This window comes from Mucilaginibacter galii (assembly GCF_014635825.1).
In the GTDB taxonomy this organism is placed as follows: Bacteria; Bacteroidota; Bacteroidia; order Sphingobacteriales; family Sphingobacteriaceae; genus Mucilaginibacter; species Mucilaginibacter galii.
Window position 1 is genome coordinate 115,343 of record NZ_BMDO01000002.1, and the last position, 57,671, is coordinate 173,013.

General features: G+C 43.4%; 55 protein-coding genes and 1 riboswitch (2 of these 56 running past the window's edge). Of the genes, 33 read left to right on the plus strand and 22 right to left on the minus strand.

Going from position 1 to position 57,671, the window contains the following annotated elements:
- The 4 genes from IEV61_RS05645 to metF all read left to right on the plus strand — a co-directional run.
- Window positions 1–126 carry the 3' portion of a Bax inhibitor-1/YccA family protein gene (locus IEV61_RS05645; protein WP_188414623.1) on the plus strand. 606 nt of this gene lie to the left of the window's left edge, so the window shows 126 of its 732 coding nt (coding positions 607–732); the start codon falls outside the window, past its left edge; it ends in the stop codon at window positions 124–126.
- A gap of 154 nt (window positions 127–280) precedes the next feature.
- Window positions 281–395: riboswitch (SAM riboswitch) on the plus strand.
- A gap of 126 nt (window positions 396–521) precedes the next feature.
- The gene (gene metH / locus IEV61_RS05650; protein ID WP_188414624.1) at window positions 522–4,196 is read left to right on the plus strand and encodes a methionine synthase; all 3,675 of its coding nucleotides are present in this window, start codon (window positions 522–524) and stop codon (window positions 4,194–4,196) included.
- Between the two features lie 40 nt (window positions 4,197–4,236).
- The gene (locus tag IEV61_RS05655) at window positions 4,237–4,590 is read left to right on the plus strand and encodes a four helix bundle protein (RefSeq protein ID WP_188414625.1); all 354 of its coding nucleotides are present in this window, start codon (window positions 4,237–4,239) and stop codon (window positions 4,588–4,590) included.
- Window positions 4,591–4,612: 22 nt separating this feature from the next.
- On the plus strand, window positions 4,613–5,569 hold the full coding sequence (metF, locus tag IEV61_RS05660; protein WP_188414626.1) for a methylenetetrahydrofolate reductase [NAD(P)H]: 957 nt from the start codon (window positions 4,613–4,615) through the stop codon (window positions 5,567–5,569).
- A 2-nt stretch (window positions 5,570–5,571) separates the two neighbouring features.
- Here metF and IEV61_RS05665 read toward each other — a convergent pair whose 3' ends face one another.
- The 5 genes from IEV61_RS05665 to IEV61_RS05685 form a co-directional block, all read right to left on the minus strand.
- Complete coding sequence (locus IEV61_RS05665) at window positions 5,572–6,585, minus strand: ferredoxin--NADP reductase (RefSeq protein ID WP_188414628.1); 1,014 nt, start codon at window positions 6,583–6,585, stop codon at window positions 5,572–5,574.
- A 3-nt stretch (window positions 6,586–6,588) separates the two neighbouring features.
- Window positions 6,589–7,584: a quinone oxidoreductase family protein gene (locus IEV61_RS05670; RefSeq protein ID WP_188414629.1), complete on the minus strand. Its 996-nt coding sequence runs from the start codon at window positions 7,582–7,584 to the stop codon at window positions 6,589–6,591.
- A gap of 350 nt (window positions 7,585–7,934) precedes the next feature.
- Window positions 7,935–8,573, minus strand: a complete 639-nt coding sequence (locus tag IEV61_RS05675) for a peptidase associated/transthyretin-like domain-containing protein (protein ID WP_188414631.1) — start codon at window positions 8,571–8,573, stop codon at window positions 7,935–7,937.
- 109 nt (window positions 8,574–8,682) lie between these two features.
- The gene (locus IEV61_RS05680; protein ID WP_188414632.1) at window positions 8,683–8,961 is read right to left on the minus strand and encodes a NifU family protein; all 279 of its coding nucleotides are present in this window, start codon (window positions 8,959–8,961) and stop codon (window positions 8,683–8,685) included.
- Between the two features lie 34 nt (window positions 8,962–8,995).
- Entirely contained in the window at window positions 8,996–10,084 is a 1,089-nt protein-coding gene (locus IEV61_RS05685; RefSeq protein WP_188414633.1) for an Mrp/NBP35 family ATP-binding protein, read from the minus strand.
- Window positions 10,085–10,202: 118 nt separating this feature from the next.
- Between IEV61_RS05685 and IEV61_RS05690 the strand changes: the two genes are divergently transcribed.
- From IEV61_RS05690 to IEV61_RS05705, 4 genes are all read left to right on the plus strand, one after another.
- A complete protein-coding gene (locus IEV61_RS05690; protein WP_188414634.1) occupies window positions 10,203–12,383 on the plus strand; it encodes a transglycosylase domain-containing protein in 2,181 nt (726 codons plus the stop codon).
- 153 nt (window positions 12,384–12,536) lie between these two features.
- On the plus strand, window positions 12,537–13,007 hold the full coding sequence (locus tag IEV61_RS05695; RefSeq protein ID WP_188414635.1) for a hypothetical protein: 471 nt from the start codon (window positions 12,537–12,539) through the stop codon (window positions 13,005–13,007).
- Window positions 13,008–13,148: 141 nt separating this feature from the next.
- The gene (locus IEV61_RS05700) at window positions 13,149–13,778 is read left to right on the plus strand and encodes an NAD(P)H-dependent oxidoreductase (protein ID WP_188414636.1); all 630 of its coding nucleotides are present in this window, start codon (window positions 13,149–13,151) and stop codon (window positions 13,776–13,778) included.
- 190 nt (window positions 13,779–13,968) lie between these two features.
- A complete protein-coding gene (locus IEV61_RS05705) occupies window positions 13,969–14,340 on the plus strand; it encodes a response regulator (RefSeq protein ID WP_188414637.1) in 372 nt (123 codons plus the stop codon).
- Here IEV61_RS05705 and IEV61_RS05710 read toward each other — a convergent pair.
- Complete coding sequence (locus tag IEV61_RS05710) at window positions 14,337–14,795, minus strand: phosphatidylglycerophosphatase A family protein (RefSeq protein ID WP_229747050.1); 459 nt, start codon at window positions 14,793–14,795, stop codon at window positions 14,337–14,339. The genes IEV61_RS05705 and IEV61_RS05710 overlap by 4 nt on opposite strands.
- Window positions 14,796–14,922: 127 nt before the next feature.
- Here IEV61_RS05710 and IEV61_RS05715 point away from each other — a divergent pair, with 127 nt between their 5' ends.
- Together IEV61_RS05715 and IEV61_RS05720 are read left to right on the plus strand one after the other, a co-directional pair.
- The gene (locus IEV61_RS05715) at window positions 14,923–15,606 is read left to right on the plus strand and encodes an HAD family hydrolase (protein ID WP_188414638.1); all 684 of its coding nucleotides are present in this window, start codon (window positions 14,923–14,925) and stop codon (window positions 15,604–15,606) included.
- A 61-nt stretch (window positions 15,607–15,667) separates the two neighbouring features.
- Entirely contained in the window at window positions 15,668–16,384 is a 717-nt protein-coding gene (locus tag IEV61_RS05720; RefSeq protein ID WP_188414640.1) for a 3-ketoacyl-ACP reductase, read from the plus strand.
- A 49-nt stretch (window positions 16,385–16,433) separates the two neighbouring features.
- Here the strand turns inward: IEV61_RS05720 and IEV61_RS05725 are convergent, their stop codons facing one another.
- Window positions 16,434–16,832, minus strand: coding sequence for a GlcG/HbpS family heme-binding protein (locus IEV61_RS05725; protein ID WP_188414642.1), 399 nt, complete (start codon window positions 16,830–16,832; stop codon window positions 16,434–16,436).
- A 149-nt stretch (window positions 16,833–16,981) separates the two neighbouring features.
- Between IEV61_RS05725 and IEV61_RS05730 the strand changes: the two genes are divergently transcribed.
- The gene (locus IEV61_RS05730) at window positions 16,982–17,509 is read left to right on the plus strand and encodes a MarR family winged helix-turn-helix transcriptional regulator (protein ID WP_188414644.1); all 528 of its coding nucleotides are present in this window, start codon (window positions 16,982–16,984) and stop codon (window positions 17,507–17,509) included.
- A 16-nt stretch (window positions 17,510–17,525) separates the two neighbouring features.
- Here the strand turns inward: IEV61_RS05730 and IEV61_RS05735 are convergent, their stop codons facing one another.
- Both IEV61_RS05735 and pepT read right to left on the minus strand, forming a co-directional pair.
- Window positions 17,526–19,865, minus strand: coding sequence for a tetratricopeptide repeat protein (locus IEV61_RS05735; RefSeq protein ID WP_188414646.1), 2,340 nt, complete (start codon window positions 19,863–19,865; stop codon window positions 17,526–17,528).
- Window positions 19,866–20,297: 432 nt separating this feature from the next.
- Entirely contained in the window at window positions 20,298–21,545 is a 1,248-nt protein-coding gene (gene pepT / locus IEV61_RS05740) for a peptidase T (RefSeq protein WP_188414648.1), read from the minus strand.
- Window positions 21,546–21,721: 176 nt separating this feature from the next.
- On the opposite strand from pepT, the gene IEV61_RS05745 reads away from it, so the two are divergent.
- From IEV61_RS05745 to IEV61_RS05760, 4 genes are all read left to right on the plus strand, one after another.
- Window positions 21,722–22,072, plus strand: a complete 351-nt coding sequence (locus IEV61_RS05745; protein ID WP_188414649.1) for an MmcQ/YjbR family DNA-binding protein — start codon at window positions 21,722–21,724, stop codon at window positions 22,070–22,072.
- Between the two features lie 329 nt (window positions 22,073–22,401).
- Complete coding sequence (locus IEV61_RS05750; protein WP_188414650.1) at window positions 22,402–23,643, plus strand: multidrug effflux MFS transporter; 1,242 nt, start codon at window positions 22,402–22,404, stop codon at window positions 23,641–23,643.
- A gap of 72 nt (window positions 23,644–23,715) precedes the next feature.
- Window positions 23,716–24,189 (plus strand): response regulator transcription factor, encoded by a 474-nt coding sequence (locus IEV61_RS05755; RefSeq protein WP_188414651.1) that lies wholly within the window; start codon window positions 23,716–23,718, stop codon window positions 24,187–24,189.
- Between the two features lie 310 nt (window positions 24,190–24,499).
- Window positions 24,500–25,039: a DUF4199 domain-containing protein gene (locus IEV61_RS05760; RefSeq protein ID WP_188414652.1), complete on the plus strand. Its 540-nt coding sequence runs from the start codon at window positions 24,500–24,502 to the stop codon at window positions 25,037–25,039.
- A gap of 4 nt (window positions 25,040–25,043) precedes the next feature.
- Here the strand turns inward: IEV61_RS05760 and IEV61_RS05765 are convergent, their stop codons facing one another.
- The 6 genes from IEV61_RS05765 to IEV61_RS05790 all read right to left on the minus strand — a co-directional run bounded on the left by IEV61_RS05765 (window position 25,044) and on the right by IEV61_RS05790 (window position 30,629).
- Entirely contained in the window at window positions 25,044–26,243 is a 1,200-nt protein-coding gene (locus IEV61_RS05765; RefSeq protein WP_188414653.1) for a sensor histidine kinase, read from the minus strand.
- Between the two features lie 91 nt (window positions 26,244–26,334).
- A complete protein-coding gene (locus IEV61_RS05770) occupies window positions 26,335–27,471 on the minus strand; it encodes a glycosyltransferase family 2 protein (RefSeq protein WP_188414654.1) in 1,137 nt (378 codons plus the stop codon).
- Entirely contained in the window at window positions 27,455–28,453 is a 999-nt protein-coding gene (locus tag IEV61_RS05775) for a lysylphosphatidylglycerol synthase domain-containing protein (protein ID WP_229747051.1), read from the minus strand. The genes IEV61_RS05770 and IEV61_RS05775 overlap by 17 nt, the downstream gene beginning before the upstream one ends.
- Window positions 28,454–28,513: 60 nt before the next feature.
- Window positions 28,514–29,371, minus strand: coding sequence for a dienelactone hydrolase family protein (locus IEV61_RS05780; protein WP_188414655.1), 858 nt, complete (start codon window positions 29,369–29,371; stop codon window positions 28,514–28,516).
- Between the two features lie 73 nt (window positions 29,372–29,444).
- The gene (locus IEV61_RS05785) at window positions 29,445–29,843 is read right to left on the minus strand and encodes a GNAT family N-acetyltransferase (protein ID WP_188414656.1); all 399 of its coding nucleotides are present in this window, start codon (window positions 29,841–29,843) and stop codon (window positions 29,445–29,447) included.
- Window positions 29,844–29,948: 105 nt separating this feature from the next.
- Window positions 29,949–30,629: a YiaD family glycine zipper/OmpA-like lipoprotein gene (locus IEV61_RS05790; RefSeq protein WP_188414658.1), complete on the minus strand. Its 681-nt coding sequence runs from the start codon at window positions 30,627–30,629 to the stop codon at window positions 29,949–29,951.
- A gap of 283 nt (window positions 30,630–30,912) precedes the next feature.
- Between IEV61_RS05790 and IEV61_RS05795 the strand changes: the two genes are divergently transcribed.
- The 9 genes from IEV61_RS05795 (at window position 30,913) to IEV61_RS05835 (ending at window position 38,954) form a co-directional block, all read left to right on the plus strand.
- Complete coding sequence (locus tag IEV61_RS05795; protein ID WP_229747052.1) at window positions 30,913–32,049, plus strand: ABC transporter permease; 1,137 nt, start codon at window positions 30,913–30,915, stop codon at window positions 32,047–32,049.
- A gap of 36 nt (window positions 32,050–32,085) precedes the next feature.
- Complete coding sequence (locus IEV61_RS05800) at window positions 32,086–33,324, plus strand: PP2C family protein-serine/threonine phosphatase (RefSeq protein WP_188414661.1); 1,239 nt, start codon at window positions 32,086–32,088, stop codon at window positions 33,322–33,324.
- 24 nt (window positions 33,325–33,348) lie between these two features.
- A complete protein-coding gene (locus tag IEV61_RS05805) occupies window positions 33,349–33,852 on the plus strand; it encodes a hypothetical protein (RefSeq protein WP_188414662.1) in 504 nt (167 codons plus the stop codon).
- A 73-nt stretch (window positions 33,853–33,925) separates the two neighbouring features.
- Window positions 33,926–34,582, plus strand: a complete 657-nt coding sequence (gene rnhB / locus IEV61_RS05810) for a ribonuclease HII (RefSeq protein ID WP_188414663.1) — start codon at window positions 33,926–33,928, stop codon at window positions 34,580–34,582.
- A 52-nt stretch (window positions 34,583–34,634) separates the two neighbouring features.
- Window positions 34,635–35,843, plus strand: coding sequence for a glycosyltransferase family 4 protein (locus IEV61_RS05815; protein WP_188414664.1), 1,209 nt, complete (start codon window positions 34,635–34,637; stop codon window positions 35,841–35,843).
- Window positions 35,844–35,892: 49 nt separating this feature from the next.
- Window positions 35,893–36,972, plus strand: a complete 1,080-nt coding sequence (gene gcvT / locus IEV61_RS05820; protein WP_188414665.1) for a glycine cleavage system aminomethyltransferase GcvT — start codon at window positions 35,893–35,895, stop codon at window positions 36,970–36,972.
- Between the two features lie 127 nt (window positions 36,973–37,099).
- The gene (locus IEV61_RS05825) at window positions 37,100–37,819 is read left to right on the plus strand and encodes a 2-phosphosulfolactate phosphatase (RefSeq protein ID WP_188414666.1); all 720 of its coding nucleotides are present in this window, start codon (window positions 37,100–37,102) and stop codon (window positions 37,817–37,819) included.
- A gap of 145 nt (window positions 37,820–37,964) precedes the next feature.
- Window positions 37,965–38,615 (plus strand): tRNA (guanosine(46)-N7)-methyltransferase TrmB, encoded by a 651-nt coding sequence (trmB, locus tag IEV61_RS05830; protein ID WP_188414668.1) that lies wholly within the window; start codon window positions 37,965–37,967, stop codon window positions 38,613–38,615.
- A gap of 3 nt (window positions 38,616–38,618) precedes the next feature.
- The gene (locus tag IEV61_RS05835; protein WP_188414670.1) at window positions 38,619–38,954 is read left to right on the plus strand and encodes an MGMT family protein; all 336 of its coding nucleotides are present in this window, start codon (window positions 38,619–38,621) and stop codon (window positions 38,952–38,954) included.
- Between the two features lies 1 nt (window position 38,955).
- Here IEV61_RS05835 and IEV61_RS05840 read toward each other — a convergent pair whose 3' ends face one another.
- Entirely contained in the window at window positions 38,956–39,315 is a 360-nt protein-coding gene (locus IEV61_RS05840) for a VOC family protein (protein ID WP_188414672.1), read from the minus strand.
- Between the two features lie 112 nt (window positions 39,316–39,427).
- On the opposite strand from IEV61_RS05840, the gene IEV61_RS05845 reads away from it, so the two are divergent.
- The 6 genes from IEV61_RS05845 (at window position 39,428) to polA (ending at window position 45,888) form a co-directional block, all read left to right on the plus strand.
- A complete protein-coding gene (locus IEV61_RS05845; RefSeq protein ID WP_188414673.1) occupies window positions 39,428–39,772 on the plus strand; it encodes a carboxymuconolactone decarboxylase family protein in 345 nt (114 codons plus the stop codon).
- A 43-nt stretch (window positions 39,773–39,815) separates the two neighbouring features.
- On the plus strand, window positions 39,816–40,445 hold the full coding sequence (locus IEV61_RS05850) for a biopolymer transporter ExbD (RefSeq protein WP_188414674.1): 630 nt from the start codon (window positions 39,816–39,818) through the stop codon (window positions 40,443–40,445).
- Window positions 40,446–40,459: 14 nt separating this feature from the next.
- The gene (locus tag IEV61_RS05855) at window positions 40,460–41,353 is read left to right on the plus strand and encodes a helix-turn-helix domain-containing protein (RefSeq protein WP_188414675.1); all 894 of its coding nucleotides are present in this window, start codon (window positions 40,460–40,462) and stop codon (window positions 41,351–41,353) included.
- 66 nt (window positions 41,354–41,419) lie between these two features.
- A complete protein-coding gene (locus tag IEV61_RS05860) occupies window positions 41,420–42,157 on the plus strand; it encodes an SDR family oxidoreductase (protein WP_188414676.1) in 738 nt (245 codons plus the stop codon).
- Between the two features lie 103 nt (window positions 42,158–42,260).
- On the plus strand, window positions 42,261–42,842 hold the full coding sequence (locus IEV61_RS05865) for a DNA-3-methyladenine glycosylase I (RefSeq protein WP_188414677.1): 582 nt from the start codon (window positions 42,261–42,263) through the stop codon (window positions 42,840–42,842).
- Window positions 42,843–43,074: 232 nt separating this feature from the next.
- Window positions 43,075–45,888, plus strand: a complete 2,814-nt coding sequence (polA, locus tag IEV61_RS05870; protein WP_188414678.1) for a DNA polymerase I — start codon at window positions 43,075–43,077, stop codon at window positions 45,886–45,888.
- Window positions 45,889–46,400: 512 nt separating this feature from the next.
- Here the strand turns inward: polA and IEV61_RS05875 are convergent.
- A complete protein-coding gene (locus IEV61_RS05875) occupies window positions 46,401–48,503 on the minus strand; it encodes a glycoside hydrolase family 97 protein (protein WP_188414680.1) in 2,103 nt (700 codons plus the stop codon).
- 232 nt (window positions 48,504–48,735) lie between these two features.
- Window positions 48,736–51,255, minus strand: a complete 2,520-nt coding sequence (locus IEV61_RS05880) for an MG2 domain-containing protein (protein ID WP_188414682.1) — start codon at window positions 51,253–51,255, stop codon at window positions 48,736–48,738.
- Between the two features lie 227 nt (window positions 51,256–51,482).
- Between IEV61_RS05880 and IEV61_RS05885 the strand changes: the two genes are divergently transcribed.
- Both IEV61_RS05885 and IEV61_RS05890 read left to right on the plus strand, forming a co-directional pair.
- A complete protein-coding gene (locus tag IEV61_RS05885) occupies window positions 51,483–52,907 on the plus strand; it encodes a glycogen synthase (RefSeq protein WP_188414684.1) in 1,425 nt (474 codons plus the stop codon).
- Window positions 52,904–54,166, plus strand: a complete 1,263-nt coding sequence (locus IEV61_RS05890; protein ID WP_188414686.1) for a glucose-1-phosphate adenylyltransferase — start codon at window positions 52,904–52,906, stop codon at window positions 54,164–54,166. The genes IEV61_RS05885 and IEV61_RS05890 overlap by 4 nt, the downstream gene beginning before the upstream one ends.
- Window positions 54,167–54,381: 215 nt before the next feature.
- Here IEV61_RS05890 and IEV61_RS05895 read toward each other — a convergent pair whose 3' ends face one another.
- The 4 genes from IEV61_RS05895 to IEV61_RS05910 form a co-directional block, all read right to left on the minus strand.
- On the minus strand, window positions 54,382–55,059 hold the full coding sequence (locus IEV61_RS05895; protein ID WP_188414688.1) for a metal-dependent hydrolase: 678 nt from the start codon (window positions 55,057–55,059) through the stop codon (window positions 54,382–54,384).
- A gap of 93 nt (window positions 55,060–55,152) precedes the next feature.
- Complete coding sequence (locus IEV61_RS05900) at window positions 55,153–55,458, minus strand: YbaB/EbfC family nucleoid-associated protein (RefSeq protein ID WP_188414690.1); 306 nt, start codon at window positions 55,456–55,458, stop codon at window positions 55,153–55,155.
- A 118-nt stretch (window positions 55,459–55,576) separates the two neighbouring features.
- On the minus strand, window positions 55,577–56,785 hold the full coding sequence (locus tag IEV61_RS05905; protein ID WP_188414692.1) for a serine hydrolase domain-containing protein: 1,209 nt from the start codon (window positions 56,783–56,785) through the stop codon (window positions 55,577–55,579).
- Window positions 56,786–56,885: 100 nt separating this feature from the next.
- Window positions 56,886–57,074 (minus strand): hypothetical protein, encoded by a 189-nt coding sequence (locus IEV61_RS05910; protein ID WP_188414694.1) that lies wholly within the window; start codon window positions 57,072–57,074, stop codon window positions 56,886–56,888.
- A 134-nt stretch (window positions 57,075–57,208) separates the two neighbouring features.
- On the opposite strand from IEV61_RS05910, the gene IEV61_RS05915 reads away from it, so the two are divergent.
- Window positions 57,209–57,671 carry the 5' end (the start) of a SusC/RagA family TonB-linked outer membrane protein gene (locus tag IEV61_RS05915; RefSeq protein WP_188414696.1) on the plus strand. It continues 2,765 nt past the right edge of the window, so only the first 463 of its 3,228 coding nucleotides appear in the window; its start codon is at window positions 57,209–57,211; its stop codon lies off the right edge, out of view.

The following is a 57,671-nucleotide window of genomic DNA, read 5'->3' on the forward strand; positions in this document are numbered from 1 at the left end:
GGCGCAGGTTTAGAGTATGGCGCTGCCGATACTAAAAAGATGGCAATTATGGGTGCATTAACCCTTTACCTGGATTTCATCAATCTGTTCTTATCGCTGTTAAGAATATTTGGAAGCCGTAAGTAATAGAGCCGAGAAATAAGAGCTGAGAGCCAAGATACCGACGGTGTTTATAATACCGCAGTATCTTGGCTCTTTTCGTTTTTTAACTCTTTGTCATCTTGTCTCTTGGTTCTTAGCTCTTGTTTCTTTTTGTGCTTTTTATTTCGCAAATTTGTAACGCTTATAGAGAAAGATGGAGGGATTGGACCCTGCGAAGTCTTAGCAACCTGTGCTTACAAGGTGCTACAATCTACTTAAAACCGGCAACTGTATGGTTTTAAGACGGATAAGCGAGAGTCAAAATTCCAACAAACCGACTTTTCGATATAAGCGTAATGAGTTGACAGTTTTCTGTTTGCAGTTGTCTGAACATTTTGACGGCACTGGCAACAGACAACCGGCAACCGGTAACAGAGACCATGGATATTAGAGAAGAACTAAAAAAACGCATATTGGTAATTGATGGCGCCATGGGTACCATGATACAGCGCTACCAGTTAACGGAAGAGGATTTTCGCGGGGAGCGTTTTAAGAATCATCCTTCGGATCTGAAAGGCAATAACGACCTGCTTAACCTTACACGCCCCGATGTGATCAAGGCCATTCATGCCGAATATTTGGATGCCGGTGCCGATATCATTGAAACCAATACCTTCAGCACCCAGCGTATTTCCCTGGCCGATTACCACATGGAAGAACTGGGCTACGAGCTAAGCTTTGAAGGTGCCCGTTTGGCCCGCGAAGTAGTAGATGTATATAATAAAAAAACGCCCGAAAAGCCACGTTTTGTAGCTGGTGCTGTTGGTCCAACCAACCGTACCGCTTCCTTATCTCCTGATGTGAACGATCCCGGTTATCGTGCCGTTACGTTTGACGATTTGGCCGAAGCATATTACGAACAAATTCGCGGCTTGGTGGATGGCGGCTCGGACGTATTGTTGATCGAAACCATATTCGATACCCTGAATGCCAAAGCAGCCTTATTTGCAGCGCAGCGTTACGCTACCGAAAGCGGTAAGCATCTGCCTATCATGATATCGGGCACGATTACCGATGCATCGGGGCGGACACTTTCTGGTCAAACCGTGGAGGCTTTTTGGAATTCTATAAGCCATGCCAACCTGTTATCGGTGGGCTTAAACTGCGCTTTGGGTGCCCGCGAAATGCGCCCATATCTCGAAGAATTATCAGAAAAGGCTAATGTCTATATATCAGCATATCCCAACGCCGGTTTACCTAACGAATTTGGTGCATATGACGAAACCCCGAACGAAACCGCCCACCAGGTAGATGATTTTATTAAAGCCGGCTTAGTAAATATTGTGGGTGGCTGCTGCGGTACCACCCCCGACCATATTGGCTGCATTGCTGAAAAGGCCGCCAAACATGCACCCCGCCAGTTACCCCAAGTACAGCCTTACATGCGCCTGAGCGGTTTGGAAGCGGTAACTATTACACCCGAAGCCAACTTTGTAAACGTGGGCGAGCGTACCAACATTACAGGTTCGCCTAAATTCTCAAAGCTCATCTTAGCTGAGAACTATGAAGAAGCCCTGACCGTTGCCCGTCAACAAGTAGAGGGTGGTGCGCAGGTCATCGATATCAACATGGACGAGGGGATGATTGATTCGGAAGCCGTCATGGTGAAATTTCTGAATTTGGTAGCTTCCGAACCCGACATTGCCAAACTGCCCATCATGATCGATTCGTCTAAGTGGTCGGTTATTGAGGCTGGGTTGAAATGCGTTCAAGGTAAAGGCATCGTCAACTCTATATCGCTAAAAGAAGGTGAAGACAAGTTTCGCGAACATGCCCGCAAAATATTAAGCTACGGTGCCGCTACAGTGGTGATGGCTTTTGACGAGCAGGGCCAGGCCGATAATTATGAGCGCCGAATAGAGATCTGTAAACGTTCTTATGATATCCTGGTGAACGAAATTGGTTTCCCACCGCAGGATATCATTTTCGACCCTAATATCCTGACCGTAGCTACTGGTTTAGAAGAGCACAATAATTACGCTGTAGATTTTATTAACGCCACCCGCTGGATCAAGCAAAACCTGCCGCATGCCAAAGTGAGCGGCGGGGTGAGTAATATATCATTTTCGTTCCGGGGTAATAATACCGTACGCGAGGCCATGCACTCTGCCTTTTTATACCACGCCATACAGGCCGGTATGGATATGGGCATTGTGAACGCCGGTATGCTTGAAGTGTATGAAGAAATACCAAAACCGCTTTTAGAGCGTGTAGAAGATGTGCTGCTCAACCGTCGTGATGATGCTACCGAACGTTTGGTAGAATACGCCGATACGGTAAAAAGCAAAGGCAAAGAAATAGTACGCGACGAAAGCTGGCGTGAAGAACCGGTGCAAAAGCGGCTGTCGCACGCACTGGTAAAAGGTATTGTAGAATATATTGATGTGGATGTGGAAGAAGCCCGGCACCAATATGCACGTACGCTGGAGGTTATTGAAGGTCCGTTAATGGATGGGATGAATATTGTGGGCGATTTATTTGGAGCCGGTAAAATGTTCTTGCCTCAAGTGGTAAAATCGGCCCGGGTTATGAAAAAAGCCGTGGCTTACCTGCTGCCGTTCATCGAGGCCGAAAAGCTTTTAAATGCCGATGCCAACCAGCGCAGTAATGCAGGTAAGGTGTTGATGGCTACAGTTAAAGGTGATGTGCACGATATTGGTAAAAACATTGTAGGCGTAGTACTGGCCTGTAATAACTTTGAGATCATTGATCTTGGAGTGATGGTACCGGCTCAAAAAATTATTGAAGCCGCCAAAGAGCACAACGTAGATATTATTGGCCTTAGCGGTTTAATAACCCCATCGCTTGATGAAATGGTACATTTTGCCAAAGAGATGGAACGCCAGGGCTTTACCATTCCGTTGATTTTGGGTGGTGCCACTACTTCCCGTATTCATGCTGCTGTAAAAGTTGCACCGCATTATTCGGGCCCTGCTATCCATGTGTTGGATGCATCGCGAAGTGTAACCGTGTGCAGCACTTTAATGAGCAAGGAGAACCGCGCCGAGTATATTCAAGGCGTTAAAGCCGAATATGATAAAGCTCGCGAAGCGCACATGAACAAGCGGAACGACAAGCGTTTCCTGAGTTTGGAAGAAGCCCGTGCTAACAAATATCAGCTCAATTTAGATGGTACAGTAGCTTGCAAGCCCTCTTTTACCGGTACCAAGGTGTTTGAGGCTTACCCGCTCAAAGAACTGGTTGACTATATAGACTGGACGCCGTTCTTCCATACCTGGGAGTTAAGAGGCAGTTATCCTAAGATCTTTAACGATAAGAATGTAGGCGTTGAAGCTAAAAAGCTTTTCGACGATGCGCAGGAAATGCTGCACAAAGTCATCAACGAAAATCTGTTGCAAGCCAATGGCGTGATAGGTTTTTGGCCGGCCAACAGCGTGGGCGATGATATTGAACTTTACAGCGACGAAAGCCGCACGCAACTACTCACCCGCATACATACTCTGCGCCAGCAAGGCGAAAAAGTGAAAGGCGAGCCTTATTACGCCTTGTCAGACTTTATAGCTCCTAAAGAAACCGGTGTACCCGATTACTTTGGCGGCTTTGCCGTAACCACAGGTATTGGCTGCGACGAACTGGTAGCCAAATACGAGGCCGACCACGACGATTACAACAGCATTATGGCCAAAGCCATAGCCGACCGACTGGCCGAAGCCTTCGCCGAAAAAATGCACGAACTGGTACGCCGCGAACACTGGGGCTACGCCAAAGACGAGCACCTGGATACCGAGCAACTCATTAAAGAACAGTACCAGGGCATCCGCCCGGCACCGGGTTACCCCGCTTGCCCTGAGCATACCGAAAAGGTCACCTTGTTCGACTTATTGAAAGCCGAAGACAATGCGCACATGCATTTAACCGAAAGCATGGCCATGCTGCCCACTGCCTCGGTAAGTGGTTTCTACTTTTCTCACCCTGAGTCTAAATACTTCGGATTGGGTAAAATAGGAAAAGATCAGGTAGAGGATTATGCTAAGCGGAAGAGCATGTCAGTTGAAACAGTGGAACGCTGGCTGGGGCCTAATTTGAATTATTAGTTTAGTATCAAGTAGTTAGTATTAAGTATCAAGATGGGAAATGCATAATTTTAAAGAATTAAAAGTCTGGAAAGCAGGCATTCAATTATGCAAAACTACGTTTACGCTTACTGGTACATTTCCATCTACTGAACGATATGGCTTGATATCGCAAATGACAAGGGCTGCAGTGTCTATACCTTCAAATATTGCTGAAGGCTGTGGCCGTAAGTCAAACAAAGAGTTGCACCAATTTTTAAGTATTGCATTAGGGTCTTCGTTTGAATTAGAAACACAACTAATTATTGCGAAAGAATTCGATTATATTTCCGAAGAGAAATTACAAACAATAAGTAATCAAATAACTGAGATACAGAAGATGATTTATGGTCTTCAAAAAAGTCTTGTTACTTGATACTAATTACTTGATACTATAAATGAAAATTACTGAGCACATAGATAACGCAAAGGGAAAAACCCTGTTTTCTTTTGAATTATTGCCGCCCATGAAGGGGCAGAGCATGGAAGGCATATACAAGGCCATTGATCCTTTGATGGAATTTAACCCGCCTTTTATTGATGTGACATCTTCGCGCGAAGATTTGTTTTATAGCGAAACGCCCGATGGAAATATCAAGAAAGCTACTTACCGTAAACGTCCGGGTACGGTGGCGGTATGTGCTGCTATTAAGCACAAATATAGAGTAGATACTGTGCCGCATTTAATATGCGGTGGTTTTACTAAAGAGGAAACCGAATATGCACTGATCGACTTACAATTCTTAGGCATTGATAACGTACTGGTGCTGCGTGGCGATGCCCGCAAAGCCGATCCTGGCTTCATTCCAACCCCAGGCGGACACTGCTATGCCACTGACCTGCTGGAGCAGGTGACTAATATGAATAATGGCATCTATTTGCACGAGTACCAGGACTCTTCTTATAAAACCGATTTTTGCATAGGCGTAGCTGCCTATCCTGAAAAGCATTTTGAAGCCCCCAACTTAAAAACCGACTTTAAATATTTGAAGCAAAAGGTAGATAACGGGGCTAATTTCATAGTAACTCAAATGTTTTTCGATAACAGTAAGTACAAAGCCTTCGTTAACCTTTGCCGCGAAAATGGCATCAATGTGCCTATCATTCCGGGTTTAAAACCTATTACTACGGCCAAGCAACTGGTTAACCTGCCCAAGATATTTCATATTGATATCCCCGAAGACTTGAGCGATGCCATACATGCCTGTAAGAATGATAAAGATGTAAAAGAAGTGGGTATAGAATGGATGATCAATCAATGTAAAGAGTTGGTGAAGTTTGGTGTACCGGTACTTCATTTTTATACCATGGGTAACCCAGAGCCTACCAAGCGTATTGCAAGGGCTATATTTTAGTATCAACCAAAATCTAATACCACATCATCACTAACTGCATAGCCGGTACACGTTAATACCCAGCCTTGCTTTAATTCGGCATCGGTTAGTACTTCGTTTTTAACAATGGTTACATTGCCGTTTGTGCATTTAACGGCACAGGCGGCACAAACGCCGCTACCGCAGCTGTAAGGGATATGCAGTTGATTTTGTAACGCCGCCTGTAATATGGTTTGGTTTTCGCCAACCACTATATCATGCCATTCCTGCTGATAAAATATGCGGAGTTTTTGAGGAGCAAAGTTAGTGACCGTAGTGCTTACGGGTACGGTCTCAAGTACAAAGTTCTCTTTGTGAATTTGCGAGGACTCCATCCCCATATACAGCAACGTAAGCTGCACCATACGCATGTAGGTAAACGGACCACAAATGTAAAATTGAGCCTGTTGAAGATAAGCTCTCGCATATTCCCGCACCAGTTTTTCGGCCATAATGTTATTGAGCCTGCGGGCTTCGCTGCTGAGCAGGTGCACAATGTTTAGCTGCTGCGGATATGCATTGGCTAATTCATCTAATTGTTGCTTAAAAATAATGGCTTGGGAATTCAGGTTACTATAAAACAGGGTAATCTTAAGCGACGACTGCTGCCTGAGTAAGTACTTCAAATGAGCATAAATGGGCACAATGCCGCTTCCTGCCGCAAAGTAAAACAGTGTTGTATCATTGCTTAGCTGGGGCGGTGTGAATCGCCCTGCGGGTTCAACGGCATTCCAAACATCACCAATTTTAGTGTAGGCGTGCAGGTAACGGGTTATCTCGCCATTGGGTATCCGTTTAATGGTAACTGCCAACAACGCCTCTTGCGGAGAAGAGCTCAGCGAGTACGAACGCCTGATCTCTTCTCCGTGATGGTTAATAACCAAGGTGATGAACTGCCCGGCCTGGTAAGCTATCTTATTGCCATTTACCTCCTTTAAGTAAAAGGTGCTGGTATCGGCATTTTCTTTTTCAATAGCCTCTACCCGGAGTTGCAGCATGCCTTAAATAGTAATAACCAATTTGCCAAACTGCGATGAACTGCCCATTTTATCAATAGCCTTTTTCGTATCGGCCAGCGGAAACACTTCATCAATTACTGGCACAATTTTATGCTGGTTCACCAGGTTCAGCATAGCGGCAAAATCCTCGGCGGTACCCATAGTAGTACCTATAATTTGAATTTGTTTCCAAAATAGTGGCCGGGCATCCAGCTCGGGTATGTTACCTGCTGTGCCGCCAAAAAATACGATACGTGCTCCCGGATTACACAGACCAACTACTTTGTTAAAATCTTTACCTAGGGCGCTGTCGATAATTACATCAAAACCACCAGCCATATGCTTCAATTCTTCGGCCCAGTCCTGCGCTTTGTAGTTTACGCCCGCCGATGCACCCAAATGCCTTGCACGCTCAATTTTTTCGCCGCTGCCTGAGGTTACAAATACTTGGCAACCGGCGGCTTTGGCAAATTGTATGGCAAAGGTACCGGTGCCCGATCCAGCGCCAACCACCAATACTTTATCGCCGGCTTTGGCACGGCCCTTGGTAAACAAAGCACGATACGCAGTTAAACCTGCCAGCGGGATAGCAGCAGCCTGCTCAAAAGTTAAATGCGAAGGCTTGGGGTGCAGATATTTGGTCTTTACTTTTACATATTGGGCCAAGGTGCCATTTTCAGGCAGACCTAAAATTTTAAAGTCTTTAGCTTGGTATTCCGGGTGCTCACCCCAATCATGAGATGGATTGATCAGTACTTCCTTACCTATCCAGCTTTGATCGACATCAGTGGCAGCTTCGGCTACAGTCCCGGCACCGTCTGACCCTAAGATGGAAGGATACTTGATACCTGCATACTGCCCTATAGTAATCCAGTAATCGCGGCGGTTAAGTGCCGCGGCTTTAACTTGTACCAGTACTTCATCTGCATTAAGTGCAGGTTTTTCAACGTCTTGTAATTCAAAGGGCTTATCGGCCCCGGTTAATACCATTGCTTTCATAAGTATAATTAGCGGTTACTGCCACCGCGATATTTGATGATCAGATAAATAACAAAAATTATAATGACACCTGCCCCCACTAAACCGGCGTAGAGGCCTGTCTTAAATATTCCACCTATAGCTTCACAACTGCTTAAGCAAAGCAGCATAAACATTAACGAAGGTAAAGCGAGCTTTCTCATAACTAATTAATAGCATAAGCAGCCATATTGTTTATTAAAGCCGTTAGTTATCGAAGTTTTGCGTTACGGTAGAATACAAAGCACGAGTGTACGACAGGTAAGCAGGCGGCTTATGTTCTTTAGCAATTGCTTTATAACTTGAAAGATTGGAGTTAAGCAGGGCAAACGCTAATTACTGCGGCTCTTATCACCGGCGGTAATGGATTTGATGAGGCTACCCCAAGCCAGCGGATTTAAGAGCGGGTTGGGAATGAGGGAATGGGAATTAAGCACACGTTGGTGCATATCCTGCCCTATGGCCGATTGTATTTCGCCGGCATCACGCGGAAGGGTGCTGTTTGTGGCAGCCAAAGCACTCTTGCTTAGATTTTTGCGGGCGTTTTCCAAGTCGTCGTCGGCAATTTTCATGGTGAGAAAATCTTTCTTAAACTCATCGGTAGTAGCCCATGGGAAAATATGGAAAGCAGGCAGCATAATGACCTGCGGCCGCATAAAAATTTGAATGGTGTAGCTCTTGTTAACGCTATTGGCCGGAATGATTACATCCTGCGGGAAAAAGCCCACTGCGCTAAACCGAAGTGTATCCTGCTCGTGGGTAACAAACGAGAAGTAGCCTTTGTAGTTGGCTATATAAGTTGTATTTTTATTAGAGATGTTGGTAATGGTTACATAAGGTACGATAACCTTACTGCTATCGGCATTGTAGGTAATACCTGTAAACTGAACAAGCGGCTTATCGGCCCTTTGAGCAAAGGCGGTAAATGCTGCGAAGAGGCAGCCAATTAAGATGAATACACACTTTTTCATTCGTATTAATAGCCCTACAAGTTTAGTACGCGGGTTTATCAAAAATAGTTTTATGCCACAAAAATAAACTTTTCGAATAAACAGGTAACGCTTTTAACAATACTTAACACTACCGCAGGTTTTCGGGCAGTACGGCGTTAGGGTCATCAATATCGGTTAAGTTCAGGGCCTCAACGGCAGTTATTTCAGGCACGGCTCTCATAATGGCCTGCTCAATCCCTGCTTTTAAGGTCATGATGCTCATGGGGCACGAGCCGCATGAACCTAATAATTTTAACTTCACCACATTATCAGGCGTAATCTCCTCCACTGAAACGTTCCCGCCATCAGCCTCCAGATATGGTCTTATGGTATCAAGGGCTGCTTCTACCTGATCAACTAAACTCATGTTTATAATTTTATTAATGTAAAGATATTATTTTTTAACGATTTATTACATCGGCATAATTGGTAGCCTTTGCGTTATTGATCGAAATTTGCTGGGCTACACGCTCGGCAATATTTTTAAATGCTACATCCATAATGCCATCGCCGTTAAGTACTACAGGTGTACCGGCATCGCCGCTTTCGCTAATGCTTTTTACCAAAGGTATTTCGCCTAAAAACGGAGCACCAACCAGGTTGGCCAGTTTTAAACCGCCGCCTTGGCCAAAAATGTAGTACTTATTATCCGGCAGCTCGGCAGGGGTAAAGTACGACATGTTTTCGATCACCCCTAAAATAGGTACGTTGATAGATTCCATCATGAGCATGCCCACGCCTTTCTTAGCATCGGCCAAAGCCACATCCTGCGGGGTTGTTACAATAACAGCACCGGTAATAGGGAAGCTTTGGGTAACAGTGATATGGATATCGCCGGTACCGGGGGGCAAATCAACCACCAGGTAATCCAGGTCGCCCCAATCGGCATCGTTAAATAGTTGTTTTACCGCGGTAGAAACCATTGGTCCGCGCCACGGCACGGGTTGGTTAGGGTCGGTAAAGAAACCGATAGATAACAGCTTGATGCCGTATTTCTCAATGGGCTCTATACGCGTTTTTCCATTTTCCTGGCTGGCCCGCGGGCGTGCACCTTCTAACCCAAACATAATAGGCACCGATGGGCCGTAAATATCGGCATCAATTAAACCTACTTTTGCACCCAAGGCCGAAAGCCCCAGTGCCAAATTGGCTGCCACGGTAGATTTACCTACCCCGCCTTTACCCGAGGCTACGGCAATAATATTCTTCACGCCAGGCACGCCGGTGTTCTTTTGCGTGGTAACCCGCGAGGTCATGTTAACGCTCACCTCAATCTCAGGGCTGATGAAATGGCTGATGGCGTTGCGGCAGGCATTCTCTATCAATCCTTTCAACGGGCAGGCCGGTGTGGTGAGGATTACTGAAAAGCTGAGCTTGTTGCCATCAATATGTATATCCTGGATCATGTTCAGCGTTACCAGATCTTTCTTCAAATCAGGCTCTTCAACATTACTCAGGGCTTGTAAAACTTGTTCTTGTGATAATTGCATGCTATGTAAATTGGCGCAAATTTAGTAAAACAGCCTTGCATTGCTTTTGTTAAAGAATATTTGCGGTTGGAAATCGTTTTATAGCCGATAAGATTTTAGTTTTGGATAAAATTTACTGATGCATCGCCCTACTCCTAAATATCTGCGTATAGCTGCCATTGTAATTGGCGTGCTCATACTTGTTCTGCTTATAGGCGGCTACATCGCTTATTCTAAACGCGAAACTTTACTGCAAACTGCTATCAGCAAAGCTAAGGCAAAAGCCCTCTGTGAGTATAATTTAGATGTAAAAATAGGTACGGCACAATTTACCGGCTTAAGCACGGTTGCCTTTAACGGCATCAGCGTGGTACCTTACCAGCGCGATAGCCTCATCAGGATTGATAATTTTGAGGTTAGTGTAAAACTGCTGCCGCTAATATTGGGTGAGGTTAAGCTTTCAGATGTTACCCTCAAAAACGGATGGTTAAATCTCACCAGTAAGAACGGTGTCCGTAATTTTGATTTCCTGTTCAGGAAAAAGAAAGATTCTACCAATACCAAATCCAAATCGGGGTTAAACGAACTGGCCGATAACCTTATTAACCAGGTACTTTACAAGATACCCGATAACTTAAACCTGCAAAACTTCCGCATTACCTTTGCCGATGATAGCAACCAGGTAAAACTGCTGGCTAAAACAGCCAAGATAGACGATGGCGATCTGACATCGACCATTGATGTGAACGACCATGAATCTACCTGGCATTTTTCCGGTAAGCTGCATCCATCTGATAAAGAAATTGACGTGAAGCTTTATGCCGACGGTAAAAAGGTAGAGCTGCCGCTTATTGAAAAGAAGTTTAAGCTTAAACTCAATTTCGATACCCTCACCACGCGCCTCAATAACGTGGAGCATGGCGATGATGAAACCCAAGTGTTCAGCTATTTTGCGGTGAAAAATTTGCTGGTCAACCATCCTGCTTTATCGGCTACCGATGTGGTTATACCCAGCGGTTCCATAGATGCTAACTTGTTTATTGGCGGCAGGTATGTTTCCTTAGATAGTTCATCAGTGATCCATTTGAAAAAGCTGGACATTCACCCGGCTATTAAATATCAAATGAACCCCGTAAGAACGCTTGCTGTAAAAATGCATACCAACTGGCAGGACGCGCAAGATGTTTTCGATTCGTTTCCGCAAGGTTTGTTTGAGTCTTTAGAGGGTATACAGGTAGCCGGAAAGCTGCGTTATAACCTGCATTTTTTTATTGACACCTCTAACCCCGACGATGTGCAGTTTGAATCGGGTTTGGCTAAACAGGATTTCAGGATATTGAAGTTTGGCAAGGTTGACTTGGGGCGGCTTAACCGCGAGTTTGTGTATACGCCTTACGAAAAGGGCAAACCGATGCCGTCGCGCAACATTGGTCCGTCAAACCCTAATTATACTTCACTTTACAATATAGCGCCCGATCTGCGTAATGCAGTAATGACGGCGGAGGACCCATCTTTTTATACCAACCAGGGCTTTGTGCAGGAGTCGCTGCGTAAATCTATAGCCGAAGATTTTAAAGAAAAACGCTTTAAACGCGGCGGTAGTACCATTTCTATGCAGTTGATCAAGAATGCGTTTTTAAGCCGGCAAAAAACCCTAACGCGTAAGTTTGAGGAAATCCTCATTGTATGGCTTATCCAGAACGGCCGTATCATGACCAAGGACCGTATGCTGGAGGTGTACTTTAATATTATTGAGTGGGGACGTAACGTATACGGTATAGGCGAGGCTTCGCGCTATTACTTTGACAAAGCACCGTCACAGCTTACTTTAGGTGAGAGTATTTACCTGGCCAGCATTGTGCCAAGCCCTAAGAAAGGTTTGTACGCCTTTGAACCCGACGGGTCGTTACGTTACCGTTTGCATGGATATTTCAGACTCATTGGTAACCTGATGGCTAAACGTGGCTGGACCCAGCCCGATAGTAGTGCCTATGGCTTTTACAACGTAAGATTAAGAGAATCGTTAAGGCAAAAAATTGCGCCAATTGATACTGCAGTGGCCGATAGTATACTACGCCAGGACCCTGATGATCCTGATGCGGGGATGCTTTTACCAGGTGTGGCCGAGCAACAGGAGCCCGAAAAGAAACCCGGTTTTTTCCAACGCTTGTTTGGCAAAAAAGACAGTGCCGATTTAAAGAAAGATGCCCTGGCCGATTCTGCCGATGCTGTTAAGAAACGTGAGCGCGATGCCAAGCGTGAACAAAAACGTTTGGAAAAGCAACGCAAAAAAGAACTGCGCGACCGGGGTCTATTGTAGATCCGGTTGTTTTCTTAGCGTAAACATACTTTGAGATACTGCAGGTTGCCGGTGTGTAAGTATCAAACAATTAGGGTTGTGCTTAGTTAATGGAATGTTGCGTAACGAGTACGCCGCGGTTTCTGTTACGCTGTTATACCTTAACTTATCTATATGTCATCAGAAGAAGTTTTAAAGCAAGAAGGTCTATTTGTTGAAAATACAACCATAGCCGGTATAAGCTGTGCTGTAGGCTATACCAAAGAATTTAGATGGAGCTGGTTAGCTACCCAACTAAACACCTTTGTTTTTATTGGTTCGGCAAACAGTGCGGTAGATAAGGTGTTAATTGAAAGATTTTCTCACGAATGCTACGAGTATGCCACCAAGAACAACCGGGGATGGCCGCGTGGGATACAATCGGGCGTTGGGTCTGTTGCCATTTTAAAGGCCACAACTACCGACCGTGATGCAGCTGAGTTTTGCGAGAAACCATCTAAAAAGCATTGGTCGGCGTTTGAAATACCGGTAATTTACGATACTGCAAACCTACGCACTGTTAAGTATCTTAAGAACCCTATTTGGGGTACTATATATTTCCCTTACTTTACAGAATTGATAGGTAAAATTACTAACAAGCTCTAATTTAATCTGACTTCAATATTCTATTATTTTAAGCAACAAGCTCACTTAATACACGAAACCTCATCAATTTGAAAGGATTACGCTTACATTACAAATATATGTGTTTAAACATTTAATTTCGACTTATCAAAACATAAAATCATGTCTTTAGAACAATCATTAGCATGGCGTTACGCCGTTAAAAAATTCGATCATACGAAAAAAATAAGTGCCGAACAGTTAGACACTTTGTTGAAAACCGTTAAACTTGCACCTTCATCATACGGCTTACAGCCTTTTGAAGTATTGGTGGTAGAAGACGCAGCTATTCGTGAGCAATTGAAAGAAGCCTCATATGGTCAATCGCAGTTAACCGATGCATCACAAGTACTTGTTTTTGCCGCCGAAACCGAAATCAACGAAACCTACGTTAAAAATTATATAGATGAGGCAGCTCGTGTACGTCAAACCGACCGTGAAAATTTAGCCGGTTTTGAGCAAGTAATTTTAGGCGCTATTGGTCATTTAACCGAAGATCAAAAAACTGCCTGGGCACATAAACAAGCATATATAGCCTTAGGTGTGGCTATCAGCGCTGCATCAGAGTTACATATTGATACCTGCCCTATGGAAGGTTTTAACCCTGGTAAATTTGACGAAATATTAGGGCTTAAAGAAAAAGGCTTAACTGCATCTGTTATTGTAACCATCGGTTACCGTGCCGAAGACGATGGTTACCAACACCTGGCTAAAGTACGTAAAACAGACGACGATTTTTTTATACACGTTTAGTAAACCGTCTGCCCATATAAAAAGAGTGCTTGAGTCAGGCACTCTTTTTTGGTAAAAAGCGGAATTAATTTGCTGCAAATGTAAGCTTAAGTGTAATGTAAGTGTAAATTAGCCGTTACAAAGGGCCCGAGCTGTTATATTATCTGTTTTTTTTTACTTGGGGCATGCTAATTGTAAATTGTATAACACCATGTACAAGAAGATATTAGCAGTTGATGATGATGCAGACATGCTCGAATTTTTAGACACACTGTTAGTTCAGTATGGCTATGAAGTTAAAACACTGTCGAGAGGGGAACGAATTTTTAACGCCGTTTCAACTTACAAACCCGATCTTATTTTGTTAGACGTTATGCTTGGCGGCGTAGACGGTTCTATGATATGCTCTGCATTAAAAGCCAAGGCTGAGACAAGGGATATACCGGTAATATTTGTATCGGGTTATTACCAGGCAGCATCTAAAATATATAATTTAGAGGATGGTGCAGCTGATGATTTCCTGCTCAAACCATTCAACATTCAATCGTTGATCAGCAAAATCGAATTTCAATTGGCGGCTTAAGTCCGTGCCATAATCAGTACCACTATTTGTAACACCATGTTGGCGTAGATACCCGCCAATACATCATCCATCATAACACCTGTACCGGCAGGTAAATTCTCCATTTTACGTATGCCTAATGGCTTCAGTATATCAAAAAAGCGGAATAACACTAGGCCAATAATGATATTTACCGTACTTAGTGGAATAAATAACAGGGCTATCATTTGTCCGGCTACTTCATCAATTACCACACGGTAGCTATCTTTTCCCCAATCTGCCTCTACTTCATTTCCGGTTAAAATACCAATTAGCGTAATAATAATTGCAGCTAACGGGAGTACCCATACATGCTCAAGCAGTGTATGGCCTTGCAAAAAATATATAATAATACAGGTAACCGCTGCTGCGATGGTACCTCCCCCCTTTATGTAGCCAATACCAAACCAGGAGGCTATGATCTTATGAATGTTCATCAGGTAACAAAGCTAACAAAAATGTAATTACAGCCTTTTATACCCAGTGTGAATGCAGGCAAATAACAGGAATGCCATTTGTGCAAAAAAAGTTGCGGGGTTTACAAATTTTAACCTATTTGCGGGTATGATACAACGTCCGCAAGCTTTTATATTTGATATTAATGGTACCATGATCAATGATATGGAATACCATACCAAGGCTTGGCAACGCATATTTAACGAAGAATTGGGTGGCAACTTTAGCTGGGACGAAGTAAAAGCGCATATGTATGGCAAAAATGCCGAAGTGCTGGAACGTGTTTTTGGCCCGCAAAGGTTTACCGATGCCGAAAAAGAAGAACTGTCTATAGCCAAAGAAAAGCGTTATCAGCAGGAGTATTTACCCCAATTGGCATTACTGCCCGGCCTTGCAGCATTTTTAGAGCAGGCTTATCAACAGCAAATACCTATGGCTATTGCATCGGCAGCTATTACTTTCAACATTGATTTTGTGCTCGATAATTTAAATATCCGCCACTATTTTAAAGCCATTGTGAGTGCTGATGATGTGCTGCTGAGCAAACCTCACCCCGAAACATTTTTAAAAGCAGCGCAGCTAATGAACATTGACCCGGTAAATTGCCTGGTGTTTGAAGATGTGCCCAAAGGTGCCGAAGCAGCCTTAAATGCAGATATGTCAGCCGTAGTATTAACAACTACACATCAAAAAGAAGAGTTTAATCACTTAAATAATATACTGCATTTCAGTAATGATTTTACTGATCCGTTTTACAGCAACCTGCTTACCGATAAAACGTTAATGCAATAGTTTGATACCAATGCATTTATATTGATAAGCTATTCTTTAGCTTTGAAGCCATCACATTATTATGGAATCTTTAAAAGGAAAAACAGCATTAATAACCGGTGCCGGAAAAGGCATTGGTAAAGCTTTGGCTATTGCCTTAGCCAAAGAAGGTGTAAACGTAGGCTTACTGGCCCGCACTACTACCGATCTGGAAGAACTTGCAAGCCAACTGCAGGAGTTCAACGTTAAAATAGCCATTACCACTGCCGATGTTGCCGATATGGAAGCGGTAAACGCCGCTGTTAAACAATTACAAACCGAACTGGGCTTTATAGATATTCTGGTGAACAATGCCGGCGTAGCCTACTTCGGCGGTTTTTTAGATCTGGAACCTGTTAAGTTCGAACAAACCATCCAGGTGAATTTACTGGGCGTTTATTATGTGACCCGCGCCCTGTTGCCGGCCATGATTGAGCATAAAACCGGGGACATTATCAACATATCTTCTACCGCCGGTCAGCGTGGGGCTGCTGTAACCAGTGCTTACAGTGCATCAAAATTTGGCTTAATAGGCCTGTCCGATTCGCTGATGCAGGAAGTGCGCAAACACAACATCAGAGTGAGTACGCTTACGCCAAGTACGGTGGCTACCGAACTGGCAATTGGCTTAAACCTTACAGACGGTAACCCCGACAAAGTAATGCAGCCCGAAGATTTGGCCGAATTTATTGTAAGTAACCTGAAGCTTAACCGCCGGGTTTTTGTGAAAGATGGTGGCCTGTGGTCAACCAACCCATAATAAAAGTATAATAGTCCTTACCAGTTTTGGTAAGGACTATTATACTTGCTTATTTTAAGGCCTCTAAACCAGCCAATGCTACTTCGCGGTCTTGCTCAACCGAGCCGCCCGATACACCTATGGCTCCTATAATTTCGCCTGCACTGGTAACCGGTATGCCACCCGGAAATGAAATTAAGCCACCGTTAGATACTTCGATATTATACAATGCGCCCCCGGGTTGAGAAAGCGTGCCAATATCGCCCGATTCCATGTCGAAGAAACGTGCCGTTTTTGCCTTTTTGAAAGCAATGTCAACAGAACCCAGCCATGCTTTATCCATGCGTACAAATGCTTTGAGGTTTGCGCCGGCATCTACCACGGCAATATTCATGGGCACGCCAATTTGCTGCGCTTTTAACTTTGCCGCTAAAATGAGGGCTTCTGCCTGCTCTAATGTAATGTCCATAATTTGGTTTTTTAATGTGATAGAAAGACAGCCCGCGACGTTTTCTGTTTTTATAATCTGATATTCAACAAAATAATTATATTCAAATATTGCTTTGAGATTAAATGAATGCAGAAAGATTGTATATTGGGGCAACTATTTCATTAACTATGGATCTTATTACCGAACTGGCGGAGCTGGCTATCGCTACGCGTTTAAAACGTTTGAGCGACAGGCTGGCTAACGATGTTAACAAAATATACAAAGAACTTAACCTGAACTTTGAATCTAAATGGTATTTGGTGCTCGAGTTGCTGAACCGCCGCAGCATGTTATCGATAGTAGATGTTGCCGAAGAGCTTAAATTAACCCACCCTGCTATTGTGCAATATGTAGATCAAATGCTTAATGCCAAGCTCATCATTGCCCATAAAGACAGTACGGATGGCCGTAAGCGCCTGGTATCGTTAGCGCCTGATGGTAAAAAGCTTTTAGATGATCTTGCCCCCATATTGTCTATTTTGCGAGAAGAAGTTAGCGGCTGGTTGAACGAAGCCGATTGCAACTTATTATCCACATTAGGGCAATTAGAAAAAACACTTGAAGACCGGTCGTTATACCAACGGCTTAAAGGGCAGTTACAATACAGCGGTAAAAACAGCGCTAACGTATTGAGCACACAAGAAAGAGAAGCGTAAAATTTTCAGCTTGCCCTTAATTACAATATTTCCTGATGGCTTCGTATGCTTCTTTTAAGCCAAGCTCACCCGCTTTACTCAAATCAAGACAGCCCTTCACCTTTTCGGATGGTACATTTACACGGGCAAGCCCACGTCCATAATAGGCCAGTCTATAGAGCGAATCAAATGCAAGAGCCGCAGTGAAGTCTTCAATTGCACCTTGATAGTCTTTGAGCTGAGTTCTGGCTTCACCCCGTTTCAGGAGAGCTAATTTACTGGCTGGATTATTTTGTATAGACATAGTGAGATCCATAGAAGCACCAAGGTAATCTTGCAATTCATACTTGGCAATGCCGCGGTAAAGGTAAGCATCAGCATTATTAGGATTCATTTCAATCGCCGTGTTATATTCCTGTATGGCGTTGATAGAATCCTTCATATTAAGCTTCGCTAATCCGCGATACAGATATAAGTCCTCACCTTGCGGTTCGTTGGCGTAAGCAATGTTAAAATCTTCCATAGCACCGATAGAATCGGGTAGGTTACTTTTGGCTAAGCCTCTGTAATAATAACCTTTAGCGCTATTTGGATTGATATTTAATGCTCTATTGTAGTTATCAATAGCGCCTGTATAATCATGCAAGCCTGCTTTAGCATTACCTAAAAATTCATAACCTTCTTCAGTGGGTTTCTTGGAAAGGGCTTTGTTTATATCCTTCATAGCACCTTCATAATCACCATAACCAAGTTTTAAGTTACCACGGTTTTGGTAAGCCTCTGCCAATCCGGTATCTATACGCAGCACCTGGTCAAAATCATGGGCAGCACCCTGGGTATAACCCAATTTGCTTTTTGCCACCCCACGGCCGATAAGTAAAGCCGGATTTTTAGGGTTAATGTTCAGCCCCTGGTTGTAAATGTCAATAGCACCCTTGTAATCGCGGAACATGGCACGGGCATCGCCCAATTTGAGGTATGCTTCCTCGCTTTTTGGCGAATTGCTTAATGCGCGCTGGTAATCTTTTGCCGCGGCTGTAAAATTGCGTGTGATGCTGTAGGCATTGCCACGCTCCAAGTAAGCCTCTATATAGTTAGGACGAATATTAATAGCTTGGGTGTAATCTTCAATAGCACCACGCAAATCTTTCTTGTCGCGTTTAATGTTACCGCGTGCAAAATAGGTATAAGAGTTACGCGGGTTTAATTGAATGGCGGTATTAAAATCTGCTAAGGCAGCAACGGTATCTTTTAACGATGCATTGACCCTGCCGCGGGTAGCATAAGCAGCATCATTTTTATCATCTTTTTTGAGTACAAACTCCACATCGTCAATTGCACCATCATAATCTTTATTATCAAGTTTTATGCTGGCGCGAGTTAGGTATGCTTCTGTAAAAGCATCGGGCTGCATGGTTATAGCCTTATTTATATCAACCAGGGCATTTGCCTTATCGCCAGTATTGTAACGGGCCACACCGCGGCGCAGGTAAAGTTCAGCATTGTTAGGGTTTAAGGCAATGGCTTTAGTATAACCGGCTATGGCGCCACGGTTGTCAGACACATTGCTTTGTGCATTGGCCAGGTAATGGTAAAGCCCCGATAGTTTAGGGTTAAGCCTGAGAGCCTGGTTGTAGTCAACAATGGCACCCTGGTTATTGCCCATATTAACTTTGGCATTACCACGATAATAGTAGGCCTCAGCATTACCCGGATTTAATTCGAGGGATTTGTTAAAATCTAAAATAGCACCGTTATAGTTCTTGATGGCAGCTTTTGCATTAGCCCTGAAATAGTAAAGCTCTGCATCGGCAGGCCGCATTTTAAGAGCGCGGTCATAATCTAAAATAGCAGCGGGATTATCCCCGATGTTGCTGAATGCCACACCTCTATATTTATACAGATCGGCATTTTTAGTGGTAATGGCTATAGCCTGGGTAAAGTCTTCAATCGCACCTTTATTGTCTTTTAAATTGGCTTTGGCATTTGCGCGGTAATGGTAGGCTTCGGAGTTATTGGGCTTGTACTTTAAAGAAGTGGTAAAATCCTGCACAGCCTCGGTATAATTGCCAAGGCTGGCTTTGGCATTGGCCCTGTAAAGATAAGATAAGGCACTATTGGGTTTAAGCCTGATGGTTTGGGTATAATCCTCAATGGCACCCTCGTAATCTTTAATGTTTCCCTTGGCGTTGGCCCGGTAAAAGAAAGCCTTCACGTTGGTACTATCCAACTGAATAGCCCGCGTATAATCAATAATTGAACCGGTGTAATTTTTTACATTATCTTTAGCGTTACCGGCCCTTACGTAGCTTCCGGCAGTTTGTGCAATTGCCCAAATGGGTAAAAAAAGCGCTAAAGTGAGTAATATTTTCCTCATAATTATAGAACACTTAAATAGGAAACCTTCATAATGGAAGTCTCTGTAGATAGTATAGTTGTAAAATGATAAGCCGTAATACAAATTTTAACCTTTTTACTAATAATACATATTTTGCTTCAAAAATAAATTGGAAGTGGGTTATATGTACCTCAATAAGGGTTTAAATCTCATATTTTGGCAAACTTGTAATTGTAAAATTATTAAACTAATAAAAAGCTTTATTTAAAATAAGCATTCTTGTAACTGTAAAGAACCATGCCTGCATGCAGAAACTGATAACTTTAAGTTAAATTTTCAGATTTGCGGCTTGGTTCTTCGGTCGTAATAAATTTTCGAGAAGTATAGCTGCAACTATCATGCAAAATATATTTAAAACTCAATTTTTGCCACTTTTGCAAATAGCTAATATTGCTTTTTGAAAGGCAAAATTTAAGAAACCGCGTGCTCCTCCCATATAGCACACAGGTTCAGAATGGTATGTACGGCTTTCTGTATATCCTGTACCGATACCCATTCCTGGCGGCCATGAAAGGCATGCTCTCCGGCAAAAATGTTAGGCGTAGGTAAACCCATAAATGATAGGCGTGATCCATCGGTACCGCCCCTTATGCTACACAGTTTAGCGTCTAATCCAGAACGGCTAATGGCTTCCATACCATATTCTACAATTCGCGGATGCTCGTCCAATACCTGTTTCATGTTGCGGTATTGCTCTTTAACAATGAGTTGGTAAGCGGCGTCAGGATAGCTTTGCAAAACCTTTTCAGTTATGGCTTTAATTGTCTGGGCATGTTGCTGTAATTTTACCGAGTCAAAATCGCGGATAATAAATTCAACCGTAGCTTGCTCCACATGGCCACTTATGCCAACCGGGTGTACAAACCCCTCCATACCCTCGGTTCCCTCTGGCGAAAGATCAAATGGCAATGCAGCTACAACTTGGGCGGCAATTTTGATGGCGCTTTGCATTTGCCCTTTGGCAAACCCCGGGTGTGCACTTACCCCATTGATGATAAGTTTGGCACCATCGGCCGAAAATGTCTCATTTTCCATGTTGCCAGCAGTTTCTCCATCTATGGTATAGGCGGCAAAAGCACCCAGTTTTTGCAGGTCTACCTTATCAACGCCGCGGCCAATCTCTTCATCGGGCGTAAACAAAATTTTAATGGTGCCATGTTTAATCTCAGGGTGCTGCATTAATTGGTAGCAGGCATCCATAATTTCGGCTACGCCGGCCTTGTTATCGGCACCCAGCAGCGTGGTGCCGCTTGCGGTAATAATATCGTTCCCTATTTGGTTCTTTAACTCAGGGTGGTTTTGCGGTTTAAGTACCTGCGTAGGGTCATCGGGCAAAACGAGGTTCTGCCCCTGGTAATTTTGGTGGATGATGGGTTTAACGCCTTCGCCACTGCAATCGGGCGAGGTATCCATATGCGAGCAAAAGCAAATAACTGGTACTTGCTTATCGGTATTAGCGGGTATAGTGGCGTATACATAACCATGCTCATCTAAATGGGCATCGGTAATGCCAATTGCCAGCAGTTCCTGTACCAGTAACCTGCCCAGGTTCTTCTGTTTCTCTGTTGACGGTTGGGTAGCCGATTCCGGGTCCGACTGGGTATCTATGGCAACGTAGCGTAAAAAACGCTCGGTAACGGTATGGGTTAAATTATACATAATGCGGTATTTGCAGATAGCGCAAAAATGAAGTTTTTATTTTTAGTTGTGGTTACACAAGTGTAGAATTATAATGACAGATGTAAGGTGATGCTTATCTTGATCAAAATAGATACTATCGCTTTTGTCTTTTCAAGAGCGAATAAAAATTCGGGTTAATTACCTAACTTTAATTAATGAACACAGAAGAACTGCGCGATTACTGCCTGCAAAAGCCTCACACCACAGAGGGTATGCCTTTTGACAACGACGTGCTGGTGTTTAAAGTTGGCGGGAAAATCTATTTGCTTACCAGTTTAGCCCAAGGCAACCGCTTTAACGTAAAGTGCGACCCCGAGCAGGCCATTGAACTGCGTGAGCAATATAGTGAGGTACAACCGGGCTTTCATATGAACAAAACCAACTGGAATACGGTGTTTATGGATGGCAGCCTAACCCGCAAGCAGCTGTGCGAAATGATTGACCACTCGTATGACCTGATCTTTAACAGCCTGCCTAAAAAGGTAAAGTTAACGTTGATAGGGTAGAGCGTTGGTAAACAGGATTAGCGCTGTTAAGAAATTTTTATTTTGTTATTGATGGCTACAACCAAGTTGACAACAACCAATCCGGCAATAAGGGTAATCATGAGCATGTGTACGTTAATTTGATACGAGATGTTAGGCAATTGGCAGTCCATTTTAATCTGCTGGTCATTTACAGGCAATTACGTAAGTGTGACATTTTACAACCAGCAGGAGTGAGTAAAGCTTTCCACAATGAGGCTAAAGGCATACACGCAGGGATATGTAAAATGACAGGCTTAAGATTAATGCATTAGTGACTATGGGGGGCAGTTATTTATCTTTGCATTAATATGACGGCACCTGCTCCTCTTACCAAACAACGATACTTTTTCCTCATCCTTATTTTAGGATCGCTTACGGCATTGGGGCCTTTTTCTATTGATATGTACCTGCCCAGTTTTCCGGCTATTGCCAAAGACCTGGATACCACAGTGGAACGCGTTACCTTATCGTTGTCGAGTTATTTTGTGGGACTGGCAGCCGGCCAGTTATTGTATGGCCCCTTGTTAGATAAGTTTGGTCGCAAAACGCCCCTTTATGTAGGCTTGGCCGTGTATCTGTTGGCTTCGGCCGGTTGTGTGCTTTGCACCGATATTAACGCCTTAATTGCGGTGCGTTTTGTGCAGGCTATTGGTAGTTGTGCTGCTGCCGTAGCATCGGTTGCTATGGTGCGCGACCTTTTCCCGGTAGAAGAAAATGCCAAGGTATTTGCCTTACTGGTATTAGTGTTGGGTGCATCGCCGTTGCTGGCACCTACTATTGGAGGTTATGTAACGGCTGCTTTTGGCTGGCACTCGGTATTCATTATTTTAGGACTCATTGCCGTTTTAATATTACTGGCCGTCATTTTTACCCTGCCCGATGCTTACGTGCCCGACCATACCCTGTCTTTAAAACCACTGCCTATTATCAATGGGTTTTTAACTGTATTAAAAGAACCGCAATTTTTTACCTACGTGTTTGCCGGTGCCCTGGCCTTTGCCGGTTTGTTTGTTTACGTAGCCGGAGCGCCGCTGGTGTTCATGGGTATTTATCATCTTGATCAAAAAGTATTCGGGTGGATATTTGCCGGTCTTTCCATAGGTTTTATTGGTGCCAGCCAGGTAAATAGTTTACTGCTTAACCGCTTTACCAGTCAGCAAATTGTGCCGGTGGTTTTAATTGCACAACTTATTTTCGGGGTCATATTTGTGGTTATAGCCTTAAACGGATGGTTTGGCTTAACGGGCGTGCTGGTTATGCTATTCCTCATCTTATGTTGTGTAGGCTTAATTGGCCCAAATACATCGGCCCTGTCTTTAGCGCCGTTTACACGTAATGCAGGTTCGGCGTCGGCTTTAATGGGCGCATTACAGTTAGGCCTGGGCTCAATCATGACCATGCTGGTTGGGTTTTTTCATGCTTCTACCGCTATACCTTTAGCTGCTATTATGGCCGGAACTTCGGCATTGGCGGCTATTATCTACTTCATTGGGATACGGTTTGTAAAAGAACCGGTAAAGGCTACCGAAGGTGCGGTGGTGATGCATTGAGAATATAAGCATTCCCTTCTCTAAAATATTTTCTTAATTTCGGATAACTAACCTGTTCATCCCGGAATACCAATGACCGCCACTTTTATTGCAAGGCATAAGCAAACTATACTTTACGGCATACTGCTGGCTTTGCTGTTGTTTTTGCTCAAATGGCTCGAATTGCGCCTGCTCATCATCCATCACTCGTTCGAAATTTACGCTGGCATCATAGCACTTCTTTTTACGGGCGTTGGCATCTGGCTGGCGCTGAAACTATCGCGCCCTAAGGTGCAAACCATGGTGATTGAAAAGGAAGTGTACATTAACAACTTCTCACCTTTTACTTTTAACGAGGGTGCGCTAAGCCAACTCAATATGAGCCGCCGCGAACTGGACGTACTGCAATTAATGGCTAATGGGCTAAGCAACCAGGAAATTGCCGATCAACTGTTCGTGTCGCTCAATACGGTTAAAACACATTCGGCCCGGGTGTTCGAAAAACTGGAAGTAAAGCGGCGTACGCAGGCCGTTGAAAAAGGCAAGCGTATGGGTTTGATACCGTAATTCTTCAGAAAGGTAAGGACATGATTTCGAGGTACGAAGCAATGATGATTAAATACATTACATTCTCTTGGAAGCGTAGCTTTAAAAATGTATGCTGTCATCTCGAACGTTAAAGAGAGATCTTGTTCAAATTGCAAAGTAAACCATAAGCATGAAGTAATAAGATTTCTCGTTATCACTCGAAATGACAATTTTCCTTTATTTCATAGCCCTTAAGGATGAATACAAGCATATTTTATCAAAATCACCCTAAAGGATGAGCCTTATTTGATGGCGGGGCGGCAACTTTGAGGCATCAAAATAAATAAGTATGAAAAGAAATGTATGGGTCTTCGGGCTGTTATCGGGGTTGATAATTGCCATTTTCATGTTGGTGTCTACTACGCTTTGTTACAGAGACCCCAGCTTTGAGAGCAGCATGGTTATTGGCTATGCAGGTATGCTGCTGGCCTTCTCTTTTGTGTTTGTAGGTATTAAGAACTATCGGGACAAGTATAACGGCGGAACCATTACCTTTTTGCAGGCGCTTAAGGTGGGCGGATTAATTGCCTTAGTTTCTTCTACCATTTACGTAGGTGTTTGGCTGATAGATTACTACTTCTTTGTTCCCGATTTTATGGATCATTATGTACTGCACGTAATTGAGGAAGCCAGAAAAGAAGGAGCCAGCCAGGCAGAAATTAATAAACAAGTGGCCGAGATGGATGACTACCGCAACATGTATAAAACACCCCTTGGCGTAATACTTATGACTTACCTGGAACCGCTACCGGTTGGTATACTGGTAACGCTTGTAAGTGCGCTTATACTAAAGCGTAACCGCCCTGAAGCCAGCGCGGTAATTGCTTAACGGCTTACTTCTTAATTGAAAATACGAAAGTAGTTTCCTGGCCGGGTATGGATTCGGCGTAGATGGTACCTTGCAGTTTTTCTACCAGTGCCTTTACGGTGTGCAGTCCAACCCCGGTTCCTTCTTTATTAAAACGATCGGTATAACCAAGGGTAAATTTCTCTTCAAATATCCGGTTAAGAAATTGGGGTTGAATTCCGCGGCCGTTATCGGTCACTTTAAAGTTGTAAAAGTTTTCCTCGTTACGTACCAGTATGCGTATGCGCCCCTCGGCCTTGTCGTTATACCTGATGGCATTGGTAAGTAAATTCAAAAAGATCTGCTCCAGCGCCACGGGCGATACGTTAATGGTATGTTCAACCACGGGCAACTGTATCTTAACCGACTCGGGCACATCAATAAGGCGGATGATCTTTGTAAGCAGTTCGTTCAAATTAACGCTTTGCTGGTCGGCAAGCAGGGTAGCAGGCGCTTTGGAGTAAACCAGCATTTCATCAACCATGTGCAGCAACTGTTTAGATGCATTAATGCTCATATTGATCAGTTGCAGGCTTTTATCATCCCCATCTTTTTGCAGGCGGCGTTGCAGGGCCTGCGATGATAGCAAGATGCTGCTCAGCGGGTTCTTAATATCGTGTGCCGCCATGCTGGCAAACTTCTGGATAAACACATTAGATTCGAGCAGGGTAGCGTTCGATCTTTCGAGTACTTTTATTTTACGGCGTAACTCTAACTGGGCTACTACCTGGTTGCTCAATGTTTTAAGCGCTGCAATTTGCTGGCTGTTTAGCTCTTTAGCTTCGGTATCAATTACACAGATAGAGCCTAACGGGTAGCCTTCTTCGTTAATAATGGGTGCACCTGCATAAAATGCCACATTGGGGTCGCCGGTTACCAGCGGGTTGTTGGCAAAGCGGGCATCTTCGCGCGCATTGCTTACCACCAACACATCCTTTTCTAAAATGGTGTAGGAGCAAAAGGCATACTCTCTTGGTGTTTCCCTTACATCGGTGCCCACCGCCGATTTAAACCACTGCCTTTTTTGATCTATCAGGGTAATGAGGGCAACCGGGGTTTCACAAATTTGCGAGGCCAGTTTGGTGATCTCGTCAAACTCGTCCTCCTCCAAGGTGTCTAAAATATCGTAAGAAACTAAAGAAGCTAAGCGCTCATCTTCATTTTCCGGTAGGGGTACGACAGGCATATAATTAAATGAGGAAAAACGTAATTTTTACAAAGGAATTTATAATTTCTTAAACTACGATAAACAATTTAAATACTTTACAAAGCCATGGCTACTTAACTACGCGTCCCTTCCATTGGTACTTACTGGTATTGCCAATTAAGCCTACATATACAAAATACAATACGTGGATAGGCGATAGAATAATGAGCAGCACAATTAATCCCGACCGCTTAAAAAACGAGGTAATGGGTAACAAAAAGGCCGCCTCGAAAATATATTTAAGCAGTAGTTGTAACGCAAATACCTCAAAAAATACCAGCTTATAAAAGCTCAAAGCAGCATTCACCAACAGACTCAGGTTAAATAACCAAATGCCCACCGCCAGTGCTACCACGCTCTTGTCTTTATATTTAGTTGATTTAGAGGCCCATCTGCGGCGTTGCTGCATAAACTCGGCAAGCGTGGGTTTAGCATGGGTGTAAACGATGGCCTCGCGACTTTTTAAAAACCCAATACGGCCGGGGTAGCGTTCTGCTACTTTTTGCAGTAGCAGCTCATCATCGCCCGATGCCAGATCATCTATCCCGGAAAAGCCGCCAACCTCGTAAAAAACATCCTTGCGGTAGCAAAAATTAGCCCCATTGCATGTGGATGCCCTTCCGTTACCTATGAACGATGCTCCAATGCCTATTAAATAAGAGAATTCAAGCGTTTGAAGGCGCTCAAAGAATGACTTTTCCTGGAAGTAGGCCACCGGCGATGAGATCATGACCGGGTGTTCTGTTTCATAATAAGATACCACCGTGCTTAGCCAGTGCGGCCCCATGCGGCAATCGGCATCAGTGGCTACTATTAAGTCCCCTGTGGATAGTTTGATAGCTTCGGCAATGGCTTTCTTTTTATAGGAGTTTAGCTTTTGGGCTTCGTTCATCTGTAATAGGGTGATGCCTTGCGGAGCATAACTCCTGATAATGTCGGCCGTGCTATCCGTAGAATGGTCATCCACAATAATGACCTCGAGCAAATGCTTTGGAAAGTCCTGAGCCAGAATGTCTTCAATGGTTAAACGAATATTTTCTTCTTCGTTACGCGCAGCAATAAGTAAGGTAACCTTGGTGCCTAATATGCCGGGATCAGCCTTAACTTTAGGACTGCGCAGGGCAGCCCATCCTTTAATCAGGTAAACCAACACCACCAGGTACAACCCGGTGAGAAACAGCGATATAGTACTATAAATTGTTATCAAAGAACTTCAATTTTAAAACGAAAACAGAACCCAGTATAGCCGGGACTATGAGGTTGGTAAACCATATTAAAGCAACAGCGGCCATTACGGCTATGTGTTGCTGGGTAACATATTCAAAAAGCTTATCGGCAGTGGCACTGCGCACGCCAATATCTACAATATCAATAGTGGGCAGTACCGATTGTATAAAGAAGAACACAAATGTGAGCAACATGATTTTAAACATGGCAATGTCGGGCAGCAGCAAATGCATAATAAGGTAGTACTGAAACGAGTAAGTGGCAAACCGCAGCAGGCAATACATCATAATATGCAGCAGTTCTTTAAAATGATAGCGTTTCATGACATCAAAAAAGCGGTGATATTTTTTGAGAAATGGGATGCTGTTCAACAAAAAAACTACCCAGCGCACATTAAAGTAAAAGATGAGCATAAGCACAATAAAGCCAATGCCCGTGGTTAAAAACCCAATGTACAACCACTGATTTATGTGCAGGAAGTAGTAAATAAACCAAAGCAAGGAGGCCGAACCCACCACACTGGTAACCACCAGTTGCCCAAACGTACCTACCGCCATGGCAAATACCCCGTGTACGCGTTTACGCGGTGGTAAAAACATAACCCGGCCGCCAAATTCGCCCCAGCGGTTAGGGGTAAATATAGCCAGCGTCAACCCGCAAAAAACTGATTCTATGGCCTGCCAAAGCGATATCGGCGCCCACTTTTGAGTAAGGTACCTCCATTTAATTGCCTCAAGCAAATAGTTAAACACCATTAACAGCACAATAAATGCAATCACGGCTATAGCTTTTACCCGCCCTACGTTGGTAATAAGCGACTGAAAATGCTTTAATCCTTCGTTGTTGCTAAGCCGGCGGTATATAAAGGTAAAGGCAAGCACCAGTATAAGTGCCTTCACCAACCACGAGATCCATTTTTTAGCAGTACCGGTCAAAATATTGTGTGTGAAAATAATTTGCAATGTTATTAAAAAAGGGCAAGCTTGCCGCCTGCCCTAATCAATTTAAGTTTATGGTGCTGGTTATTTGAGCTTGGTTTTTAAGTATGCTAAGGTGAAAGCGTAAGCCTGCTTAGTGGCCTCACTGTCGTAAATAGGGTTGCTTGGATTAGCAAAACCATGATCGGCATCGTATTGGTGCAGGTAAAGTTTTTTACCCGCTCTTTCCATATTTTCTTTAAACTGAGCAACGATCTTGGTATTGATGAACTGGTCTTTATTGGCAAAGTTTCCTAAAACATCGGTATTTAGTGTTTTAAGTTTATCAATACTTTGCTCGGGCATGCCATAATACATTACGCAGGCTGTTGCTTGTTTGCCGGCCAGCAGGGTGCTTTGTAAACTCCAGCCACCGCCAAAGCACCAGCCCAATGTGGCAATGCGGGCTTTGGTTCCGGCATAGGCAATGGCACCTTTAATAATACTCTGTGCGCGGGGCTCTTTTACAGCCTGCATCAGTTTGCCCGCATCCTGGCGGTTATCGGCTATTTTACCATCGTATAGGTCGAGGGCTATCACATTTACATTACCTAAATCGCTATACAGCTTTTCGGCTTCGCGTTTAACATAGTCGTTAAGTCCGTACCATTCATGTATAACCAGCAGGTAGTTGTTAGTAGGCTTTTTTGCTTTTAGTTCGTAAGCATTAGCAGTAAGTCCATCGGCTGTTTTATAATTTATTAACTTACCGATACTGCTTTGAAAACGCATGCGTTTTGGGTTGGCGTGCGCCATTACAAATTTGCTGTTGGAGGCCAGCATGGCAAACTTTTTAGTGGCGCTTGGGGCGGTAGTTGTTTTATGGCAACAAGCCATTTTGCTTTGGCTGAAAGCTGTAGCCACACTCAAAAGCAAAATTGCCAGTAAGTATATTTTCTTCATAAAGGGGAAAGTTTGAACAGAGTTTTGAACAGCTAAGGTATAAAAAGGTTTGTAAGGCTAATTGCGTCTCAAATTACACTTTCCGCTTAATGGTGAAAGCGTCACTTATCCTATCCATCCCTATTTTAGGATAATAGTTTGCTGCTGAAGGTGCTGCTACTAACAACAACATACATTCATCGCCAAGGTGTTCTTTAGTTAGGGCAATCAGTTTTTTGCCTATACCTGCATTCTGATAATCGCTTCGTACTGCTAAATCAGACAAATAGCAGCAATAGCAATAATCAGTTACAGAACGGGCAACACCTACCAGCACTTCATCATCCCACGCAGTGGCTACTACATCGGAGTTAGCGTACATTTTCGCAATTCGGGCTTCATCATTTGTAGGTCTGTTAATGCCCGAACTATCATAAACTTCAATAACAGCTGAAGTAGCGGGTGTTATATCTAACCGGTAAGTAATATTCATAAGTATTCTTTTTAGGGTAGTAATATAGGATGAACAAGCCTTTAAATAACAAAGCCTTTTCTCGCTGAGAGAAAAGGCTTTGTAAAAAAACTATTAAGTGTATTATTAATTTGCGCTTTGTTTAGCTTCTTGTTTCAACTGATCGTTGGCAACAATAACAATTTCTACACGACGGTTTTGTGCACGGCCGCTTTCGGTAGCGTTATCGGCAATAGGCTCGTTAAAACCTTTACCTTGTGTAGTTAAACGAGATGTACTTACATCATGCGAAGCAATGTATGCTTTTACAGCTTCGGCCCTGCGTACAGATAAATCCTGGTTGTGGCTTGCGCTACCTGTGTTATCAGTATGGCCTACAATTAAAATATTGGTTTGAGGGTTGTTAGTTAATGAAGTGGCTAAGTTGGTTAAATTACTTTGAGCAGCCGATTTCAAACCTGTTTTATCAACATCAAATAAAATACCTGAGTCAAATTTTACCAAAATACCTTCGCCCTGGCGCTCAACTGTTGCTCCTGGAACGGTTTGTTTAATTTCAGCAGCTTGTCTGTCCATTTTACGACCGATAAAAGCACCTGCAGTACCACCTACAGCACCACCTATAATTGCACCTAATGCAGTGTTACCAGCACTTTTTCCTATTAAGGCACCAATGGTACCACCGGCACCAGCGCCAATAGCTGTACCTTTTTGTGTTTTAGTTAATGAATCGCAGCCTGCGCCAAATAATGATGTGGTAGCTAAGGCTACGGCAACAACAGCTGTTTTAAATTTCGTGATTTTCATATGAGTGTGTAACTTTTATGTTATGCAGCATTGCAAAGCTAATGCCAAAGTATATAGAATACTATACAACCGGATGGTTTAACCGCATATTGCACTTTACAGTTAAAAGATTTAATTTTTACAAGATTTAATAGCAATATTGCTTAAACAGAGTGTCTATAATAGACGGCTGATTAGTATAATTTACAGGTAAAATATCTGTGAATACTTACATATGCGACTATTAAATTTGCCCCTCAATATAAATATCCGATATTCACCCAAAACGAAATTAATACAGGTTTTGACTAACATTACACCGGCGCAACGTACCTGGAAAATATTCAAGCAAAATAAGTCTGCGTTGTTGGGGGCCCTCATTATTACAGTAGCTGTACTAACCGCTGTTTTGGGCTATGCTATTATGCCCGATGATAGCCCCAGTGCCAACAACATGAATTTGCCGCTGAGTTTGAAAAAGCCTGGTGCCCGTTTTCAGGTACTGTTGATACCCAAAACCGAAAAGACGGACAAGGTTAACTTTCTAAGCAAAATGGTTTTTGGGCAACCGGCTCTAAACCAGGAACTACCTGTAACTTCATATCAATTTAAAGGCGACTCTTTGATAGCGAACGTTTATTTAAGTGACGAAGATAAAGCTGAGCGTAAAACATACGCACTAACACAAATAGATTTCCATTATAAAGACACCCCCGCCAATAGGAGCCGTTTTATCCGCGAGCATATTACTTCAAAAACTTTTTTATTGGGCACCGATATGTATGGACGCGATTTGCTCAGCCGTATTATCCTGGGTGCACGTATATCGCTTTCGGTTGGTTTAATGGCAGTGCTCATTAGCTTGCTTATAGGTGTTACCATTGGTGCGCTGGCAGGTTACTATGGGGGCAGGCTCGATGCTGCGTTAAGCTGGTTAATGAATATCCTATGGTCATTACCGGCGCTTTTGCTGGTTATAGCACTATCGTTTGCGCTGGGTAAAGGCTTATGGCAAATTTTTATTGCCGTAGGGTTATCTATGTGGGTAGAGGCGGCCCGGCTGGTGCGTGGCCAGGTTATTAGCTTTAAACAGGCCGAATATATTGAGGCCGCCAAGGCTTTGGGTTATACTAACGCACGCATTATTACCCGGCACATTTTGCCCAATATGATAGGCCCGGTTTTGGTGATTGCCTCGTCAAATTTCGCCTCAGCTATACTGCTCGAAGCCGGATTAAGCTTTCTTGGTTTTGGTGCGCAACCCCCGGTACCCACCTGGGGCGGTATGATACGCGAACATTATGGGTACATAATTATGGATGCCGCATATTTGGCCGTGCTTCCGGGACTGGCTATCATGCTGATGGTGTACGCTTTTAATCTGGTAACAACGGGGTTACGCGATGCTTTCGATATAAAATCACAAAACGTACGCTTATAAATTTATTTTTTTAATTTAGAACCTCTAAGAATACGAATGCAGAATATTGACGAAGGTTCAGGTGAGGATGATCTAATTAAGCTGTTGCTTAAGCGCCAGTGGGAATTAAACTCTTTACTTGAGGTTACACAGGCTATCAATAAAAATACAGCCGCCCCTGTGTTGCTTCAAATGCTCGAAGTTATTTTAAAAAACTACCTGCAGGTAGGTAAGCTTCGCTTTTTGCTTGAAAAGCAGGGCGGGTATATATGCGTATCTAAATACGGAGGCGAATTTGAGGGCGTGCCGGCACTGCATAAGGCATGTGCACTGCTCAAAAAAGTAAAATCGCCCACGGCGCTATCGGGCTATACCGATGCTGTGCTGAATAACTATAACTACTTCATTCCCATTTATCATAAGAACAGGCCTTTAGCTTATGCTCTCATTGGCGATTTTTCCCTTTCGGGGGAAATGATGAGCAATGACCTTAACTTCATGCAAACGCTTATTAACGTAATTGTGGTGGCGTTGGAGAATAAAAAGTTGTTCAGAGAGCGATTGCAGGCCGAGCGTTTTCAGCGCGAAATGGAGCTTGCGGTTGAGGTACAGAACATGCTCATCCCTGTTAAAATTCATAAAGATAAAGCTGTGGAGGCAAGCGCCAAATACCTGCCACATCAGGATATAGGCGGCGATTATTTTGACTTTTTCAGGCTCAACGATGATGAGTTTTTGTGGTGTATTGCCGATGTGTCGGGCAAAGGAATATCGGCCGCGTTGCTGATGGCCAACTTTCAGGCCAGTTTGCGTGCCTGGGCAACTGTGGAGAGCGATTTGAGTATGGTAATGCAAAGGCTCAACACCATCGTAATCCGTAATACCAAAGGCGAACGCTTCATTACCTTGTTTTTGGCCAAGTACAACGAAAAAAGCCGCAAACTCCGCTACATAAACGGTGGACATAATCCGCCTATTTTATTTGACGGAAAAACGGCTTGTCTTTTGAAAAGCGGTACCACTATGATAGGGGTATTTGATGAGCTACCCTTTTTAAACCAGGGCGAAGTAACCGTTGAACCTGGCAGCATGGTGTTCAATTATACCGATGGTTTGATGGATTATGAAATGGAGCAGGATATACGCTGGAACGAAGGGAAATTAATGAATTACGTGATAGACAACGGCCACCTCTCGCCCGATAAGTTTAACCAAAATCTAATGGATCACCTGGGCCGTATTATCAAAGGTAAGCGTATAGACGACATTACATTACTAACCTTGAGGATCTTTTAGTTCTTATTTATTTAAATAATTGCAATGACTAAAAATGTTTTCTTACTATTTGTATTAGTGATTGTATGTGGGTGTCATAAGAAAAGCGGTATAAAAAAAGTTGAGTTTGCTAAAAGTTTTTGTTTTGGCAGTTGCGTAGCAGCAGCAATAAAAATTGATAGTGCAGGAAACTATAAATTGTTTACCGATAGCTCACAGGACTGGAATTTTAAAGGTAAACAACCGGCTACCCGTTCATATGTAGGAAAAATCAGCAATGATTATTGGAATCAGTTAACTGATTTACTTGAAGATGCAGAATATAAAAGTAGCGATACAACAAAGAAAATTGAAATAGCGGACACGCAACATTACGAAGTGTTCATATATGACGGTAGTGCTAAGATAAAACTGTCTAAAATAAATAAAGTAGAATATGCTATTTATAAGTTTATTGATAGTTCAGCGCATCTTGTCAAGCTTAGGCGAATACCTGATACGTTAAATTTTGGAACAACTATGCAGATAAATCCACAGTTACTTCCTTAATATATGTAATCTCTCATTTAACAATAATCTTATAATTCATATTTGTTAACTTTGATTATTGATTATAATCTCGATGGCAAAAAACAAAAGACAGCCGGTTTTAAAAACAAAAACACCCGTTGCCGAAAAATTTGCATTATCTGCCTGTTATCAGCACGAATTGATTGAAGCCGGCTGCGATGAAGCCGGCCGCGGTTGCCTGGCTGGTCCGGTATTTGCCGCCGCCGTAATTTTACCACCCGATTTTGAGCATAACTTGTTGAACGACTCCAAGCAGCTATGCGAAGCCGACCGCTACAACCTGCGTATTGAAATTGAACAACGTGCCATTGCTTACGCCGTAGCCTCGGTGAGCAATATAGAAATAGATGAGATCAACATCCTCAACGCTTCTTTTTTGGCCATGCACAGGGCTATAGACCAATTGCATTTAACGCCCGAGTTCTTGATTATAGACGGCAATCGTTTCAATAAATATAAGACCACTCCTCATGAGTGCATCATTCAGGGCGATGGTAAGTATTTCAGCATTGCTGCAGCCTCCATACTGGCTAAAACCTATCGCGACGACTATATGCAGCAGTTAGCTACCGAGCACCCGGAGTACGACTGGCACACCAATAAGGGCTATCCTACCATTAAACATCGCAACATGGTAATGCAGCATGGCTTTACACCGCACCACCGCCGTACTTTTAATGTCACAAATCCACAACTAAGTATCTTTTAATTTTGATTAGCACCGCAGGGTTAATATTTTTGTTGCCAACCAATTAACCCTTGTGAAAATCCTGTTGATTACCCATCTCGCGCCATTTCCGCAAAACAGCGGTTATCCTATCGTGGTGGGCAATACGATTAGGGGCTTAATTAATTCAGGACATCAAGTTTCCCTCTTCTCCCTCAACCCACAGAAGCAAAAACACCATCAACAGGAATCCACTGATGATTTGATGGGGCAGATCAATTACTACTGCCATAGTATTGATACCAGCATATCGCTCAAACACGCCATTTTGGGCTTGTTTTACCGCAAACTTTATACGGTAGACCGCTACTACCATCCCGAATTTGAGCGTTTACTGATCAAAGAAGTGGAGAGCGGCGGATACGACATTATTCAGTTTGAGGGCTTATTTGTGACGCCATATTTGCAGGCCGTTCGTAAAGTAACCAAAGCTAAATGTATTTATCGCGCCCACCATATCGAGTACCTGGTTTGGGAGCGTTTGTCTAAACAGAAGAACGACCCTGTTAAGAAGTTGTATTTGAGTATGATTGCCAAGCGCATTAAACAATATGAGTTGAAGCAATTCGACCAGTTTCATGCCATTGCCGTATTTACCAACCAGGATAAAGAAGCCATACAACTGCATAACCAGGCCAGTATCCCTGTAGAAATTTTACCGGTGGGTTTAGACCTCACCCGCTACCAGCCCGATTACCGTAAAACAGAGTTCCCGAGTTTGTTCTTTTTAGGGGCTATGGATTGGATGCCTAATCGTGAGGGTATTGAGTGGTTCCTGGAGAATTTTTCCAAGGAAATTACCGACGGTGATTTGCGCGCCCGCTTTTACGTGGCCGGGAACGATATACCCGAACGCTTTGATGATTACGAAGTGGTAGGTAAGATTTTTATCCACGGCGAGGTAGATGATGCTTTGGAATTTGTGAATACTAAGGCCATTATGATTGTTCCGCTATTATCGGGTGGAGGAATGCGGGTTAAAATTGTGGAGGGCATGGCTATGCAGAAATGTATTATTTCTACCTCTTTAGGTGCAGAGGGTATAAATTATATCCAGGGCGAAAACATCCTGATCGCCAACACGCCGCAAGAATTTTATCGTGCTATTAAACGCTGTATTACCGACGAAAACTACTGCAAACGCATTGGCCTCAATGCCCGCAAACTGGTTGAGGAGCAGCATGACACGCATAAAATAACCGAACGCCTAGTTAGTTTCTATCAGCGCATGTTATTAGCCTGATATTGGGGCTAATTTTCTTACTTTTGCGGCCAGAACAATCCTTTCATTAATGAAGAATACCGCTTTAACCAATATACACATCCGCGAGGGTGCCAAGATGGTGCCGTTTGCAGGTTACAATATGCCCGTACAATATGCAGGCATTAATGTGGAACACGAAACCGTACGTAAGGCGGTAGGTGTGTTTGATGTAAGCCACATGGGCGAATTTATTTTGAAAGGCGAAAAAGCCCTCGACTTTATTCAGCAGGTAACCAGCAACGACGCATCTAAATTGTACAATGGTAAAGTGCAGTATTCTTGTTTGCCTAACGAAGATGGCGGTATTGTTGACGATCTGCTGGTTTATCGTATGGACGAGAAAACCTACATGCTGGTAGTTAACGCCTCCAATATTGAGAAAGACTGGAACTGGATAAGTAAGTACAATACGTATGGCGTAGATATGAAAAACATATCTGACCGTACCTCTTTACTGGCTATCCAAGGCCCTAAAGCTACCGAAGCACTGCAAAGCCTGACCGAAATTGATTTGGGTTCAATGGAATATTATACTTTCCAAAAAGGCAAATTTGCCGGTATTGACAATGTGGTTGTATCGGCTACGGGTTATACCGGTGCAGGTGGTTTTGAAATATATTTTGATAACGAGCATGCCGAAGAAATGTGGGCTGCCGTATTTAAAGCAGGCGAAGCTTTCGGTATTAAGCCTATTGGTTTAGCCGCCCGCGATACCTTACGCCTGGAAATGGGTTTCTGCCTTTATGGTAACGATATTGATGATACCACTTCTCCTTTAGAAGCAGGTTTAGGCTGGATCACCAAATTTACTAAGCCTTTTACCAATGCCGAAGCACTGCAACAGCAAAAACAACAAGGCATTACTAAAAAGCTGATAGGCTTTGAAATGATAGATCGCGGCATCCCTCGCCACGATTACGAAATTGTAGATGCCGAAGGCAACGTTATTGGCCGGGTAACCTCCGGCACACAATCACCTTCGCTGCAAAAAGCAATAGGTATGGGTTATGTCAACCAACCTTTCGCTAAAGAAGGTTCCGAAATTTTTATCAAGATCCGCGATAATAAGGTGAAAGCCCAGGTGGTTAAAATGCCTTTTCTGAAGTAATAATTACCGCACTAACTCCACCATGTCATTGCGAGCGTAGCGTGGCAATCCCAAGCGTTTAAATAGTACGCGTGCGGTTGCCACGTCGCTATCGCTCCTCGCAATGACATGTTCTTAAGCTAAGAACATGCAAAAAAAACTACTCGAAGTTTGCCTTACTCCGGCACTGCTCCCCCTATATAAAGTTGAAGATTATATTGTAGTCATTATCGATATTTTTCGCGCCACGTCTTCTATTTGCTACGGCATAGAGAACGGTGCCCAAGCCATCATACCGGTATCAGAAGTAGAGGAATGTGCTGCGTATCGCGAAAAGGGGCTCAACTACCTGCTGGCCGCAGAGCGCAATGGCGAGGTAGTAGCCGGGTTTGATTTTGGTAACTCGCCGTTTGCCTACACGGCTGACAAAGTAGCCGGTAAAACGGTAGTTTTGACTACTACCAACGGCACTCATGCACTGCACTTATCGCGTAATGCTAAAAAGATAGTGATAGGCTCGTTCCTGAATTTAACAGCACTTTCCAACTGGCTTAAAACGCAGGAGGAGAACATTTTAATGGTTTGTGCCGGTTGGAAAAACAATTTCAACCTGGAAGATACGCTTTTTGCCGGTGCGGTAATTGAGCAGTTAAAAGGCGATTGCTATGTGTTAGATGATCCTGCCTTGGCGGCAAACGACCTGTTCCAGATAGGTAAGAACGATATTAGCCAGTACCTCAGTAAAACATCGCATGGCGAACGTTTGAAAAAGTTAGGTATTGAGCAAGATATAGCCTTTTGTTTGCAGGTAGATATTGCCACCGCCATCCCGGTTTTGGAAGGTGAAAAGCTGGTGAAATTAGCTTAATTACCCATCAGGTTTTTCTTTAGGATTTGCTCCCATTAATTCAAAAAACCTCAAAAAACTTCATTTAATTACATCGCGGGTGTTTCGGTTGTTCATTTTCGGGTAACAGGCAGATTGCTTACTTTTGCACCTTTAATTTTTAGCAGTGGGAAAAGATAAGTTAAGGCGTTTTGCCGAAATAGAGACCTTTAGTAACGTAGTACAGATGGATGCCGGCAAACCTTACAAAGGTAAGTGGGCAACCGAGTTTTTTAAGAACACCAACCCCGTTGTTTTAGAACTGGCCTGCGGTAAAGGCGAGTACACCGTGAACCTGGCGCAGATGTTCCCCGGGAAAAACTTTATTGGGATAGACTATAAAGGCAACCGCATTTGGCGTGGCGCTAAAACCGCTATCGAAGAAAACATAACCAACGTTGGCTTTTTGCGCATACAGATTGAAAACCTGGTAGATTACTTTGGCGAAAACGAAATTGACGAGATCTGGATAACGTTCCCTGATCCGCAGCCGCAAATTAGCCGCGAAAAAAAACGCCTAACTTCACCCCGCTTTTTAAACCTGTACAAGCAAATGCTTAAACCCGGCGGCTTCATTAACCTGAAAACCGATAACGATGGCCTGCATGCTTACACTGCCGAAAAAATTGAGGAGCTTGGTCTGGAACTTCACATCAAAACCGAAGACCTATACCACTCGCCCTATGCCGATGAGGTGCTCAACATCAAAACTTATTACGAGAAAAAGTATTTAAAGGATAATAAGAACATTAATTACCTCAAGTACTCTTTAGACTAACCTATGGCGGCCGATCCTAACTTTAACGATCATGTGTTTGAAGTAGCCCGGCAGGTGCCTGTAGGCAGGGTAACTTCTTACGGTGCCATTGCCAAGTTTCTGGGTGTAGGCAACTGGTCGCGCAAGGTGGGTAAGGCTATGGGTTTGGTTGCAGGTATTGAACCATATGTTCCCTTTCAGCGGGTGGTGAATAGTCAGGGGCGTTTAACGGGCGGTACCTCGGGTATCGAACACCGGGCTCAGCTGCTGGCCGAAGAAGGCGTTACCGTGATTGGCGACAAGGTGCAGAATTTCAAAACCGTATTTTGGGACCCGGTTAAAGAACTCAACTTCGATTAGCTTAATCTCTTTGCAATAACTCCATCCGGTTGCCAAAAGGATCGGTAAATGAAAAGCGGCTGCGTCCCGGTAATACCCGCTGCTTTTGAATGATAACACCATTGTTAATGAGGTGCTGCCTGGCTGCTTCTAAGTCAACCACCTCAAAAGCGGTGTGGCGTATAGTGCCGGGCAGCGGTTCTTCCACGCCTACATGCAATTCTATATTGGCGGCGGTAAACCAAATGCCATCATCGCCTAACTCTAAGGGGCGGTGAATCTCATTCAGTCCCATTACTTCCTTGTAAAAATGCCGTGCTTCTTCCAACCGTTCGGCAGGTACACAAATATGAATATGGTCTATACGTTTAAAGCTGATCATGATTGCTGCAGAGTGTTATTGTTAGGTCAAAGATAGTTTAACCCTATACTGGAAATCAGAATTTTAACGAATATTGCATCTCCTTAATAACTCAATAACAAATAACCAACTCATGGGACAACTCATAGAAGAATTCAACGACTACCGTACCAGAATGAACGACCGCATTATGGAAACGGCCAATACCAATATCAAACGCTTTTTTGCTTTAGATACCACCACCTATGCCGACGGTGCCCTTGACGTTAAAACCAAGGAAATGCTGGGGCTGGTTGCCAGCATGGTATTACGCTGCGACGATTGCATTAAATACCACTTAGGCAAAGCCCACGAAGCCGGCGTAAACGACGCCGAAATGAACGAGATCTTTATGATCGCCAACCTGGTTGGCGGTTCTATCGTGATCCCACATTATAGGAGGGCTGTAGAGTATTGGGATGAGTTGAACGGGTTGTAATTAAGGTGAATGTCAGTATATTGCATCATAAATAGGTTATTGTATGATGCTTAAACACAAGCGGCAAAATAGAATTGCAAATGTTGACATGGTTGCCATGTGCGACATTGCTTTTCTTTTGTTGTGCTTTTTTATGCTCTCAGCTAAGTTTAAAGATATCAATAGTCCTATACAGGTAACTACGCCAGCTACGAAGTATTCGATGATTGTGTGCTCTATGCATGATAATAACGTGGCGGTAATTTTAATTCGTGATAATAAAGTGTTCTTACAGCTTAACGATGTTGCCTTACGGAAGCAGACCCTACTGAACATGGCTTTAAAAAGAAAGATAAATTTTAATGAAGCTGAATTAAGTAAGTTTTCGTTAATAGGTAATTTTGGTTCACCTATGCACCAGTTGAAAAGTTTTATAAGCCAATACAACAATAGAACGCATGTTAATTTGCAAGGAATTCCTATTGATACTACTGCGAATAATGAGTTTTACCACTGGATACAAGAGGCAAGAAAAGCATTTTACTTACAGCATCGTGCAGAGCTGCATTTTGCCATAGAAGGAGAACAAAAGCAATCTTACCCTACTATAAAACTCGTTATAGACAATTTGCAAAAGCAGGACATTAATAAGTTTGAATTAGTTACAAGAAGTGCAAACCAAGCCGGTTTATAAATTATAACAAATTAATGTACCCTTCTACTGTATTAGACGTAATCCCTAACTATCCCTTCGAGCCTGACGAGTCGGTAGCTAACCCTATTTTCCGTATTCAGCGGGATGATTGCGTAGCTACTTACAAACGGTCTGATTTTCTCATTCCGCACCGTAAAGAGTATTACTTTATGGCGCTGGTAAAAGCAGGCAGCAGCCGGCATTGGATAGATACGGTACCCTATACCGTTAGGCCCGGGGCGTTTTATTTCACCATACCGCACCAGGTACATTTAAAGGAAGAGGTTCAACCTTTTACGGGTATTAGTTTAGGAATTACTGAAGAGTTTTTAGCATTAGACGAGAGCGGTGCGCTTAAAAAGCTGCCAGTTATTCAAAACCCCGATAACGGGCATGAGTTGGTATTAAGCGATGCTGATTTGTTGTTTGTAGAAGACCTGCTCGAAAAAATGCTGGCAGAGTACAACACAAAGAATAATTGGCAAAACACCATGCTGCTGGCTTATACCAAAGTGTTGTTGATTTATTTAAGCCGGTTATACGAGCAGCAATTCAGCTTAGCTACTCCGCAGCCTAACCGATTGCTGCTTAAAACCTATTTATCCAAAATTGAAGAATGGTATACCCGCCTGCACGATGTAGCCGCTTATGCCGGTATGATGAATTTATCGGCAGGGCACCTGAGCGAACTGGTAAAGGAACAAAGCGGCAAGCCAGCCATCGTGCATATTCATGAGCGCTTAATTGTAGAAGCCAAACGCCTGCTTTTTCATACCGATCAATCTATTAAGGAAATTGCTTTTGCCCTCGGTTTTGAAGACGCTTCATACTTTAACCGCTTCTTTAAACGCATTGCCTTAACCACCCCGGCCCACTACCGCAGCAGCATCCGTAAAATGTACCATTGAAACCCGCTTATGTGCTGTTGAGGTTTATTACAGGCCGCTACCTTTGTAGCGTAAACATTAACACACATGAAAACAGCATTAATAACAGGAGCTAACAAGAGCATTGGTTTTGAAACCGCCAGGATATTAGCCGGGCATGGATATTTTGTATACATAGGCTGCCGCGATTTGGCTAAGGGCCAGCAAGCGGTTGAGCAGTTGAAAGCCGACGGACTCACCACGCTCGAAGCCTTGCAGATAGACGTAACCGATAAAGCATCTATTGAGGCAGCACAACAGTACGTTGAGCAAAATAATGGCAAGCTGGATGTTTTGGTGAATAATGCCGGTATCAGTGGCAGTCTGCCTCAAAGTGCCGAAACGTTTGAGGTGTCAGCCATACGCGAAGTGTACGACACCAACTTTTTTGGTGTAATAGAAGTTACCCAGGCTTTTTTACCCTTACTCAAAAAGGCGGAGGCCGGCGTTATTGCCAACGTAACTTCGGGATTGGGTTCGCTTACTCTGCACAGCGATCCATCATGGCCATATTACCCATATAAAACGGCAGCTTATGGCACTTCAAAGTCGGCCTTAAATGCTTATACCATTGTATTAGCCTACGAACTGCGCGATACCCCTATCCGTGTAAACGCTATTGACCCCGGCTACACCGCTACCGATTTTAATAACCACCAAGGCCCGCTAAAAGTAGAAGATTCTGCTGCTTTCGTAGCTAAATATGCAGTTATCGGCGCCGATGGTCCTACCGGTAAATTCTTTAGCCACGATGCTCAAACCGAGAATAACGAATGCCCTTGGTAAAGCTGCTATAACATTATAAGCAAAAGGCAATTCTTTTTTAGGATTGCCTTTTGTGTTTTGATAAAAATTTTAGCAATTTACCGTCATCAACCTTAGTGAATATATGGCCTCATCAGATAACATACAACCGCCAACAGACAACAGAAAAAGATGCTCCTGGTGTGGTACCGACCCTTTATATATGAAGTACCATGATGAAGAGTGGGGCAAGGTAGTACATGATGATGAAATATTGTTCGAGTTCCTGGTACTCGAATCTGCCCAGGCCGGTTTAAGCTGGATCACCATTCTACGCCGGAGGGAAAATTACCGCAATGCCTTTGCCGGTTTCGATGTGCAAAAAGTAGCCGCCATGCAACCACCCGATGTGGAGCGGTTAATGCAGGATGCAGGCATCATCCGTAACCGGCTTAAAATTACCACGACCATCACCAACGCGCAAAACTTTATTAAGGTTCAAAAGGAGTTTGGCTCCTTTGATAAATACCTCTGCAGCTTTATGCCCGATGGTAAGCCTATAAATAATCAGGTAAGCCAAACGCCAATCCGCACCGAAATATCCGACGCCATCAGTAAAGACATGAAAAAGCGGGGCTTCAAATTTTTTGGCACCACTATATGTTACGCCTACATGCAGGCCACCGGCATGGTAAACGATCATGTGGTGGAGTGTGCGTTTAAATAAGTTGTCTGAACCGGAATTTTAAGAATTTGCCGAATTGACAGAATTTTTAATCGCTTACAAAATTTAAAGAGATAAGCCGTTAAATAATCAATTCTGGTAATTTTATAAATTCTTAAAATTCCGGTTCAGATATATAATTTATAAAAGCTTTGCCATCATTAATTCTATTTTTGTGATAGTTGAAATTGATGCCGGTAATTCAATAAATTCTTAAAATTCCGGTTCAGACAATATGAAGAAATTATTCCTCCTCGATGGTATGGCCCTGATGTACCGGGCGCACTTTGCGTTAAGTAAAAACCCGCGTTTTACCTCGGGCGGCTTAAATACATCGGCGGTAATGGGTTTTACCAATACCCTGCTGGATATTTTAAAGAAAGAAAAGCCAACCCACATGGCCGTGGTGTTTGATACCGATGCTCCCACCGAACGCCATACCGACTTTACCGCTTATAAAGCTCATAGGCAGGCCATGCCCGAAGACTTATCGGCGGCCATGCCATACGTGATCAAGCTCATCTTAGGCTTTAACATCCCCGTAATTACTTCAGACGGTTATGAGGCTGATGATATTATAGGCACCTTGGCCAAAAAAGCAGAGCAACGCGGTTATACCGTATTTTGTATGACACCCGATAAGGACTTTGCCCAGCTGGTATCGCCCAATATTTTTGTTTACAAACCCTCACGGATGGGCAGCGATATTGAAATTATGGGCGTTGAGGAAGTTAAAGCCAAATGGGAAATTGACGATGTTTGCCAGGTCATAGACATCTTAGGTTTGTGGGGCGATGCGGTGGATAACATCCCCGGTATCCCAGGCATTGGTGAAAAAACGGCTAAACTGCTCATCAAACAATACGGATCAGTAGAAAACATCATAGCCCACAGCCACGAGCTGAAAGGCAAAATGCGCGAAAACGTTGAGAACTTTGCAGAGCAGGGTCTATTATCTAAAAAGCTGGCTACCATATTATTGAATGCTCCAGTTGAACTGGATGAAGAGGGCTTGAAATTGTGCGACCCAAGCCGCGATTTATTAGAGCCGCTGTTTGCCGAATTAGAGTTCCGCACCCTGGGCCGCCGCGTATTTGGCGATGATTTCAGCATTACCGAGTATAAGGCGAGTCCGGGCGGACAACAGGATCTGTTTAGCAACCCGGAACCGGGCACTAACCGTACGCTGCAGGTTGACGTAAGCGACATTGCCGAACCTGAAATACAGGTAGCATCAAAGAACATCAACAATGTTCCGCACGAATATCACCTGGTAACCACACCCGAACAACGTGTCGAACTAATTGCTTTATTATTGCAGCAAACCGAAATTACTTTCGATACCGAAACTACCGGCATCGATGCCAATAACTGCGAACTGGTAGGTTTATCATTCGCCATTAAACCCGGCGAGGCCTGGTATATCCCTGTTTCGGCTAATTATGACGAAGCCAAGGCGGTGGCCGATGAGTTTAAGCCCATTCTGGAAAACGCCAATATTAAAAAGGTAGGTCAAAATGTTAAGTATGATATCTTGGTGCTGAAATGGTACAATATTGAAGTAAAAGGCCAGTTGTTTGATACCATGCTGGCGCATTACGTGTTAGACCCGGATACCCGCCACGGCATGGATATATTGTCGGAGAATTACCTGGGTTACAAGCCGGTTTCTATTACCGAACTCATTGGTCCTAAAGGCAAAAACCAGCGCACCATGCGCGATGTGGATGTGGAGAAGGTAAAAGATTACGCAGGCGAAGATGCCGATGTTACGCTGCAATTAAAAGAAGTATTTATACCCAAACTACAAGCCGCCGGCGGCGATCAACTCATTAACGAAATAGAGAACCCACTGGTTTATGTACTTGCCGATGTGGAGTTTGAAGGTGTTAAAATTGATGAAGAAACCTTAGCCGGATTCTCTAAAGAACTGGAAACAGATATTAACCGTTTAGAGCAAACCGTGTACGAAAAGGCCGGTGTAAAGTTCAACGTATCATCGCCCAAGCAATTAGGCGAGGTGTTGTTCGAAAAATTGATGCTCGACCCTAAAGCCAAGAAAACTAAAACCGGCCAGTACCAAACCGGCGAGGATGTGCTGTTGGCCTTAGCCAGCAAGAGTGATATTGTGCGGGATATATTGGATTTTCGCCAGTTATTAAAGTTGAAATCTACTTATGTAGATGCGCTGCCGCTGATGGTGAACCCCAAAACAGGTCGCATTCATACCTCGTACAACCAAGCCGTGGCTGCCACTGGCCGTTTAAGCTCTCAAAACCCTAACCTGCAAAATATCCCTATCCGTACCGAAAGGGGACGCGAGGTACGCAAGGCATTTATTCCGCGCGATGAGAACCACGTGCTGCTCTCGGCCGATTACTCTCAAATTGAACTGCGCATTATTGCCGAAATTAGCCAGGATCCAAACATGCTGGATGCTTTTGCTAAAAATCTGGATATCCACACCGCTACGGCAGCTAACGTGTATGGCATTGCTTTGGAGGAAGTAACCAGCGAGCAGCGCCGCAATGCCAAGGCGGTAAACTTTGGTATAATTTACGGGCAGTCGGCCTTTGGCTTATCGCAAAGCCTCGGCATTCCGCGTAAAGAGGCCAGCGATATTATTGAGCAATACTTTGTGCAGTTTGCCGGTATTAAAAATTACATGAGCGATACCATGAACTTTGCCCGCGAAAATGGCTACGTGAAAACCCTGATGGGCCGCCGCCGCTACCTGCGCGATATTAACTCGGCCAATGCCACCGTACGTGGCTTTGCCGAGCGAAATGCCATCAATGCCCCCATCCAGGGTTCGGCTGCTGATATGATCAAAATAGCCATGATCAACATTCACCGCGAATTAAAAGCCCAAAACCTGGGTACCCGCATGACCATGCAGGTGCATGATGAGTTGGTGTTTGATGTACCCAAGCATGAAGTAGAAATCATTAAACCCATTATAGCGCACCACATGAAAACCGCCATTAAAACCCAGGTGCCAATTATGGTAGAAATGGGCGTGGGCGTTAACTGGCTCGAAGCGCACTAACGATTTAACAAATCCGTCATTGCGAGGTACGAAGACAACCGACCGTAGGGAGCTCATTAATGCCATTAAAAACAAAAAACTCATTAATAATCTCTGCGGAGGTATTACTTTGTTTTGTGCCCTGTTAGGATTTGGATGTGCTTTGCCTTACGGCAGTGGAGGTTACTTTTCTTTTATACAAAAGAAAAGTAATCAAAAGAAACTTAGCGAAGCGATCTCATGAACATCAAAAACAAACAATTGTGAATAAACTTGCGGCTACGTTTATTTGCTATGAAAGGTAGTGCTTATATTGAGGCTTATGCTAGCCGCAAAACACTGATGCCGCGGAGATAAAATTTGGGTAGCGCTTAAGTTATATCATTAAGGAGATGCTCCTTAACTACCCTGTCATGCTAAGCATTCGCCGCTTCGCTAAGTCTTCGACAGGCTCAGACTGACAGGAGTGGCCAAGTACCGTTACTAAGAAAAGCCAGCTAAACAGCTGGCTTTTCTTAGTATCAACACAACACTTATTTGATACTGATTGCAAACCCACCACCCGGGGCAACGGCTTGCTTCAACACGGTTTTAGAGTTTACTTTCATTTTACGAATAATGTAGCTCTGCGGGTTTTTCTCGTAGTCGGCATCCTTGCCATCGGCATAAATGATGGCTTCGTAGGTTTTGCCTTTAGGCAGGTAATCGAATTTTACCGTGGCCGTGCGGGCATTCTCGTCGGTTATGCTGCCTACATACCATTCATTTTTGCCTTTGGCTTTGCGGGCAATGGTTAAGTAATCGCCGGGCTCGGCTTCGATGATGTAGCTATCGTCCCAATCAACGGCTACGTCTTTAATGAATTGGAATGCATCGGCAAACTTTTCGTAGGTCTCGGGTAAATCGGCCGCCATTTGCAGCGGACTATACATGGTTACATACAGGGCCAGTTGCTTGGTCAACGTGGTATGCACGAACGACTTATTTTCCGGGTTATACGCGCTGATCTTAGTTTGGAATATGCCCGGTGTATAATCCATTGGTCCGCCCACTAAGCGCGTAAATGGCAAAATGGTGGTATGGTCGGGGTTATTACCACCGAACGATTCGTACTCTGTACCACGGGCAGCCTCGTTGCCTATTAAATTAGGGTAAGTGCGCGCCAAACCGGTAGGGCGTATGGCCTCGTGCGCATTTACCATGATCTTGTAATCGGCTGCTTTGGTAATGGCATACAGGTAATGGTTCACCAGCCATTGTCCGTAATGGTGCTCTCCACGCGGAATGATCTGGCCTACGTACCCGCTTTTTACAGCATTGTAACCATTGGCTACCATAAATTTATACGCTGTATCTAAATGGCGCTCATAATTACGTACCGAACCCGAGGTTTCGTGGTGCATAATGATCTTTACATTTTTTGATGCGGCATAACGGTGCAGTTCCTTCACATCAAAATCGGGGTAAGGGGTTACAAAGTCGAACACATAATCCTTGGTTTTGCCAAACCAGTCTTCCCAGCCCTCGTTCCAGCCTTCTACCAGTACGGCGTCGAAGCCATTTTTAGCTGCAAAGTCAATGTATTTCTTCACGTTGGCGGTAGTGGCGCCATGTTTGCCGTTGGGTTGGGTTTTAGAGTAATCGGTAACGCCTAATTGTACGCTTTCCAGGTTATTGTAAGCCCAGGTGCTTTTACCGGTAATCATTTCCCACCAAACGCCTACGTATTTCACAGGCTTAATCCACGATACGTCTTTAAACTTGGTAGGCTCGTTGAGATTATACACCAGTTTCGATAATAAGATATCTCCCGCTTTATCACTCACGATCACCGTTCTCCAGGGCGATTGTGTAGGCGCCTGCATATAACCTTTATCGCCAATAGCATCGGGCGTTAAGAAGGATTCGAGCACCATGTTCTTATCGTCGAGGTTTAACGACATGCATGAATAATCTACCAGGGCAGCTTCGTGGATGTTGATGTATAAGCCATCCTTGCTTTTCATCATCAGCGGGGTTTGCACACCGGTTGGCGAAAAGGTAGTTTGGTTAACGTTGGCCGTAACAGCCGCTTTCATTTTGCCTCTTACTTCCGACAAATTAGAGGTTACGGTGCTGTACTCCTGCGTGTCAAAATCGCCGGGAAGCCAGAACGCTTTGTGATCGCCAGCGAGAGCAAATTGCGTATGCTCTTCCTTAATTACAAAATAATTAAGGTTAGGCTGTGATGGAAACTCGTAACGGAAACCCAAACCATCATTAAACAAACGGAAACGGATGCGGATAAAGCGGTCTTTTACTGCCTTCTGCGTAAGTGTTACCAGCAGTTCGTTATAATGGTTACGGATGGTTTTTTGCTCTCCCCAAACCGGTGTCCAGTTTTCATCAAACGTGGCTTTTGCGGTATTGGTTATGGTAAAACCATCCATAAAAGAAAGCACATCCTTAGTTTCGATACCCAGCTTACTGGTTTTGATCACTTCCTTTTTCTTGTAAGTAAGCTGGTAGGTTGGCACACCGCCATCTTTTAAAGAAAAGGTAAGTATTAAATTATTATCGGGCGAGGTAATGCTTTGCGCCTTTGCCGCAAGCAAACCACTTACCCATAGCAATGCAATTAATAAAAATTTACGCATGGTATACAAATAGGTTAACGATGTTTGGTTACGACAAAGTTTACAAAGCTTTTCTAAGCATCCTAATTATTAGGGTGGGTTGAAGAAAAATTTAAACAATTAGTTTCTACAACATACTGTAAAACAATGTTTAGCAAATTTATGCCATGTGTATTAGCCTTTTTTATTTAACGGATATTTAGGCGTTTTTTAAAGATTTACAAAGTGTGTTGCGCTTAACGAAGCTCTAAATTCATTTAACGACATAGTTGGATACGGCTATCACAGGTTTACCGGTTTCAGTAATTCCCTGAACAATTATTTGCATTTTGCCTGAGCTATCGGCATTAAAAAAGCTTACATCAGTGCGGCCGAGCGCACTGGTTTGCAGCATTGGTTCCCAGTGTATTGTGGTGCGGTAGTCAGGAGTTTTAATATTTGCCGGATTGTTATAAATAGGTTTATAAAATTCACGGGCCTGGTAATAACCGTTAATCTCCATTGATGTTTTGGTAACGTCGGGCCGTTTTAATGCACCTGGTTTTAACGTAAGTTCTAATACATAAATGTCGCCTTGCTTTAAAGTCATTGAAGTGTATTTCTCTGGCTTAAATAAGATGCCATAAAGATGTTTAAATACAATTTTTGTAACACTCTCAATAGGTAGATCATAGATTACTTTACGGTCGGCCTCTGCCGAGGTTTCTTCATAAAGGTTCTCTCGTCCATCAACACTTAACAAAGGCGATATTAGCATCCGCTCAGGCTGGCCGGGAGGGGTGCTTATCACTCCCGGTATAACAATTCCTGATATAGTATCTGTATTACTTGTCATAGCACCTTTCAAATTTTGCAGCAAATACCATTGCAGTGTTTTATAAGAATGGTCTTTAGGTGTAATGTTAAATACCTGATCAGGGGCATAAGTTTGAGCTGCATAGTTAGGGGAAGTAGCAATTCTTTCTTTTTTAACATCTACTTCCTTTAACTTTATGATGCTGCTATTGCGAATAGCTTGCCACTGTTTTGAAGCTTTATTTTGAACAACAGCTAACTGCTGCTGCGCAATTGCCATAGGTGGCGGAGGCAATGGCTTGACAGGTAGGATATCAGCTTTAATACTATCTACCAAAAGCCAGCCTGTGCTACTCAGATTTTCATTTAAAGCCGATAGCTCTACATTGCGCGTTCCTTTAACATGTAGTTTGTCAAAACGGTATTTGCCGACACTGTCTGTTATGGCTAAATACATGTGGCTGTCAAGACGTCCTTGTAACAAAGTAGCAACCACCCGCTTATTAATTAAAGGCTTATTTGCGAATTTTTGGCGTAGGCGACCGCTTAGCGAAAATCCCTGTTCCGGGGCATAATTAATAGCAATGTTGGTATCTATCATATGGCGCCATACATAATTGCGCCAGCCTTGCGTAAGCAGTAACTGGTCAAGCTGCTGTAGGCGGTTAACATTGGTCGTATCAAAATAACGGTAAACTTGGTTTAAAGGGCCCTTCAACTCCGACTGCAGCAGCATGTATGCTTTAATGTCGCTTTCAGGTTCACCTGCTTCGTTGCTGTTTACAGCAGCAAACGATAAGTTTGCTTTAACCGGTCTGTAAAATTCGTTTGTGAGCCTTATGCTTACATTCACTTTTTCTTTCGGTTCATAAACAGGCTTATTGGTGGCTATGTCTAACCTAAGGTTCTCCGTAGATTCAATGTAAATCAGTCGTTCGGCTTGCGGGCGCTTTTGGGTGTCATAAAGGGTTAAGCTGGCAATTCCTTCGGGCAGTACCTCGCTTGCAATGTCAATGGAGTCTTTTACTGCCGTTAGGTTAATGGTTTCGGTAATATAAATTTTGCCGCCATGCTTGCCCAGCAAGGTTAGAGGTTGCCCCCGCATGGTTTGCAGCGTTGTTTCGTCGCAGCTAATAACCGCTTTAACGTTAGAACCATACCTTACAATTTTTAGCGCCAGTCCCGACGTTAAAGCAGGTGGTAATTTAAACGAATAGCTTTTACCTGCATAGGTAATAACGGCTTGGTAAGGCATTATGCTCAATGGCCGTAAATTAAACCGGGCCATGCCTAAGGTATCGCAATTAAATTGTGCAACCGTTTTGCCTGCTGCATCGGTTATAATGCCTTTTACCAATTGAAAATCCACATTGGGTAAAAGTGCCTCTACCTTTACTGCAACAAGGCTGTTTACACCTTTTACCATTGATCCGCCCTCGGGATAAAAAGTTGCGGTAACTGGCACGATGAGATCGGTTTTGTTATTTACCGTGTTTGATTTGATATTCGTGTTATCGGCGATTTTCTTATTTTTTCCTGTTGATGCCAAAACTGTGCTACTGCCGGTGAGTGTAATTAGCTTTTCGAATATAAAGTCATCTCCAAAGTTGCGCATCCAATTGGTATAGGCGCGCAGGCGGTAATTACCGCTTATCAAAGTATCGGGCAGTGAAATGTCGGCATAGCCCAGTCCGCCTGTAAGTAAGATAGTTTGGCGGCTTATTATATTGTTAGCAGGCGAAATAATTTCTACATATAAATTGGCACTTGTAATGGCTAATTCGCCGGTTTGGGCGTCGGTTAAATAAGCTTTATACCATAAGGTGTCTCCTGCGGCATAAAGTTCGCGGTCGGTATGCAGATAAACTTTCTCAAAAAACAGCTTAAAGTTAGCAAGGGGTGTGCGTTGTGCACAAATCTTATGACTGCATATAAATAAAAGCGTAACAAGAAGCCATCTTAAATTAAATACGTTCATAAGGCGGTTTATGGTGGTGGTTATTCAAATGTAACATTTAAACCGGTATACAAGTTGGTATACAGATATTTAAGCTTGCCAATGTGTTGCCAGCATTTCGTGTTTGAAAGAAAGATTTTATCGTTTCCATGCAATAATTAACACTTTGCCAAAACACATTTTAATACTTACCCGTTGTGTTTTGGTAAGTTAATTTTTACTTACCTTGAGCCCATCATCCTTTACTCATGAAAATTTTTCACCTCGCAGCAGAGTGTTACCCGGTGGCCAAAGTAGGTGGCCTGGCCGATGTGGTGGGCGCTTTGCCCAAGTACCAAAATGAGGCCGGTTTACAAGCCGCAGTAGTGCTGCCTTATTACGATCGCAAATTTGTACAGGAAAACGATTTCGACGTCGTATTCGAAGCCTCCAACAAACTGGGTAATCAGCGTTACGAATTTCAGATCCTGAAAGAACGTACCAATAAGCTGGGTTTTGAGTTGTACCTCATCTATATTCCCGGTTTGCTCGACAGGCCGGAGGTATATAGTTACCCCGACGAGCGTGAGCAATTCATTGCTTTCCAACTGGCTTTTTTAGATTGGATTACCTGGTCGCAGCAAAAGCCCGACATTATTCATTGCCATGATCATCATGTAGGTTTAATTCCGTTCATGCTGCAGCATTCGGCTTTATACAGGCGCTTGTCTAAAACGGCTACCGTATTTACCATTCATAACGGGCAATATCATGGAGCTTTTGGTTATGAGAAATTTGATTACCTACCCGAAGTTGATATGCGTTATGCCGGTTTGCTCGATTGGTCGGGTGGAATAAACCCGCTGGCTTGCGCTATTAAATGTGCCGACCGTTATACCACGGTATCACCCAGTTACTTAGAGGAGCTATCGCAAAACTCTAATGGACTGGAGTACTTGTTTTTTATGGAACGTTCAAGGGGTTTGGGTATTATAAATGGTATTGATACGGAAGTTTGGAACCCATTTACCGATGCTATGATTGCCGGTCCTATTGATGCCCTGAATCCAGACAAAGGCAAATTACTGAACAAAAAAGCCCTGTGCAAGCATTTTGGCTTACCTGTAAATAAACCTTTGATCTCTTTTATTGGCCGTTTAGTAGTGGAAAAAGGGGCGGACCTATTACCGGAAGCGTTTATTGAGAGTTTGAAAGCGCATAAAGGCGAAGTAAATATATTGGTGCTGGGCGCCGGCGACAAAGAAACCGAAACAGCGCTTACTGCCCTTAACGATGTGTTTCCCGATAATTATAAAACCTATATAGGTTATAACGAGGAACTGGCACACCTTATTTACGCCGGTAGCGATTTCTTGCTAATGCCCTCGCGCGTAGAGCCTTGTGGGTTAAACCAACTATATGCACTGCGCTATGGCACAGTACCCATAGTGCGCCGTACCGGCGGATTAATTGATACCGTGATAGACTTTGGAGACGAAGATGGTTACGGCATTTGCTTCGATCAAAGTAATACCGATGAAATTGTTTATTCTATAAGCCGTGCAATTGCACTTTATAAGAACACTGAGCACTTACAGTTGTTACGTAAACGGATGATGGCACTGGATTTTTCCTGGACGCAGTCGGCCAAACAGTATAACCAATTATATGAAAGCTTAACACCAAAAATATGAACTCCAAAGTAATCAGCATTGTACTTGGCGGGGGCCAGGGAACACGTTTATTTCCGCTAACGGCAACCCGTTCCAAACCAGCTGTACCTATTGCCGGTAAATACCGGCTGGTTGATATTCCAATATCTAATTGTTTGCATTCGGGCTTTGAGCGCATTTTTGTTTTAACGCAGTTTAATTCGGCATCGCTTAACAAACACATTAAAAATACCTATCACTTCAGCAGTTTCAGCGATTCGTTCGTTGACATTTTAGCTGCCGAACAAACGCCATCTAACGTAGGTTGGTTTCAAGGTACGGCCGATGCGGTAAGACAAAGTTTGCATCACCTGTCGGTTCATGAGTTTGATTATGTGCTCATCCTCTCCGGCGATCAGCTTTACCAGCTTGATTTTAAAGATATGGTGACCAAACATATAGAAAGCAGGGCCGAAATATCTATTGCCACTATACCTGTACATGCCAACGATGTACCAGGGTTTGGTATTTTAAGAACCGATAACGAGAGCCTGGTTACCGATTTTATTGAAAAACCTCAAAGCAATTTTGAAAGCTGGGCTTCAGACGTAAGCAGTGAAATGGCCGGTCAAGGCCGCTACTACCTGGCATCAATGGGGATCTACATTTTTAACCGTAAAGCCCTTTATGAGTTACTTCAAGGGAACGATCACCCCGATTTTGGTAAAGAGATCATCCCGCAATCTATCAATACCCACAGGGTAGCCAGCTACCAGTATGAAGGTTATTGGGAAGATATTGGTACTATCCCTTCGTTTTTTGAGGCCAATTTGGGCTTAACAGATGATATTCCGCAGTTTAACCTGTTCGATAAACGCCACATTTTTACCCGGGCACGTATGCTGCCGCCCTCTAAAATATCGGGTACTTTGTTAGAGCGTTCTATTATTGCTGATGGTTGTATTATCAGCGCATCTAAAATAACCCGTTCCATTATAGGTATACGTACCCGCATTGGTTTTGATACCGAAATAGAGAACTGCTACATTATGGGTGGTGATGTTTACCAAACGCTTGAGCAGATAGCCGAATCGAAAGAAAGCGATACGCCTATTATGGGCATTGGCGACCGTTGCAAAATTAAGAATGCTATTATTGATAAAAACGCTTATATAGGTAACGATGTGTGCATTAATTGTGGCCATAAGCTGGAAGACGGCGACTATGGCGCCTACACCGTTCAGGATGGTATTGTGGTAGTTAAGAAACGTGCCGTTATTCCTAACGGAACAGTAATTTAACTAAGCGAGGTATAAGCATAAAAAATCCCGGTCTGTAAACAGGCCGGGATTTTTTGTTTGAGTTGTTTAAAAACGTTTGAAGTTGATAAAAACCCATATCATTGCGAGCGATAGCGGGGAAATCTCGTTTAGACTGGTCGCCGTGAGATTGCCACGCTATCTCTCCTCGCAATAACATTTAAATTTTTAAACAGCTTTCAACTGTAAGCGATCACTTACAGATCAAGGCTTTCGCCTATGGCGGGTAGTTTTAAGTTCAATCCTGCTTTCAGGAACTTAGCTTTAGCATCTTCTTGATCAATTTTAATTGCTGGAAAGGTGTCGTAATGCACGCCAATCACATTTTTACAAGCAATAAAGTCGGTTGCTTTGATGGCATCGTCAATACCCATGGTATAATTATCGCCAATAGGCAATATAGCCCAGTCCAGTTCTTCTTCGGCTAGTAGTTTCATGTCGTAGGTAAGGGCGGTATCGCCGGCAAAGTAGATCTTTTTACCTTCGGCATAAATAACGAAGCCTGCGGGTACGCCGCCATAGCTGCCATCGGGCATGCTGCTGGAGTGCAGGGCATAAACCATTTTCACACGGCCAAAATCAAAGTTAAAGTTGCCGCCAATGTTCATACCGTGGGCATTGTCAATACCTTTATTGCCAAGCCAGCCTGCAATTTCGGCAATGCAAATTACCTGCGCGCCGCTTTGTTGCTGAATGGGAATTAAGTCGGCCACGTGGTCGCCATGACCGTGCGATACCAGGATATAATCGGGCTTCAGGCTGTTTACATCAATATGTTTAGCCAGCTCGTTAGGCGTTATAAACGGATCGAATAAAAGCGTTTTGCCACCGGTTTGTATTTCAACGGTTGAATGGCCGTAATAGGTTAGTTTCATGGTGTTAGTTTACAAGATACAACACTAAATTGCAGTTAGTTGTTTAAACATGCATGTAACGTTATTGTAAGATAAACGTTAGGCGATCTTTAGTTACTTACCAAACATGCCGCCCAAATCGCCAAACATATCTTTGGTCATGGATGCCATTTCGGCTTGGTTTACGTTTTCGGCTTGTTCCAAAGCTTTATTAACCGCTAAAACCAAAAGCTCTTCTAACTGCTCCTTATCGGCTTCTTTCAAAAAAGCTTCGTCAATAGCAATGCTTTGCAATACTTTGTTGCCATTGGCCGTTACCGTGATCTTGCCGCCCTCAGCTGTGCCGGTTACGCTAATGCCGTCCAGACGCTTTTTAACTTCGCCTGCTTTTTGCTGTGCTTCAAATAATTTATCGAACATATGTTTTGAGTTAAGTAGTTGGTTAAGTTGAGTGGTGAATGGTTCTTTTGCGCGGTATAAGTTGTTGGCTTTTATAACTATTTAACCAATCAACTAAAATTAACCACTCACCTAAAGCTTACTGATCATCTGCCGCATCGCCGGTGCCGCTGTAGGCGCCTTTGCGTACTACGGGCATACCAGTCATTTTAAACAAATCATCTAAATGTAGTAAACTGCCATTCACTAAGTTACCTAACAGAATAATGGTCACATCGTTTTTCATATCGCGCAAAAATATATGCCTGAAACCGTGCCACCAGCCGGTGTGGTAAACCACTTTTTGGCCCGGGGATTCAAATATGCGCCAGCCGTAGCCATAACTAAAGTGACCGCGTATTAATGGGGTAACGTGTGCTGTGTAAGCAGAATCCTGGGTGAATGCTTTAATGAGCCTGCCGGCCTTGAGTGCCTGGTCAAACAAATACAAGTCGCCTATAGTGCTGTATATTCCTTTATCGCCCACAGGGCCGTCTAAAAAGTTTTGCGCTACGGAGTACTTCCAGCTGTTGCGGTCGTGACCAACTACATCAACGGGTATTTTATCATATACCGCCTTAGAGTACACGGCAGTATGGGTCATGCCGGCGGGTTTAAATATGTGCTCCTGCATATACTGCGCGTAAGGCACACCGGTAACTTTTTCAATAATGGCGCCCAGTACCATAAAGTTGGAGTTATTGTATAAAAAGCGAACGTTGGGTTTGTTGAAAGGTGCGGGTTTGTATTGCGCAATGAGGTCCATTACTTGCTTATTGCTGATGCCCTTTTTTTGATCGAGGTGCTGCGAACGGTAGAGTCCATCTACAAAATATACATAGTTCATCATCCCCGAACGGTGGGTAAGCAGCAGCCTGATAGTTACGCCCGCATATGGAAAGTTAGGGTAAAAATCGCGCACATCCTGGTCAAGCTTAATTTTGCCTTCTTCCCAAAGTTGCATAATGGCTGTGCCCGTCATGGTTTTAGATACCGAGGCCAGTTCAAATTTCGAATCAAGCTTTAAACTGTCGCGGGTTAAGTGGTTAGCCCAGCCAAACGAGCCTTCGTACAAGATCTTCCCTTTTTTTGCCACCAGTACATTGCCATTGAAAGCGCTTTTTTTATGCAGTTGCTGCATAAAGGCATCAATCTTTTCGTCGGCATCTTTAGGGTTATATTTTAAGAGTTTTTGAGGTTCGAAGGGCTTATCGGTATGAGCACTGTCTTTTTTGGAAGAATGAGAACAGGAAGACAATAAAGCTACCGCCAGCAAACCGGCTAAAACACTTTTATACAATAACATCATTGACAGAATATTCGCAATTAAACGACGGCGAAATTCAGAAATTATAGCGCAGCTAAAAAGTATTGTACAAATTATTTTTTCTTGAGTTAACACAAATTTTTTATACCCTTAAGCTGGCATGAAGCCGCAACTCTATAGCACTGCCATCAATGGACAATAAAATATAATAAATCCCACTTTCAATCGGTACTGAGGCCCCCGCATTCACACCATACCGAAAATTAACTAATTGTGTAATTAAAGTAACAGCAATTTTACCAAATGTGCCTTTATTTAATACAAAGGCCATTTCACCCATCAAGGGTAATAGAACTATGATATTATTTTAATAATGAGTTAACATGATAACTCGACTTTCGCCGATAAAAATACAGGCATTCAATCCCCCGGGAAATTATCCGCGAAACAACAATCTCATTAAAGATGAAGAGAACACTTACTTATTTTTTATATACCCTAACTGTACTATTGCTTTGCTGCGGTGTGCCTTACCGGTTATATGCAGCTAAAGCTTTATTACAGCAAAGTCAGCCTGCCTTAATTACCATTAAAGGTACTGTAATTGATGATAACGATCAGCAGCCCTTAATTGGAGTAACCATAAGCGACGGACGAAAAATGCTTGCAGTAACCAATTCAAGCGGTGCTTTTACGGTATCTGTTCCGGCAGGTTCGGTTATTACAGCAAGCTATATTGGTTACACTACGCAAACCTTGTCGTACACCAGTAATCAAAACAATATAACCGTTAGGCTTAAAAGTAATGCAGGCCAGTTAAACGAGGTGGTGGTTACGGCTTTAGGTATCAAAAGAGAAGAAAGAGCGCTGGGTTATTCGGCGCAAAAGGTAGATAGCACCGCGTTTACCAACGCCGTGGCAAGTAACT

What these genes read in the sequence shown, in the direction of transcription:
- metH (WP_188414624.1), top strand. Translation starts at nt 522, where the DNA reads ATGGATATTAGAGAAGAACTAAAAAAACGCATATTGGTAATTGATGGC.
- IEV61_RS05655 (WP_188414625.1), top strand. Translation starts at nt 4,237, where the DNA reads ATGCATAATTTTAAAGAATTAAAAGTCTGGAAAGCAGGCATTCAATTA.
- metF (WP_188414626.1), top strand. Translation starts at nt 4,613, where the DNA reads ATGAAAATTACTGAGCACATAGATAACGCAAAGGGAAAAACCCTGTTT.
- IEV61_RS05665 (WP_188414628.1), bottom strand. Translation starts at nt 6,585, where the DNA reads ATGCTGCAACTCCGGGTAGAGGCTATTGAAAAAGAAAATGCCGATACC.
- IEV61_RS05670 (WP_188414629.1), bottom strand. Translation starts at nt 7,584, where the DNA reads ATGAAAGCAATGGTATTAACCGGGGCCGATAAGCCCTTTGAATTACAA.
- IEV61_RS05675 (WP_188414631.1), bottom strand. Translation starts at nt 8,573, where the DNA reads ATGAAAAAGTGTGTATTCATCTTAATTGGCTGCCTCTTCGCAGCATTT.
- IEV61_RS05680 (WP_188414632.1), bottom strand. Translation starts at nt 8,961, where the DNA reads ATGAGTTTAGTTGATCAGGTAGAAGCAGCCCTTGATACCATAAGACCA.
- IEV61_RS05685 (WP_188414633.1), bottom strand. Translation starts at nt 10,084, where the DNA reads ATGCAATTATCACAAGAACAAGTTTTACAAGCCCTGAGTAATGTTGAA.
- IEV61_RS05690 (WP_188414634.1), top strand. Translation starts at nt 10,203, where the DNA reads ATGCATCGCCCTACTCCTAAATATCTGCGTATAGCTGCCATTGTAATT.
- IEV61_RS05695 (WP_188414635.1), top strand. Translation starts at nt 12,537, where the DNA reads ATGTCATCAGAAGAAGTTTTAAAGCAAGAAGGTCTATTTGTTGAAAAT.
- IEV61_RS05700 (WP_188414636.1), top strand. Translation starts at nt 13,149, where the DNA reads ATGTCTTTAGAACAATCATTAGCATGGCGTTACGCCGTTAAAAAATTC.
- IEV61_RS05705 (WP_188414637.1), top strand. Translation starts at nt 13,969, where the DNA reads ATGTACAAGAAGATATTAGCAGTTGATGATGATGCAGACATGCTCGAA.
- IEV61_RS05710 (WP_229747050.1), bottom strand. Translation starts at nt 14,795, where the DNA reads ATGAACATTCATAAGATCATAGCCTCCTGGTTTGGTATTGGCTACATA.
- IEV61_RS05715 (WP_188414638.1), top strand. Translation starts at nt 14,923, where the DNA reads ATGATACAACGTCCGCAAGCTTTTATATTTGATATTAATGGTACCATG.
- IEV61_RS05720 (WP_188414640.1), top strand. Translation starts at nt 15,668, where the DNA reads ATGGAATCTTTAAAAGGAAAAACAGCATTAATAACCGGTGCCGGAAAA.
- IEV61_RS05725 (WP_188414642.1), bottom strand. Translation starts at nt 16,832, where the DNA reads ATGGACATTACATTAGAGCAGGCAGAAGCCCTCATTTTAGCGGCAAAG.
- IEV61_RS05730 (WP_188414644.1), top strand. Translation starts at nt 16,982, where the DNA reads ATGGATCTTATTACCGAACTGGCGGAGCTGGCTATCGCTACGCGTTTA.
- IEV61_RS05735 (WP_188414646.1), bottom strand. Translation starts at nt 19,865, where the DNA reads ATGAGGAAAATATTACTCACTTTAGCGCTTTTTTTACCCATTTGGGCA.
- pepT (WP_188414648.1), bottom strand. Translation starts at nt 21,545, where the DNA reads ATGTATAATTTAACCCATACCGTTACCGAGCGTTTTTTACGCTACGTT.
- IEV61_RS05745 (WP_188414649.1), top strand. Translation starts at nt 21,722, where the DNA reads ATGAACACAGAAGAACTGCGCGATTACTGCCTGCAAAAGCCTCACACC.
- IEV61_RS05750 (WP_188414650.1), top strand. Translation starts at nt 22,402, where the DNA reads ATGACGGCACCTGCTCCTCTTACCAAACAACGATACTTTTTCCTCATC.
- IEV61_RS05755 (WP_188414651.1), top strand. Translation starts at nt 23,716, where the DNA reads ATGACCGCCACTTTTATTGCAAGGCATAAGCAAACTATACTTTACGGC.
- IEV61_RS05760 (WP_188414652.1), top strand. Translation starts at nt 24,500, where the DNA reads ATGAAAAGAAATGTATGGGTCTTCGGGCTGTTATCGGGGTTGATAATT.
- IEV61_RS05765 (WP_188414653.1), bottom strand. Translation starts at nt 26,243, where the DNA reads ATGCCTGTCGTACCCCTACCGGAAAATGAAGATGAGCGCTTAGCTTCT.
- IEV61_RS05780 (WP_188414655.1), bottom strand. Translation starts at nt 29,371, where the DNA reads ATGAAGAAAATATACTTACTGGCAATTTTGCTTTTGAGTGTGGCTACA.
- IEV61_RS05785 (WP_188414656.1), bottom strand. Translation starts at nt 29,843, where the DNA reads ATGAATATTACTTACCGGTTAGATATAACACCCGCTACTTCAGCTGTT.
- IEV61_RS05790 (WP_188414658.1), bottom strand. Translation starts at nt 30,629, where the DNA reads ATGAAAATCACGAAATTTAAAACAGCTGTTGTTGCCGTAGCCTTAGCT.
- IEV61_RS05800 (WP_188414661.1), top strand. Translation starts at nt 32,086, where the DNA reads ATGCAGAATATTGACGAAGGTTCAGGTGAGGATGATCTAATTAAGCTG.
- IEV61_RS05805 (WP_188414662.1), top strand. Translation starts at nt 33,349, where the DNA reads ATGACTAAAAATGTTTTCTTACTATTTGTATTAGTGATTGTATGTGGG.
- rnhB (WP_188414663.1), top strand. Translation starts at nt 33,926, where the DNA reads ATGGCAAAAAACAAAAGACAGCCGGTTTTAAAAACAAAAACACCCGTT.
- gcvT (WP_188414665.1), top strand. Translation starts at nt 35,893, where the DNA reads ATGAAGAATACCGCTTTAACCAATATACACATCCGCGAGGGTGCCAAG.
- IEV61_RS05825 (WP_188414666.1), top strand. Translation starts at nt 37,100, where the DNA reads ATGCAAAAAAAACTACTCGAAGTTTGCCTTACTCCGGCACTGCTCCCC.
- IEV61_RS05835 (WP_188414670.1), top strand. Translation starts at nt 38,619, where the DNA reads ATGGCGGCCGATCCTAACTTTAACGATCATGTGTTTGAAGTAGCCCGG.
- IEV61_RS05840 (WP_188414672.1), bottom strand. Translation starts at nt 39,315, where the DNA reads ATGATCAGCTTTAAACGTATAGACCATATTCATATTTGTGTACCTGCC.
- IEV61_RS05845 (WP_188414673.1), top strand. Translation starts at nt 39,428, where the DNA reads ATGGGACAACTCATAGAAGAATTCAACGACTACCGTACCAGAATGAAC.
- IEV61_RS05850 (WP_188414674.1), top strand. Translation starts at nt 39,816, where the DNA reads ATGATGCTTAAACACAAGCGGCAAAATAGAATTGCAAATGTTGACATG.
- IEV61_RS05855 (WP_188414675.1), top strand. Translation starts at nt 40,460, where the DNA reads ATGTACCCTTCTACTGTATTAGACGTAATCCCTAACTATCCCTTCGAG.
- IEV61_RS05860 (WP_188414676.1), top strand. Translation starts at nt 41,420, where the DNA reads ATGAAAACAGCATTAATAACAGGAGCTAACAAGAGCATTGGTTTTGAA.
- IEV61_RS05865 (WP_188414677.1), top strand. Translation starts at nt 42,261, where the DNA reads ATGGCCTCATCAGATAACATACAACCGCCAACAGACAACAGAAAAAGA.
- polA (WP_188414678.1), top strand. Translation starts at nt 43,075, where the DNA reads ATGAAGAAATTATTCCTCCTCGATGGTATGGCCCTGATGTACCGGGCG.
- IEV61_RS05875 (WP_188414680.1), bottom strand. Translation starts at nt 48,503, where the DNA reads ATGCGTAAATTTTTATTAATTGCATTGCTATGGGTAAGTGGTTTGCTT.
- IEV61_RS05880 (WP_188414682.1), bottom strand. Translation starts at nt 51,255, where the DNA reads ATGAACGTATTTAATTTAAGATGGCTTCTTGTTACGCTTTTATTTATA.
- IEV61_RS05885 (WP_188414684.1), top strand. Translation starts at nt 51,483, where the DNA reads ATGAAAATTTTTCACCTCGCAGCAGAGTGTTACCCGGTGGCCAAAGTA.
- IEV61_RS05890 (WP_188414686.1), top strand. Translation starts at nt 52,904, where the DNA reads ATGAACTCCAAAGTAATCAGCATTGTACTTGGCGGGGGCCAGGGAACA.
- IEV61_RS05895 (WP_188414688.1), bottom strand. Translation starts at nt 55,059, where the DNA reads ATGAAACTAACCTATTACGGCCATTCAACCGTTGAAATACAAACCGGT.
- IEV61_RS05900 (WP_188414690.1), bottom strand. Translation starts at nt 55,458, where the DNA reads ATGTTCGATAAATTATTTGAAGCACAGCAAAAAGCAGGCGAAGTTAAA.
- IEV61_RS05905 (WP_188414692.1), bottom strand. Translation starts at nt 56,785, where the DNA reads ATGATGTTATTGTATAAAAGTGTTTTAGCCGGTTTGCTGGCGGTAGCT.
- IEV61_RS05910 (WP_188414694.1), bottom strand. Translation starts at nt 57,074, where the DNA reads ATGGCCTTTGTATTAAATAAAGGCACATTTGGTAAAATTGCTGTTACT.